This is a genomic window from Mesorhizobium sp. L-2-11 (assembly GCF_016756595.1).
Taxonomy (GTDB): Bacteria; Pseudomonadota; Alphaproteobacteria; order Rhizobiales; family Rhizobiaceae; genus Mesorhizobium.
Genome location: NZ_AP023257.1, coordinates 1,690,001 through 1,747,671, shown reverse-complemented (window position 1 = coordinate 1,747,671; position 57,671 = coordinate 1,690,001). Strand labels below are relative to the sequence as shown.

46 protein-coding genes, 2 tRNA genes and 2 rRNA genes (1 of these 50 cut by a window edge) are annotated in these 57,671 nt (G+C 62.2%); 19 read left to right on the top strand and 31 right to left on the bottom strand.

The window, feature by feature from the left end; translation table 11 throughout:
• Positions 1 to 415: the 5' end (the start) of a UTP--glucose-1-phosphate uridylyltransferase GalU gene (gene galU, locus JG739_RS08485; protein WP_202366072.1), read on the bottom strand. It extends 491 nt beyond the left edge of the window; the window shows 415 of its 906 coding nt (coding positions 1–415); it begins with the start codon at positions 413 to 415; its stop codon lies beyond the left edge, outside the window.
• 213 nt (positions 416 to 628) lie between these two features.
• Between galU and JG739_RS08480 the strand changes: the two genes are divergently transcribed.
• Together JG739_RS08480 and JG739_RS08475 are read left to right on the top strand one after the other, a co-directional pair.
• Entirely contained in the window at positions 629 to 1,855 is a 1,227-nt protein-coding gene (locus JG739_RS08480; protein WP_202366071.1) for a lytic murein transglycosylase, read from the top strand.
• 116 nt (positions 1,856 to 1,971) lie between these two features.
• Positions 1,972 to 3,207 carry an SGNH/GDSL hydrolase family protein gene (locus JG739_RS08475; protein ID WP_202366070.1) on the top strand — a complete coding sequence of 412 codons (1,236 nt, stop codon included), beginning with the start codon at positions 1,972 to 1,974 and terminating at the stop codon, positions 3,205 to 3,207.
• Between the two features lie 58 nt (positions 3,208 to 3,265).
• On the opposite strand, the gene JG739_RS08470 is transcribed toward JG739_RS08475, so the two are convergent.
• Complete coding sequence (locus JG739_RS08470) at positions 3,266 to 4,720, bottom strand: glutamate synthase subunit beta (RefSeq protein ID WP_202366069.1); 1,455 nt, start codon at positions 4,718 to 4,720, stop codon at positions 3,266 to 3,268.
• A gap of 144 nt (positions 4,721 to 4,864) precedes the next feature.
• Positions 4,865 to 9,613 carry a glutamate synthase large subunit gene (gene gltB, locus JG739_RS08465; protein ID WP_202366068.1) on the bottom strand — a complete coding sequence of 1,583 codons (4,749 nt, stop codon included), beginning with the start codon at positions 9,611 to 9,613 and terminating at the stop codon, positions 4,865 to 4,867.
• Positions 9,614 to 10,096: 483 nt separating this feature from the next.
• Between gltB and JG739_RS08460 the strand changes: the two genes are divergently transcribed.
• Positions 10,097 to 11,149: a threonine aldolase family protein gene (locus JG739_RS08460; RefSeq protein ID WP_202366067.1), complete on the top strand. Its 1,053-nt coding sequence runs from the start codon at positions 10,097 to 10,099 to the stop codon at positions 11,147 to 11,149.
• A gap of 11 nt (positions 11,150 to 11,160) precedes the next feature.
• On the opposite strand, the gene JG739_RS08455 is transcribed toward JG739_RS08460, so the two are convergent.
• Positions 11,161 to 11,913 carry a sulfite exporter TauE/SafE family protein gene (locus JG739_RS08455; protein ID WP_202366066.1) on the bottom strand — a complete coding sequence of 251 codons (753 nt, stop codon included), beginning with the start codon at positions 11,911 to 11,913 and terminating at the stop codon, positions 11,161 to 11,163.
• Positions 11,914 to 12,080: 167 nt separating this feature from the next.
• A complete protein-coding gene (locus JG739_RS08450) occupies positions 12,081 to 12,545 on the bottom strand; it encodes an Hsp20 family protein (protein WP_202366065.1) in 465 nt (154 codons plus the stop codon).
• Between the two features lie 544 nt (positions 12,546 to 13,089).
• Here JG739_RS08450 and JG739_RS08445 point away from each other — a divergent pair.
• Positions 13,090 to 14,082, top strand: coding sequence for an alpha/beta fold hydrolase (locus JG739_RS08445; protein WP_202366064.1), 993 nt, complete (start codon positions 13,090 to 13,092; stop codon positions 14,080 to 14,082).
• A 126-nt stretch (positions 14,083 to 14,208) separates the two neighbouring features.
• Here the strand turns inward: JG739_RS08445 and JG739_RS08440 are convergent, their stop codons facing one another.
• The 3 genes from JG739_RS08440 to JG739_RS08430 all read right to left on the bottom strand — a co-directional run bounded on the left by JG739_RS08440 (position 14,209) and on the right by JG739_RS08430 (position 16,926).
• Positions 14,209 to 14,736: a DUF1579 domain-containing protein gene (locus tag JG739_RS08440; protein WP_202366063.1), complete on the bottom strand. Its 528-nt coding sequence runs from the start codon at positions 14,734 to 14,736 to the stop codon at positions 14,209 to 14,211.
• A 95-nt stretch (positions 14,737 to 14,831) separates the two neighbouring features.
• A complete protein-coding gene (gene hisN, locus JG739_RS08435; protein WP_202366062.1) occupies positions 14,832 to 15,605 on the bottom strand; it encodes a histidinol-phosphatase in 774 nt (257 codons plus the stop codon).
• Positions 15,606 to 15,969: 364 nt separating this feature from the next.
• The gene (locus JG739_RS08430) at positions 15,970 to 16,926 is read right to left on the bottom strand and encodes an N-formylglutamate amidohydrolase (protein WP_202366061.1); all 957 of its coding nucleotides are present in this window, start codon (positions 16,924 to 16,926) and stop codon (positions 15,970 to 15,972) included.
• Positions 16,927 to 17,073: 147 nt separating this feature from the next.
• On the opposite strand from JG739_RS08430, the gene cpdR reads away from it, so the two are divergent.
• Both cpdR and JG739_RS08420 read left to right on the top strand, forming a co-directional pair.
• The gene (gene cpdR / locus JG739_RS08425) at positions 17,074 to 17,436 is read left to right on the top strand and encodes a cell cycle two-component system response regulator CpdR (protein ID WP_202366060.1); all 363 of its coding nucleotides are present in this window, start codon (positions 17,074 to 17,076) and stop codon (positions 17,434 to 17,436) included.
• Positions 17,437 to 17,554: 118 nt separating this feature from the next.
• Positions 17,555 to 17,629 (top strand) — tRNA-Val (locus tag JG739_RS08420).
• Between the two features lie 331 nt (positions 17,630 to 17,960).
• Here JG739_RS08420 and JG739_RS08415 read toward each other — a convergent pair.
• From JG739_RS08415 to JG739_RS08405, 3 genes are all read right to left on the bottom strand, one after another.
• Positions 17,961 to 18,203: a GIY-YIG nuclease family protein gene (locus JG739_RS08415; protein ID WP_244749930.1), complete on the bottom strand. Its 243-nt coding sequence runs from the start codon at positions 18,201 to 18,203 to the stop codon at positions 17,961 to 17,963.
• A gap of 351 nt (positions 18,204 to 18,554) precedes the next feature.
• Positions 18,555 to 19,517: a GDP-L-fucose synthase gene (fcl, locus tag JG739_RS08410; protein ID WP_202366058.1), complete on the bottom strand. Its 963-nt coding sequence runs from the start codon at positions 19,515 to 19,517 to the stop codon at positions 18,555 to 18,557.
• Between the two features lie 142 nt (positions 19,518 to 19,659).
• Complete coding sequence (locus tag JG739_RS08405; protein WP_202366057.1) at positions 19,660 to 20,814, bottom strand: dihydrodipicolinate synthase family protein; 1,155 nt, start codon at positions 20,812 to 20,814, stop codon at positions 19,660 to 19,662.
• 217 nt (positions 20,815 to 21,031) lie between these two features.
• Between JG739_RS08405 and JG739_RS08400 the strand changes: the two genes are divergently transcribed.
• The 12 genes from JG739_RS08400 to JG739_RS08345 all read left to right on the top strand — a co-directional run bounded on the left by JG739_RS08400 (position 21,032) and on the right by JG739_RS08345 (position 35,417).
• Positions 21,032 to 22,075 carry a LacI family DNA-binding transcriptional regulator gene (locus JG739_RS08400; protein WP_202366056.1) on the top strand — a complete coding sequence of 348 codons (1,044 nt, stop codon included), beginning with the start codon at positions 21,032 to 21,034 and terminating at the stop codon, positions 22,073 to 22,075.
• Positions 22,072 to 23,088, top strand: coding sequence for a Gfo/Idh/MocA family protein (locus tag JG739_RS08395; RefSeq protein ID WP_202366055.1), 1,017 nt, complete (start codon positions 22,072 to 22,074; stop codon positions 23,086 to 23,088). The genes JG739_RS08400 and JG739_RS08395 overlap by 4 nt, the downstream gene beginning before the upstream one ends.
• Positions 23,089 to 23,135: 47 nt before the next feature.
• Positions 23,136 to 24,686 (top strand): acyl CoA:acetate/3-ketoacid CoA transferase, encoded by a 1,551-nt coding sequence (locus tag JG739_RS08390; RefSeq protein WP_446720561.1) that lies wholly within the window; start codon positions 23,136 to 23,138, stop codon positions 24,684 to 24,686.
• On the top strand, positions 24,679 to 25,455 hold the full coding sequence (locus JG739_RS08385) for an enoyl-CoA hydratase/isomerase family protein (RefSeq protein WP_202366053.1): 777 nt from the start codon (positions 24,679 to 24,681) through the stop codon (positions 25,453 to 25,455). Before JG739_RS08390 ends, JG739_RS08385 begins: the two co-directional genes overlap by 8 nt.
• 25 nt (positions 25,456 to 25,480) lie before the next feature.
• Positions 25,481 to 26,992, top strand: a complete 1,512-nt coding sequence (locus tag JG739_RS08380; RefSeq protein ID WP_202366052.1) for an aldehyde dehydrogenase family protein — start codon at positions 25,481 to 25,483, stop codon at positions 26,990 to 26,992.
• A gap of 59 nt (positions 26,993 to 27,051) precedes the next feature.
• Complete coding sequence (locus tag JG739_RS08375; RefSeq protein WP_202366051.1) at positions 27,052 to 28,305, top strand: ABC transporter substrate-binding protein; 1,254 nt, start codon at positions 27,052 to 27,054, stop codon at positions 28,303 to 28,305.
• A gap of 163 nt (positions 28,306 to 28,468) precedes the next feature.
• Positions 28,469 to 29,425, top strand: a complete 957-nt coding sequence (locus tag JG739_RS08370; protein WP_202366050.1) for a carbohydrate ABC transporter permease — start codon at positions 28,469 to 28,471, stop codon at positions 29,423 to 29,425.
• Complete coding sequence (locus JG739_RS08365) at positions 29,422 to 30,366, top strand: carbohydrate ABC transporter permease (RefSeq protein ID WP_027153273.1); 945 nt, start codon at positions 29,422 to 29,424, stop codon at positions 30,364 to 30,366. Before JG739_RS08370 ends, JG739_RS08365 begins: the two co-directional genes overlap by 4 nt.
• 4 nt (positions 30,367 to 30,370) lie before the next feature.
• Complete coding sequence (locus JG739_RS08360) at positions 30,371 to 31,486, top strand: ABC transporter ATP-binding protein (protein ID WP_202366049.1); 1,116 nt, start codon at positions 30,371 to 30,373, stop codon at positions 31,484 to 31,486.
• Positions 31,486 to 32,988 (top strand): GMC oxidoreductase, encoded by a 1,503-nt coding sequence (locus tag JG739_RS08355; RefSeq protein WP_202366048.1) that lies wholly within the window; start codon positions 31,486 to 31,488, stop codon positions 32,986 to 32,988. The genes JG739_RS08360 and JG739_RS08355 overlap by 1 nt, the downstream gene beginning before the upstream one ends.
• Positions 32,985 to 33,746 carry a 3-ketoacyl-ACP reductase gene (locus tag JG739_RS08350; protein WP_202366047.1) on the top strand — a complete coding sequence of 254 codons (762 nt, stop codon included), beginning with the start codon at positions 32,985 to 32,987 and terminating at the stop codon, positions 33,744 to 33,746. Before JG739_RS08355 ends, JG739_RS08350 begins: the two co-directional genes overlap by 4 nt.
• Before the next feature lie 12 nt (positions 33,747 to 33,758).
• On the top strand, positions 33,759 to 35,417 hold the full coding sequence (locus JG739_RS08345) for a GMC family oxidoreductase (RefSeq protein WP_202366046.1): 1,659 nt from the start codon (positions 33,759 to 33,761) through the stop codon (positions 35,415 to 35,417).
• A 29-nt stretch (positions 35,418 to 35,446) separates the two neighbouring features.
• Here JG739_RS08345 and JG739_RS08340 read toward each other — a convergent pair whose 3' ends face one another.
• The 16 genes from JG739_RS08340 to JG739_RS08265 form a co-directional block, all read right to left on the bottom strand.
• A complete protein-coding gene (locus JG739_RS08340) occupies positions 35,447 to 36,292 on the bottom strand; it encodes an EamA family transporter (RefSeq protein ID WP_202366045.1) in 846 nt (281 codons plus the stop codon).
• Positions 36,293 to 36,299: 7 nt separating this feature from the next.
• A complete protein-coding gene (locus JG739_RS08335) occupies positions 36,300 to 37,214 on the bottom strand; it encodes an endonuclease/exonuclease/phosphatase family protein (protein ID WP_202366044.1) in 915 nt (304 codons plus the stop codon).
• A 97-nt stretch (positions 37,215 to 37,311) separates the two neighbouring features.
• Positions 37,312 to 38,862: a cation:proton antiporter gene (locus JG739_RS08330; protein WP_202366043.1), complete on the bottom strand. Its 1,551-nt coding sequence runs from the start codon at positions 38,860 to 38,862 to the stop codon at positions 37,312 to 37,314.
• Positions 38,863 to 39,078: 216 nt separating this feature from the next.
• Positions 39,079 to 40,143 (bottom strand): ABC transporter ATP-binding protein, encoded by a 1,065-nt coding sequence (locus JG739_RS08325; RefSeq protein WP_202366042.1) that lies wholly within the window; start codon positions 40,141 to 40,143, stop codon positions 39,079 to 39,081.
• A 29-nt stretch (positions 40,144 to 40,172) separates the two neighbouring features.
• Positions 40,173 to 40,967 carry an ABC transporter permease gene (locus tag JG739_RS08320; protein ID WP_202366041.1) on the bottom strand — a complete coding sequence of 265 codons (795 nt, stop codon included), beginning with the start codon at positions 40,965 to 40,967 and terminating at the stop codon, positions 40,173 to 40,175.
• On the bottom strand, positions 40,964 to 41,857 hold the full coding sequence (locus tag JG739_RS08315; RefSeq protein ID WP_202366040.1) for an ABC transporter permease: 894 nt from the start codon (positions 41,855 to 41,857) through the stop codon (positions 40,964 to 40,966). The genes JG739_RS08320 and JG739_RS08315 overlap by 4 nt, the downstream gene beginning before the upstream one ends.
• 73 nt (positions 41,858 to 41,930) lie before the next feature.
• Positions 41,931 to 43,037: an ABC transporter substrate-binding protein gene (locus JG739_RS08310; protein ID WP_202366039.1), complete on the bottom strand. Its 1,107-nt coding sequence runs from the start codon at positions 43,035 to 43,037 to the stop codon at positions 41,931 to 41,933.
• A 252-nt stretch (positions 43,038 to 43,289) separates the two neighbouring features.
• Positions 43,290 to 44,462 (bottom strand): iron-containing alcohol dehydrogenase, encoded by a 1,173-nt coding sequence (locus JG739_RS08305; protein ID WP_202366038.1) that lies wholly within the window; start codon positions 44,460 to 44,462, stop codon positions 43,290 to 43,292.
• An 18-nt stretch (positions 44,463 to 44,480) separates the two neighbouring features.
• A complete protein-coding gene (locus tag JG739_RS08300; protein ID WP_202366037.1) occupies positions 44,481 to 45,917 on the bottom strand; it encodes an aldehyde dehydrogenase family protein in 1,437 nt (478 codons plus the stop codon).
• Positions 45,880 to 46,284: a type II toxin-antitoxin system VapC family toxin gene (locus JG739_RS08295; protein ID WP_244749744.1), complete on the bottom strand. Its 405-nt coding sequence runs from the start codon at positions 46,282 to 46,284 to the stop codon at positions 45,880 to 45,882. The genes JG739_RS08300 and JG739_RS08295 overlap by 38 nt, the downstream gene beginning before the upstream one ends.
• A 4-nt stretch (positions 46,285 to 46,288) precedes the next feature.
• Positions 46,289 to 46,693: a helix-turn-helix domain-containing protein gene (locus JG739_RS08290; protein ID WP_202366036.1), complete on the bottom strand. Its 405-nt coding sequence runs from the start codon at positions 46,691 to 46,693 to the stop codon at positions 46,289 to 46,291.
• Between the two features lie 106 nt (positions 46,694 to 46,799).
• Positions 46,800 to 48,170, bottom strand: a complete 1,371-nt coding sequence (locus JG739_RS08285) for a glutamine synthetase family protein (RefSeq protein WP_202366035.1) — start codon at positions 48,168 to 48,170, stop codon at positions 46,800 to 46,802.
• 85 nt (positions 48,171 to 48,255) lie between these two features.
• Positions 48,256 to 49,323: a TRAP transporter substrate-binding protein gene (locus tag JG739_RS08280; RefSeq protein ID WP_202366034.1), complete on the bottom strand. Its 1,068-nt coding sequence runs from the start codon at positions 49,321 to 49,323 to the stop codon at positions 48,256 to 48,258.
• 104 nt (positions 49,324 to 49,427) lie between these two features.
• Positions 49,428 to 50,753, bottom strand: a complete 1,326-nt coding sequence (locus tag JG739_RS08275) for a TRAP transporter large permease (protein ID WP_202366033.1) — start codon at positions 50,751 to 50,753, stop codon at positions 49,428 to 49,430.
• Entirely contained in the window at positions 50,750 to 51,262 is a 513-nt protein-coding gene (locus JG739_RS08270) for a TRAP transporter small permease subunit (RefSeq protein WP_202366032.1), read from the bottom strand. The genes JG739_RS08275 and JG739_RS08270 overlap by 4 nt, the downstream gene beginning before the upstream one ends.
• An 18-nt stretch (positions 51,263 to 51,280) precedes the next feature.
• Positions 51,281 to 52,111, bottom strand: a complete 831-nt coding sequence (locus JG739_RS08265; RefSeq protein ID WP_202366031.1) for an N-formylglutamate amidohydrolase — start codon at positions 52,109 to 52,111, stop codon at positions 51,281 to 51,283.
• 150 nt (positions 52,112 to 52,261) lie between these two features.
• Here JG739_RS08265 and JG739_RS08260 point away from each other — a divergent pair, with 150 nt between their 5' ends.
• Positions 52,262 to 53,089: a MurR/RpiR family transcriptional regulator gene (locus JG739_RS08260; RefSeq protein WP_202366030.1), complete on the top strand. Its 828-nt coding sequence runs from the start codon at positions 52,262 to 52,264 to the stop codon at positions 53,087 to 53,089.
• 149 nt (positions 53,090 to 53,238) lie between these two features.
• Here JG739_RS08260 and JG739_RS08255 read toward each other — a convergent pair whose 3' ends face one another.
• From JG739_RS08255 to JG739_RS08240, 4 genes are all read right to left on the bottom strand, one after another.
• Positions 53,239 to 53,643, bottom strand: a complete 405-nt coding sequence (locus tag JG739_RS08255) for a putative quinol monooxygenase (RefSeq protein WP_244749742.1) — start codon at positions 53,641 to 53,643, stop codon at positions 53,239 to 53,241.
• 208 nt (positions 53,644 to 53,851) lie between these two features.
• Positions 53,852 to 53,928: transfer RNA gene (locus JG739_RS08250), tRNA-Met, on the bottom strand.
• A 184-nt stretch (positions 53,929 to 54,112) separates the two neighbouring features.
• Positions 54,113 to 54,227, bottom strand: a 5S ribosomal RNA gene (gene rrf / locus JG739_RS08245).
• A gap of 274 nt (positions 54,228 to 54,501) precedes the next feature.
• Positions 54,502 to 57,321 (bottom strand): 23S ribosomal RNA (locus JG739_RS08240).
• Between the last annotated feature and the right edge of the window lie 350 nt (positions 57,322 to 57,671).

Here is a 57,671-nt window from a genome sequence, read left to right as displayed (position 1 = left end):
CGGACTGCATGATCATATCGGGCAAGAGCAGCGCGAAGGGCTCGTCGCCGACCAGTTCGCGGGCACACCAGACGGCATGGCCAAGACCAAGCGGCACCTGCTGGCGGGTGAAGCTGGTCTGTCCTGGCGAAGGCTGCAGCCGCTGCAGGCGGGCGAGCTCGTCGTCCTTGCCGCGCTGGGCGAGCGTGTCATAGAGTTCGAACTGAACGTCGAAATGGTCCTCGATGACCGCCTTGTTGCGTCCGGTCACGAAGATGAAATGCTCGATGCCGGCTTCTCGTGCCTCGTCGACCACATACTGGATGACAGGCCTGTCGACGACGGTCAGCATTTCCTTGGGTATGGCCTTGGTGGCCGGGAGAAAACGCGTGCCGAGGCCAGCGACCGGGAAAACTGCCTTGCGAACTCTCTTCATGCTGTCAAATATCCGCTTCTAAGGTTGTTCGGCAATCCCGCTTCAAGACATTTTCGCGCCGGAATCTGGGATTATGGAACGGCTGGTCAGAAAAAAATCTGCAGTCCCTAAAGCACCAACCCGCCTTTTCGTTCCCAACGGCACCTATGGTAAACTAAATGCTAACCGGGTTCGGCGATGAATGATCTTCCTGTGATGAAGAAGGAGGAAAAGATGTCCGTTCGCGACGCCGCAAAGCGCTTCACAAGCATCGTTGCGGCCGCCAGTATGTCGCTTGCCTTGCTGATGCCAACCGGATCGGCTTTTGCCGACGCCGGTTTCCGGCAATGGGTGGCGAGCTTCCGCGCCACCGCGGTGCGGAGCGGCGTTTCCGGCGCCGTTTACGACCGCGCATTCGAGGGCATCAGCGATGCCGACCCGGTCGTGCTGGAAAAAGCGCGTTATCAACCCGAATTCACCGCGCCCGCCTGGGACTATTTCGACAACCGCGTCCATGACCAGTCGGTCGCTGTTGGCAAGCAGATGGCCAGGAAGTGGAAGCCGTGGCTGGACAGGATCGAGGCAAGATACGGCGTCGACCGTCATATCCTGCTGGCGATCTGGTCGATGGAATCGAACTACGGCGAAATCCTCAAGCGCGACGATGTCATGCGCAATGTCGTGCGTTCGCTGGCAACGCTTGGCTATGCCGATTCGAGACGATCGAAGTTTGCCCGCACGCAGCTGATCGCGGCGCTAAAAATCCTGCAAAGGGGCGATATCGATAAGAGCCACCTCAGTGGCTCATGGGCCGGCGCCATGGGCCATACCCAGTTCATTCCCACCAGCTATCAGGCCTATGCGGTCGACATGGACGGCGACGGCAAGCGCGACATCTGGAATTCGATTCCCGATGCACTGGCAACGGCCGCCAATCTGCTCAGGAAGAACGGCTGGCAGGCCGGCAGGACCTGGGGCTATGAAGTCAGCCTTCCCGACGGAAGGAAGTTCCCGGCCGGATCGAAGTCACTCTCGCAATGGCAAGCGCTGGGTGTCACGCGTGTCAACGGCAAGCCGTTCAGGAATAGTGCGGAGAAGGCGACGCTGAAGGTGCCAGGCGGCCGTGGCGGCCCGGCTTTCCTGATGGTCAAGAATTTTTCGGTCATCAAGCGCTACAACAATGCCGACAAATACGCAGTTGCCGTTGGCCTTCTTGCCGACGAAATCGCCGGCCATGGTGGGCTTGTGCAGGACTGGAAGCGGCCTTTCACGAAGCTCTCCTTCGAGGAGAGACAGGAGCTTCAGCAACGGCTTTCCCAGTACGGCTACTACGACGGCAAGTTCGACGGCAAGATCGGTGAGGGATCTAGAGCCGCCATCATGGCCTTCCAGGCAAAGGCTGGCTTGACCCAGGACGGACATCCGAGCATGGAAGTGCTCAAATGGCTCAGGCAGAACTAGCCTCGCATAGGGGCTGACCCGGAGCATCGGACCAAAACCGGTTTGGCTCCGATGCTCCAAAAAAAGATAGAGCGGCGGCACGGTTGTCCGGCGCTCCTAAGGGATGGAGACGGCAATTGGTTTCGGCTGCGCGTATCCGTGTGATTCTTCGTCGCGTGCCGATCCTGATTCTGGCTATTGCCGTTCTGGCCGTCAGCACTGCCGCCGTCTTTCACACGCCGGCCGTGGCGCAGGAAGAACAAAGGCGTGGCTGGTCGCTGCGCGACTTGTTGTTTCTGCGCCGAAGCGAGCGGCTGGAGCCGCCGCGACTGATTCAGCCGCGACAGATTCAGAGGATCGGGCCACGCAAGCCAAAAGCCAGAAAGGCCCGTGCCGCGCCGCGCCGGCCGGCTGAGCCGGCAGCCCCGATTGTCGCTAAGGCGCCGGATGCCCGCACCGTTCTGGTGGTCGGCGATTTCATGGCGACCGGCCTCGCCGAGGGTCTCGACACCGCCTTTGCCGAAAACAACAAGGTCAGAATCGTCGTCCGCAGCAACGGTTCGTCCGGTTTCGTGCGTGACGATTTCTACAACTGGCCCGAACAGATCAAGCAGCTGATCGAGACCGAAAAGCCGGCGGCCGTTATCGTCATGCTGGGCTCCAACGATCGGCAGCAGATGCGCGTGAACGGTGAACGCGAACAGCCGCGGTCCGAAGCCTGGACCAAGGAATACGAACGCAGGACCGAAGCGTTCGGCAAGGCCATTGCGTCGGCCAAGGTGCCATATCTGTGGGTCGGCATGCCGGCCTTCAAGGCGCCGAAGATGACCTCCGACATGCTGGCTTTCAACGACATCTACCGCTCGACGGCCGAAAGTCACGGCGGTGAATTCGTCGACATCTGGGACGGGTTCGTCGACGAGGAAGGCGCCTTTGTCACCAGCGGGCCTGACATCAACGGACAGCCGGTGCGCCTGCGCACCGACGACGGCATCTATGTCTCGAAAGCCGGCAAACGCAAGCTCGCCTTCTATGCCGAAAAACCCTTGCTGAAGATCCTTGGAATGACCGCGCCTCCGGGTACACCGGCAGCTTATGCGCCGGCGGGCGCTCCCGTCGGGGCGCCGGCGCCGACGCCCATGCCCGTCGATCGCACCGTGCCGATGCTGCTCAACGATCCGGCACTCGACGGCGGTTCGGAACTTCTCGGCGCCGCAGCGCCGGCACAGCCGGACGGGCCCGGCGAAAAACTCGTCGTCGAGGGCAAGTCATCAGCTGCTTCGCCCGGCCGCGCCGACGATTTTTCCTGGCCGCCAAGGAAGCAGCCTGTGGCGGCGGCCGTGCCCGAAACGACCACGGCGATCACTCCGTAGCGCCGGAAGCGCAGAAAACGCCCTCAGATGGCCGCGGGAGTAGAGTTTCCAGGCGGTCTCAGCGCGGCAGCACGCTCGATCCCATCAGCGCCTCGTCGATCGAACGCGCTGCCTGACGGCCCTCGCGGATCGCCCAGACGACCAGCGATTGACCGCGGCGCACATCGCCCGCCGCATAGAGCTTTTCGACGCTGGTCTTGTAGTCGCGATCATTGGCCTCGACGTTGTTCGAGCGGCGACTGTCGATGGCGATCTTCATCTGGCCAGCCAACTCCGACACCGGTCCGACGGTAGCCGGCCCGGCAAAGCCGATAGCGATGAAGGCGAGATCCGCGCGGATGACGAATTCCGTGCCGGCGATCGGCTTGCGTTTCTCATCGACCTCGCAGCATTTGACGCCGGTCAACGCGCCGTCCTCGCCAATGAATTCGAGCGTCGCCACCTGGAACTCGCGCTCGGCGCCTTCCGCCTGCGAGGACGAGGTGCGCATCTTCGTCGCCCAGTAGGGCCAGACCGAAAGCTTGTCTTCCCTTTCCGGCGGCTGCGGCCGGATGTCGAGCTGGGTGACGCGAACGGCGCCCTGGCGGAAGGCGGTGCCGACGCAGTCGGATGCGGTGTCGCCGCCGCCGACGACGACGACATGCTGGCCGCCGGCGACGATAGGCGGCGACGGCCACGCCACCGACTGGATCGGCTCGCCGCCGATGCGCTTGTTCTGCTGCACCAGGTAAGGCATCGCGTCATGCACGCCGTCGAGATCGTCGCCGGGAATGTTGGCCGGGCGCGGCGTTTCCGAACCGCCGCAATAGAGCACCGCATCATAGTCGGCGAGCAGCTCCGCCACCGGCTTGTCGACGCCGACATTGATCCCGCAATGAAAACTCACGCCCTCGCCTTGCATCTGCTCGATGCGTCGGTCGATATAGTGCTTCTCGATCTTGAAGTCGGGGATGCCGTAGCGCATCAACCCGCCCGGCCGGCTCTCGCGCTCATAGACGTGAACGTCGTGGCCGGCGCGGCCAAGCTGCTGCGCGGCCGCCATGCCGGCCGGCCCCGAGCCAATGATTGCGACGCGCTTGCCGGTTTTCTTTTCCGGCGGATAGGGCCGGATATGACCGGTTTCATAGGCCTTGTCGGCGATCGCCTGCTCGATCGTCTTGATGGCGACCGGAATGTCCTCGAGGTTCAGCGTGCAGGCTTCCTCGCAAGGTGCCGGACAGATGCGGCCGGTGAATTCCGGGAAATTATTGGTCGAATGCAGGTTGCGGATCGCATTGTCCCAGTCGCCGTTGTAGACGAGGTCGTTCCAGTCCGGGATCTGGTTGTGGACCGGGCAGCCGGTCGGCCCGTGACAGTACGGAATGCCGCAATCCATGCAGCGCGCGGCCTGTTTCTCGACCTCCTTGTCCGACATCGGCAGCGTGAACTCGCGAAAATGCCGGATGCGGTCGGAAGCCGGCTGGTACTTGTGCACCTGCCGGTCGATCTCGAGAAACCCTGTTACCTTGCCCATAGTCCAGTCCCTGCTGTCCAGATGGCGCGCTCGACGACGCACCCGTTAACCTCATAAGGCAGCCATGGCAACCTTCAGTCCGAGGCCAGGATTGTTGATGAAGGCGTCGACCGGGAAGCTTGGCTTCCCGGCAGATCCCAAAGCCTATTCCGCCGCAATGCCCATGCGCATGCGTTCCATTTCGATCAGCGCGCGGCGGTATTCGACCGGCATGATTTTCCGGAATTTCGGCCGGAAAGCCGCCCAGTTGTCGAGGATTTCGCGGCCGCGCACCGAACCCGTGTAATGGACGTGGTTCGAGATCAGCTGATAGAGCCGCTCCTCATCATGGCTGGTCATGTCGCCGGACACGTCGACACGGCCTTTGTGGTCGAGGTCGCCGCCATGATGGAGCAGTTTCTCCATCAGGTCGTCTTCTTCGGGAACGGGTTCCAGTTCGACCATCGCCATGTTGCAGCGCTCGGCGAAATCGCCCTCCTCGTCGAGCACATAGGCGACGCCGCCCGACATGCCGGCGGCAAAGTTGCGGCCGGTTTGGCCGATGACGACGACAATGCCGCCGGTCATGTACTCGCAGCCATGGTCGCCAACGCCTTCGACGACGGCGGCGACGCCCGAATTGCGAACCGCAAAACGCTCGCCGGCGACGCCGCAGAAATAGGCCTCGCCCTCGGTCGCGCCGTAGAGCACAGTGTTGCCGACGATGATCGACTCCGCTGCGACAATTTTCGTGTTCTCAGGCGGGCGGATGACGATGCGGCCGCCCGACAGGCCCTTGCCGACATAGTCGTTACCAGCGCCAATCAGATCGAACGAAACCCCCCGCGCCAGGAAGGCGCCAAAAGACTGGCCGGCGGTGCCGGTGAGCTTCACCGAGATCGTGTCCTCACGCAGGCCCTTGTGCTTGAAGCGCTTTGCCACTTCGCCCGACAGCATGGCGCCGGTCGAACGGTCGACATTGCGAATCGGCAGCTCGATGCTGACCGGCTGCCTGGCTTCCAGCGCCGGCTTGGCCAACTCGATCAGCTTGCGGTCGAGGACGTCGTCGATCGGATGCTTCTGCCGTTCGGTCCAGTGCACCGCCTCATGCGGGGCATGCGGCTTGAAGAACATCTTGCTGAAGTCGAGCCCGCGCGCCTTCCAGTGCTGGATCAGCGCCCGCTTCTCCAACAGGTCGGTGTCGCCGATGATCTGGTCGAGGTGGGTGTAGCCCATCTCGGCGAGCAGCGCCCGCACCTCTTCCGCCACATAGAAGAAGAAGTTGATGACATGTTCCGGCGTGCCCTTGAAGCGCTTGCGCAACACCGGATCCTGCGTCGCGACGCCGACCGGGCAGGTGTTGAGATGGCACTTGCGCATCATGATGCAGCCGGCAGCGATCAGCGGCGCGGTCGAGAAGCCGAATTCGTCGGCGCCAAGCAGCGCGCCGATAACGACGTCGCGGCCGGTGCGCAGGCCGCCATCGACCTGCAGCGCGACGCGCGACCTGAGGCCGTTGAGCACCAGCGTCTGGTGCGTCTCGGCAAGGCCCATTTCCCACGGGCTGCCGGCGTGCTTGAGCGAGGTCAGCGGCGATGCGCCGGTGCCGCCGTCATAGCCGGAAATGGTGATGTGATCGGCGCGCGCCTTGGCGACGCCGGCCGCAACCGTGCCGACACCGACTTCCGAGACCAGCTTGACCGAGACGTCAGCCGCCGGATTGACGTTCTTGAGGTCGTAGATGAGTTGCGCCAGATCCTCGATCGAATAGATGTCGTGATGCGGCGGCGGCGAAATCAGGCCGACGCCGGGCGTCGAATGCCTGACCTTGGCAATGGTGGCATCGACCTTGTGGCCGGGCAGCTGGCCGCCCTCGCCGGGCTTCGCGCCTTGCGCGACCTTGATCTGCATCACATCGGAATTCACCAGATATTCCGCCGTCACGCCGAACCGCCCGGAAGCGACCTGCTTGATCGCCGAACGCTCGGGGTTCTTGCCACCGCCCGGCAGCGGCAGGTAACGGTCGGCCTCTTCGCCACCCTCGCCGGTGTTAGACTTGCCGCCGATCGTGTTCATGGCGCGCGCCAGCGTGGTGTGCGCTTCCCTGGAAATCGAGCCGAAGGACATCGCACCGGTCGAGAACCGCTTGACGATATCGGCCGCCGACATGACCTCATCGAGCGCGACCTTCTTGCGCCCGGTTTCTTCGGCCAGCCTGATCTTGAACAGGCCGCGAATGCTCTGCGCCCGCGCCGTCTCGCTGTCGATCTGAGCGGAATAGTCCTTGAACGTCTGCCACGATCCCTGGCGCACGGCGTGCTGCAGGGTGGCCACCGCATCGGGCGACCAGATATGCGCTTCGCCGCGCATGCGGAACATGTATTCGCCGCCGACCTCGAGGCTGTTGCGCAGCACCGGGTCGTTGCCGAAGCCGTCGGCGTGGCGGCTGACCGTTTCGGCTGCGATCTCTTCCAGCCCGACGCCTTCGATCAGCGTCGCGGTGCCGGTGAAATATTTTTGCACGAAATCGGTCTTCAGCCCGATGGCGTCGAAGATCTGCGCGCCGCAATAGGACTGGTAGGTCGAGATGCCCATCTTCGACATCACCTTGAGAATGCCCTTGCCGATCGACTTGATGTAGCGGGAGACGACCTCATTGGCGTCGACTTCGGCCGGCAGCTCGCCGCGCTTGTGCATGTCGAGCAGCGTGTCGAAGGCGAGATAGGGATTGATCGCCTCGGCGCCATAGCCCGCAAGGCAGCAGAAATGATGCACCTCGCGCGGTTCGCCGGACTCGACGACCAGCCCCACCGACGTGCGCAATCCCTTGCGGATCAGATGATGGTGGACCGCCGCCGTCGCCAGCAATGCCGGGATGGCGATGCGGTCCGGCCCGAGCTGACGGTCGGACAGGATGATGATGTTGTAGCCGCCGGCGACCGCCGCCTCGGCGCGCTCGCACAGCCGGTCGATGGCGCCCTGCATGCCGGCCGCGCCTTCGTTCGAAGCATAGGTGATGTCGATCGTCTTGGTGTCGAAACGGTCCTCGGTATGACCGATGGAGCGGATCTTCTCCAGATCGCCATTGGTCAGGATCGGCTGGCGCACTTCGAGCCGCTTGCGACGCGAATTGCCGACGAGGTCAAAGATGTTCGGCCTCGGCCCGATGAAGGACACCAGGCTCATCACCAGTTCCTCGCGGATCGGGTCGATCGGCGGGTTGGTGACCTGGGCGAAGTTCTGCTTGAAATAGGTGTAGAGCAGCTTCGATCTGTCCGACATCGCCGAAATCGGCGTGTCGGTGCCCATTGAGCCGACCGCTTCCTGGCCGGTGGTCGCCATCGGCGACATCAACAGCTTGGTGTCTTCCTGGGTAAAGCCGAACGCCTGCTGGCGATCGAGCAGGCTGACGTCCCTGCGCAGCGCCCGCGGCTCGACCGGCTTCAGGTCTTCGAGGATGAGCTGGGTGTTGGCGAGCCAGCTCTTGTAGGGATGCCGGGTCGCGATCTCCGACTTGATCTCCTCGTCGGAAACGATGCGACCCTTCTCCAGGTCGATCAAAAGCATGCGGCCGGGCTGCAGCCGCCATTTCTTGACGATCCTTTCCTCCGGCACCGGCAGCACGCCGGCTTCCGAGGCCATGATGACGCGATCGTCGTCGGTGACGATGTAGCGCGCCGGACGCAGCCCGTTGCGGTCGAGCGTGGCGCCGATCTGGCGGCCGTCGGTGAAGGCCACCGCCGCCGGCCCGTCCCACGGCTCCATCAGGGCGGCGTGGTATTCATAAAAGGCCTTGCGATCTTGATCCATCAGCTTGTTGCCGGCCCAGGCCTCAGGGATCAGCATCATCATCGCGTGAGCGAGCGAGTAGCCGCCCTGCGTCAGGAATTCGAGCGCATTGTCGAAACAGGCGGTGTCCGACTGCCCCTCATAGGAGATCGGCCACAGCTTGGAGATGTCGTTGCCGAACAGTTCGGAATCGACCGAAGCCTGCCGAGCCGCCATCCAGTTGACGTTGCCGCGCAGCGTGTTGATCTCGCCATTGTGGGCGACCATGCGATAGGGATGCGCCAGCTTCCACGACGGGAAGGTGTTGGTCGAGAAACGCTGGTGGACGAGGATCAGCGCCGTCTCGAAACGGGGATCGGTCAGATCCTTGTAGTAGGCGCCGACCTGGTAGGCCAGGAACATGCCCTTGTAGACGATGGTCCGCGATGACATCGACACGACGTAGAAGCCATTGTCGACGCCCTTGGTCTCTTCGTGGATACGGCCGGAAATGACCTTGCGCAGGATGTAGAGCCGCCGCTCGTAGTCGTCGTCGCTCTCGATTTCGGCGCCACGACCCAGAAACACCTGCCGCTGGACCGGTTCGGAAGCAGCGATATCAGGCGCCTTTGACAGCGATGAATTGTCGACCGGCACGTCGCGAAAGCCGAGCAGCGGCTGGCCTTCGAGCTGCGCGACCTCGGCGATGATTCCTTCGATATGCGCCTGAAGCTGAGGATCGCGCGGCATGAACATATGGCCGACGGCGTAATGGCCGGGCTTGGGCAGTTCGACCCCCTGGCTGGCCATCTCCTCGCGGAAGAAGCGGTCGGGCAGCTGCACCAGCACACCGGCGCCGTCGCCCATCAGCGGGTCGGCGCCGACGGCGCCGCGATGCGTCAGGTTTTCGAGCACCGCCAGGCCGTCGGCGACGATCTGATGCGACTTGACGCCCTTCATGTTGACGATGAAGCCGACGCCGCAGGCATCGTGCTCGTTGCGCGGATCGTAAAGGCCGTGGGCGGCGAACCCGGTAGGGGTCCGCCCGATCCTGGTCGGGCCAGTGGCGATCGACGGATTTTTGACGGCTGGCGCTTTCGTCTGCGCGGCCGGGCCGTTCGTCGCAGATGGCGTCACTTCCGTCATCGTCCTGTCCTCCATGCCAGCCCTTCGGGCGCTGGTTTCCGTTGGGAAGCGCATGAGCTTCCCTCTCATCCTTGCGGCACGTCTTGCGAAATCCCGTCTTGCGAAATCCTTGCCGAACCAGGCGGCCTGGTTCGCATCCGGCAATCGTACAGGCCAGAGCCGGGCTGTCTATCTGTCGCTCGCGGCAACGGCCGGAGAGGCCCAATGATACGCCAATCCAGCCCGTTTTGTGCGACAAAATAAGACAGCACTACTGTCCTAAATTTTTATGACAGAAATTACGGATGGGCACAAGACCGATTCACAACAATCTTGGGCTGTCCGCGACAGAAAATTACGCGCGGCCACACCAAAACGCAACCTTCGACCGTATGTCCTGTTCTCCGCTCTCGCTGGCTTTACCGCTTTTCCGCCGCTTGGCACTTGCGAGCGGCATGCGAAAGCGGCCAAGGTTGCATCGACTTTCCCAGCACAGGCAAACGCATGAATTTCGCTTCCGACAATTGGGCAGGCGCCCATCCCGACATCTCAGCCAATTTATCCCGGCATGCCACAGGTGCTGCCACTGCTTACGGCGACAGCGACCTGGACCGCGCCATCTATCGGCGCTTCAGCGAAATTTTCGAACGCGAGGTTGCAGTGTTCTTCGTCGCAACCGGTACGGCGGCCAACGCCCTCTCCATGAGCGCGTGCAACCGCATTGGCGGCGTCGCCTTCTGCCATTCCGAAGCGCATATGACCGTCGATGAATTCGGCGCGTCGGGCTTTTTCACCGGAGGAGCGCGTATGTCGCCGGTGCCGGGGGCATTGGGGCGCATCAATCCGCAGGCGCTCGATAGGGCCATCATGCGCTATTCCCAAGACTTGGCTCCCGCCGGGCAACCGATGGCGGTCACGATCACGCAGGCGACTGAAGTCGGCACCGTCTACACCGCCGCCGAGATCACAGCCATCTCCGAAGTGAGCCATCGTCATGGGTTGCCTTTGCATATGGACGGCGCCCGCTTCGCCAACGCGATTGCCGCGATAGACGCCACTGTGGCGGAAATGACCTGGAAGAGCGGCATCGACATCGTCTCCTTTGGCGGCACCAAGAACGGTTGCTGGATGGCCGACGCGGTGGTGGTGCTTAATCCAAACCTGGGACGGGATCTGCGCCTGCTGCGCCAGCGCGCCGCACAGAATTTCTCCAAATCGCGCTTTATCGCGGCGCAGTTCGAAGCATATTTCGCCGACGATCTGTGGCTGAAAACCGCGCGACATGCCAACGTCATGGCCGCGCGCCTGGCGGCAGCAATTGAGGATTCTGCTTCGGCCCGGCTTGCTTGGCCTCCCCAGGCCAATGAAGTCTTCGCAATCCTCAGCCACGACAATGCCGCACGACTGCAGGCGGCCGGCGCCAAATTCTACGAATGGGGAGTACCGCACGGTTTCGACGGTCATCTCAGCGAGAATGAGGCTATCCATCGCTTCGTCACCAGCTTCGCGACCACGGATGAGGACATAGCGCGATTCGAGGCCTTGATCGGCGCGTAGTCCGTTTAGGGCTAAGCCAGGAAGGGCCGCACCAGAAGCTCGAAGCCGAGCAGGATCAGAAAAATCAGAAACCAGCGCCGGAAGGTTTTTGGGTTGATCCGTTGCCTGAGGACCTGCCCGAGCCACATGCCAAGCAAGGCTGGAGCAACGGCCAGCGAAGACATCGCGATATGCTCAAGCTGGAACGCCCCATGCGAGGCTAGGCCGACCGCTAGCGCAATGGTCGACACGGTAAAGGAAAGACCGAGCGCCTGGATCAGGTCATCCTTGCCCAGTCCCAATGCCTGGATATAGGGGACGGCGGGAACCACGAATACCCCCGTGCCGCCCGTGACAATGCCGGTGATGAAACCGACTGCGGGTGACGACCAGCCCTCGGCTGGCACCGGGACGGTCAATTGGCGGGCCAGCAAGGTGTAGGCGCCATACGCGATCAAAGCGGCACCAAGACCGGCGGTCGTCCACTTGACGTTGTCGCTGGCCAGCAGCCATGAGCCCGCCACGGTGCCGATCAGGATGCCAATCATCATCAGCCACAGCCGGCGCAGGATCGACGCAAAACTCGGGCCGGCGAACAACTGCCAGACATTGGTCGCGAAGGACGGAACAATAAGCAGCGAGGCAGCGGCGACCGGTGGCATGATCGTACCCAGCAGCCCCATCGCCAGCGTCGGCAACCCCATGCCAGTGACGCCCTTGACGATACCGGCCAGCAGGAAGGTGATGGCGATTGTGCCTGTCAGCGTCAAAGAAAAATCAGACATCGCGTCCTTGATGGTCTCGGCGATCGAGATGACTCAGGCCGCAGGATGACGCAGCGCCGCTCGCCACGAAAGGGCCAGGACCTGTGGTCCTGGATGGCACAGGCATACAAAAAGCGGCGCCTTTCGGCGCCGCTCTCGTCTAGGAGACGGGCTTTTAATTGCTGAGGTCAAGCAGCGGTCTTGGCCTCGATCTGCTTGGCCTTCGCCGAAGACGCGGTGATCGCGATCTTGCGCGGCTTCAACTCCTCGGGAATGTTGCGCTTGAGGTCGACGAAGAGCAGGCCGTTCTTCAGCGAGGCGCCGACGACGTCAACATGGTCGGCAAGCTGGAAGCGGCGCTCAAAGGCCCGGCTGGCGATACCGCGATAGAGCAGTTCGGAGCCTTCGCCATTGCCCTCCTTGCGCTCACCCTTGACAGTCAGAACGTTGCGGTGAGCCTCGATCGAGAGCTCATCGTCCGAGAATCCGGCGACCGCCATCGAGATGCGGTAGGAATCCTCACCGGTGCGCTCGATGTTGTAGGGCGGATAGGTCTGCCCACCTTCCGGCTGCGCAAGCGAATCAAGCATGGTGAACAGCCGGTCGAAACCGACGGTCGAACGATAGAGCGGGGAAAAATCAACATGACGCATAGTGTGTTCTCCTGTTGAGCAACAAGGTTTGCGTATGGCCGGTGCGAAACCCGTGACGGCGTTCCGGATAGGCCAGCAGCCCCGACATTGGCGGCCGCAGCAGACATTTGGGGAGCACGAGAAGGCATTTCAAGATTCTGCCGCCTCGATGAACGGCAGATGAACCGCGGCTTCGGCGGACGTTCAGCTAAGTCGCGCTAGGCTGCTTCCAGGATCAAGGAACAGGCGGCGGTTACGGCGTCGCGCGTCCTCTCGGACACGCAGGCTGTAACACTTTGATTGCGCATGATTCACAGCGAAATCGGCTGCGGTTTTCGGGGTTATGCGCGAGATTGCCGCAACGGGGCCGACCGGGTGTAACGTCCCTTCCTCCCGGATCGACGGGGGGCCGGAAGCATGCCGCAAGCTGCTTTCGGCCTCACTCGCCGGCTGCCTCGTGCAGCCTTTCCTGCGCGTCCGGAATTCCTTTGCTTTTGCTGCATGGGCGTCTATGCCTACAAAAGCTTGCGCCATGCAGGCAGCGACACTTAAAACGCAGCGCCGAATGACGGACCTCCCCGACGAAATCCCTTTGATCGACAAAATTCCCCTTTTCCTCGAAACTCCGGGCAATCCGCTGCCGGAGAATGCCGCCGGTGGTTTCTTCACCACGCGCGACGGCAAGAAGATCCGCTATGGCCTCTTTCCCGCCGTTGCCCGCCCGCTGACGGGCACCGTGGTCGTTTTGACCGGCCGCAACGAGTGCATCGAAAAATATTTCGAGACCATTCGCAACCTTGCCGACCGCGGCTTTGGCGTCGCCACCTTCGACTGGCGCGGCCAGGGCGGTTCCGACCGGCTGATCGGCGACCGCGAGCGCGGCTATGTCCGCAGCTTCTTCGACTACACCGGCGACCTGGAACAGTTCTTCGAGGAGATCGTGCTGCCCGACTGCCGGGGGCCATATTACATATTGGCCCATTCGGCTGGGGCGGTGATCACGCTGCTTGCCGGGCCGTCGATGGTGAACCGCGTACGCCGCATGGTACTGATCGCGCCCTTCCTGGCCGTGCCCGACCTGCCGGTCTCGACCACCACCGTTCGCCGCCTCTGCTCGCTGTTCTGTCTGCTGGGCCTTGGCAAGCTTTATGCCGCCTGGGGTCCGCGGCCCAGAAGAACCATTCCGTTTGCCACCAACATGGTGACATCGGATCCGGAGCGGTATCTGCGCAACACGCTGATCTACGAAACCTACCCGAAACTGGCGCTCGGCGGCCCGACGATCCGCTGGCTGAAAGCGGCGGCTGAGGCGTCCGAGGCCGTCAGCGATCCCGACTTCATGGCCAGGATCCAGGTTCCCCTGCTGGTGGTCGCCGCGGGCGCCGACCAGGTCGTCTCGACGAAGGCGGTGGAAACCTACACCAGACGCCTGCGTCTAGGTTCGCTGCTGGTGATCGATGGCGCACGCCATGAAATATTGCAGGAAGCCGACTTTTTTCGCGAGCAGTTCTTTGCCGCCTTCGATGCCTTCATCCCGGGAAGCGACGACACCGCCTGATTGAGTGCCGTGCTCCCCCCGCGCGGAAGACCGCTCCAAATCATTGAAAACATGACCTGGCTCGAAAAAAGTCTTGGCTTGAAAACATGACTTGGCTCGAAAAATGTCTGCCAACTCGATCTCCCCCTACGCTTGCCGGGCGAAATCCATGACCCAGTTGATCTCCCAGGTATTGCCGCCATCCGATGAAAAAGCCTGCTCCCAGCGCGCCGATCTTTCAGTGATCCGCGACCACAGGAAGCGAACCAGGATATCGCGTCCGTCGAAGACGTCTTCACACAGGAACGTGCCGACGCCTGCTTCGAAGGCGCCGCGCATCGGAACATCGATGGTCGCCGGATTGCGGCCGTCGAGCCACCAGATCGACCATTGTCTCGTCGCCGGATCGAAGGTCCGCAGCGTGGCGGCGCGATAGGCGCCGCCGGGTAATCCAATGACATTGTCGTCGACATTGCCGAGCCCGCCAAGGATCGGGCGCACCTCGCATGTCCCGCCAAACACGTCCCAGTTCGTGTCGCCTTGCAGCCGCTTCTGCAATCTTCGATGGTTGACTTTCCAGCGTCCGAAGAAGAAATCGAAGTCGGCCCTGCCATCTCCCAGGGCATTTTCTGCTGGAGCATTTTCGGAACGGCTGGCTGTTGACTGCGTCCGCATGTGATTCCCTTCCGTGACATAGTCTCCATAGCCGAGAGCTGCTGACACCCTCCCGTCAGGAGCGTGGGCTATGCAACGGCCAACTGCCAGCCGACTCAGCCACGCAGCGCCGCCATCGCGGCGGCATGAAGCTCCGGCGTTGCCGCAGCCAGGATGTCGCCGCCCCTTTCCGCCGGTCCGCCTTCGAAGGTGGTGACGACGCCGCCGGCCTTCTCGATGATCGGGATCAGCGCGACGATATCGTAGGGTTTCAAACCGGGGTCGGCGACGATGTCGACGCTTCCCGCCGCGACCATGGCGAAGGCGTAGCAGTCGGTGCCGTAGCGGGCGAGTTGGACCTGCCGCTCGAACAGGTCGTAACGCAGGCGCGCGTCTCCCTTGAACAGTGCCGGCGTGGTGGTGAACAGCGTCGCCTCGGCGAGGCTTATCGTCTTGCGTGTCGTCAGCCTTCGCGGCCCGCCCGGGCCTTCATAATGGGCGCCGGACGCGTTGGCGTAGAAAAGCTCGCCGGTGAAGGGCTGCGACATCATCCCGGCAACGGCATCGCCGTCGACGGTCAGCCCGACCAACGTTCCCCACACCGGCAGGCCGGAAATGAAGGCACGGGTGCCGTCGATCGGATCGATCACCCAGACATGCCTGCTGGTAATGTTCTCGCTGCCATGCTCCTCGCCGAGGATGCCGTGATCGGGATATTCCGCTGATATAAGCGCGCGAATGACCCGCTCAGTCTCGCGGTCGGCCTCGGTGACCGGGTCGAAGCTGCCTTGCTCCTTGTTGGCGACCGCGCCCTGGCTGCGGAAGCGCGGCAAGGTTTCGGCAGCGGCGGCACGCGCAATGCGCCGCATGAAATCGATGCTGATATCCAACTGAGTCTCCCCGCGGTTAGCGTGCTGGAACCATCGTCTGCCTGTGGATTTCCGCCAAAACAAGGGCGTGCGGGACTTTTGCGCATCGACAACTGTTGCTCGAATGCAACGCTGGCGCCCTCGAAACTCAGTTTCCACATCATAGTGAATTAAAAACGGCTTGACATTTGTGCATCGCACAATAGATTTGTTCTCGGACAGGTTTTCCTGTCCATGCCCTCCTTGGGCGTTTCCTCCCTAGACTTCGACCGTGTCGTGCAAACGATGCGGTCTTTTTTTCGGCGCGGCAGCCAGCCGATTGCGCGTCCCCGACCGGCACGCCGACGCCCTTATCCGGCGCAAGATCTCGATTCGATTTTCGGCATCATTCGGCGGCAAGCGGCAGGTCGATGAAATTGTGGTCGGGCATTGCCATCAGGTCGGCCGAGAATTGCGCCAGATCGTCGGCGAGTGCATCGAAGCCGGCGGATTTCTGGAACGTCCGCTCGTTCATGTAGATCCCGCGATTGACCTCGATCTGCAGCGCATGGAGATGGCGCACAGGGCGGCCATAGTGCTCGGTGATGAAGCCTCCGGCGTAGGGCTTGTTATGGGCGACGGTATAGCCCATGCCGATGAGCAGGCCGATCGCCGTCTCGGTCAGCGCTGCCGAGGCCGACATGCCGAAACGGTCGCCGACGATGAAGTCGGGCCTGACACCGCTGTCGCCGACCCTGATGCTCGCCGGCATCGAGTGGCAATCGATCAGCACGGCAAAGCCGAACCGCGCATTGGTCGTGGTCAAAAGCCGTTTCAGCGTCTCGTGATAAGGCTTGTAGACGGCCTCGATACGCGCGACGGCTTCCGCCAGCGGCAAGCGGCCGGCATAGATGTCGAGCCCTTCTCCCACCAGCTTGGGCACGGTGCCAAGCCCGCCGGCGACGCGCGCCGAACGGATATTGCAGAACGACGGCACCGGTTCGGCGAACATGCGCGGATCGAGTTCCCAGGGCTCCCGGTTGACGTCGAGATAGGCGCGCGGGAAGTTTGCCGCCAGCATCGGCGCGCCGAGCGCGACGGCGCCGCCGAACAATTCGTCGACATAGCAATCTTCGGAGCGGCGGATGGCGTTTCGGTCCAGCCTTGCCATCGCCAGGAACCGGTCCGGATAGTGACGGCCGCTATGCGGCGAGTTGAAAAGGAAGGGAACGCGCTGTTCGGCGCCCGACCGGATTTCGAAAGGGGGAACGACCGAAAAATCCTCGGCTGCCGTTTTCAACTTGAACGAACCCGGAAACACCAATGCATCATGATTGGAAAGGTGCCACCTCGCCGGCCGCATGTCCAGCGTTTCGGCGTGCGGACTGCTTTGTCAAAGGCCGATCGGGCCTTTATCGTTCACTTGATGTTTACCCTCGCCTCCTCATATACAGGATGGTTAACGGGCTGCCCCACGGCAGTCCCGGGCGGGTGATTCGGACGGGATAAGATGGCACGCATTCTACTGGCGGAAGACGACGACGACATGCGCCGGTTCCTCGTCAAGGCGCTGGAGCGTGCCGGCTACCAGGTCAGCGATTTCGACAATGGCGCCAGCGCCTATGAACGGCTGCGCGAAGAGCCGTTCTCACTGCTCTTGACCGATATCGTCATGCCGGAGATGGACGGCATTGAACTCGCCCGCCGCGCCACCGAGATCGATCCCGACCTCAAGGTCATGTTCATCACCGGCTTCGCCGCCGTCGCGCTCAATCCGGATTCCCAGGCGCCGAAAGACGCCAAGGTGCTGTCGAAGCCGTTCCATTTGCGCGACCTCGTCAACGAGGTCGAAAAGATGCTGCAGGCAGCCTGACACGCTTTCCGCCGCCGGCTTCCGGCGCGCCTTCGACGGCGTGGCAAGGCGAACCGTTCTTTCCCTTTTCCTGCTATTGACGCGCCGGAGCAAAAATGGTGTATGCGCGGCTTCGGATGGGCGTGTAGCTCAGCGGGAGAGCACTGCATTGACATTGCAGGGGTCACAGGTTCAATCCCTGTCACGCCCACCATCCAGACAATCCGCCGTCTCTCGTACCCGTGGATTTCCTCTCTTACGGGCGCGCTTCTGGTTGGACCGGGTGGATGCCGTATTTCGGCAAGATCGAGGCGACACCCATTACTCTTGACCACGGTCATGAGAGTTCCTCTGCACAGTGATTTTGACAGATCGGCGATCTGCAGTGAACGCGGAGTGAGTGGCGAATCGCAAACCGTTGAGACTAGCGAATGCGTCCATCGCTTCGTCATCCTAGGGCAAGCAAGGAGCGAAGCGACGCGGCGCAGACCCTGGGATCCATGACGTTACCTCAGCCGAAGAATGCAGCGGCCCAGAACCGAACGCTACCACCCCGTCCCGCGAAAAAGCTCGAACCACTCCGGATTGCTCTTCTCGACCAGCTCGATCTTCCATTGCCGCAGCCAGCGCTTCAGCGACTTTTCGCGCTGGATAGCGTCGCGAATGTCGAAATATTCCTCGTACCAGACCAGACCCTGCACGCCGTAGCGGCTGGTGAAGCGCGAGCCTTCGCCGGATTTGTGCTCCGGCATGCGGCGGCCGAGATCATTGGTGACGCCGACGTAGATCGTGCCGCGCCGCGGTCATGGTGGCATAGCCCGATCATCGCGGAAGCGTAAGGAGCGCCATTGCGGATGGCCATTGCGGATGCAAGCGCCGTTCTGGGCCGCTGCAGTCTTCGGCTTATGTCACGGCATAGATCCCAGGGTCTCCGCGACGTCGCTTCGCTCCTGCTCCGTCCTAGGATGACGAAGGTGTGGTGGCCTGTGTACGTTGGATCGGCGGCTGCAGGCCGGCCGGCAGTGACCGACAGTCAAAGAACCAAATCCCCTGTGCAGAGGAAATCGTTTTGCGACTTTGCATTGGCCATGGCCAAGAGACGACCGCCCAGGCCGTCATGCAGCAATCAGCGTCGACGATCAAGCCGCACCGAGGCGGAGATCGCCCGTCTCGATGTGCCGGAGAAACCAGGCATAGGTCTGCTCCAGTCCGCTCTGAAGCGAGTATCGCGGCCGCCAGCCGGTGGCAAACAGGCGCGATACGTCCATCAGCTTGCGCGGCGTGCCGTCCGGCTTCGTCGCATCGAATGTGAGCACCGCCTCGGCGCCGACGACGGCGAGCATGGTGCGGGCCAGCTCGGCAATGGTGATGTCTTCGCCCGAGCCGACATTGACGTGGCTGTCGCCGGCATAGTTTTTCAGCAGCCAGACCAGGGCGTCGGCGGCGTCATCGACATGCAGGAACTCGCGCATCGGCGTGCCCGATCCCCAGACTTCCAGGGTTTTGTCGCCGGCGCGCTTGGCCTTGTGCGCCTTGCGCATCAGGGCTGGTACGACATGGCTGGTGGAGAGGTCGAAATTGTCGCCGGGGCCATAGAGATTGGTCGGCATCGCCGAGATGTACTCGACACCGTATTGGCGCCGATAGGCCTGGCACAGTTTCAGCCCAGCGATCTTGGCGATCGCGTACCATTCGTTGGTCGGCTCGAGCGGACCGGTGAGCAAAGCGTCCTCGGAGATCGGCTGCGCCGCAAACTTCGGATAGATGCAGGACGAACCGAGAAACAGCAATTTCTGCACCTCGTTGCGGAAGGCGCTCTCGATGACATTGGTCTGCATGATGAGATTGTCCTGCAGAAAATCGACCGGCAATTTGTTGTTGGCCAGGATACCCCCGACCTTGGCCGCCGCCATCACCACCGCGTCCGGCCTGTGGCCAGCCATCCAGCGCCGCACGCCGGCCTGGTCTAGGAGATCGAGTTCATCGCGGGATGCGGTCAGGACCTCGCAGTCCTCGTCCGCCAGCCTGCGCGATATGGCCGAGCCGACCATGCCGCGATGCCCGGCCACGAAAACGCGCTTGCCCCTTAGATCGAAGTTCATTGGCGTATCCCTATGCAGAACGGCCGCTATGACCATCTGGCGTCGGCGCGCCGGATGGTCCTGCGTCGGACGCATAGCGCATAGAGATTTGCCGGGACAAGGCAAATCGGAGATTCGGGCGAGCTCTTCTTGCGCTTGGCGCTCAGACGCCCGCCACGGCGCACAGGCTCTTCATTCTTGCGCTGGCAAGCTCCGGGTCGGCCAGCAATCCGGCCTGGTCGGCAAGGCGGAACACATCGGCGTAGTGGCAGATGCCGCGTGCCGATTGCATGCCGCCGATCATCGAAAAATGGTCCTGGTGGCCGTTCAGCCACGCCATAAAGACGATACCGGCCTTGTAGTACTCGGTCGGCGCCTCGAAGATCTTTCGTGACAAAGGCACTGTCGGCGCCATCAGCGCGTCATAGCCGGCGCGATCGCCGTCGGTCAGCCTCGCCAGCGCGGCATTGGCGACCGGCGCGATGGCGTCGAAAATTCCGAGCAGCGCGTGCGAATGTCTTTGGCCATCGCCGGCGATCAACTCGGGGTAGTTGAAATCGTCACCGGTGAACATGACGACCCCTCCCGGTAGCCGGTTGCGCAGGGCAACCTCTCTGCCGGCATCGAGCAGCGATATTTTGATCCCCTCGACCTTGCCGGCATGGCGTTCGATGATGGCGACGACCGTATCGAGCGCAGTGTCGAAATCATGGCTGCCCCAGTAATTCTTCAGCGCCGGATCGAACATGTCGCCCAGCCAGTGCAGGATGACCTTGCCGGATGCCTGGGACAGGATGCGGTCATACACGCTGAAATAATCGTCGGGACCCTTGGCGATAGTCGCAAGCGCCCGGCTGGCCATCATGATCGCCTTGCCGCCCAGGCCCTCGATGAAACCGAACTGCTCCTCATAGGCCGCGACGACATTGTGGAGCGTACTGGCGGCGCTCGGCACCAGGTGGTCTGTTCCGGCGCCTGAGGCGAGATCGGCGCCCTCGACGGTTCGCGCCTCGGCGATCGAGCGGCGGATCAATTCCCTGGCGTTTGTCCAGTCGAAACCCATGCCGCGCTGCGAAGTGTCCATCGCCTCGGCGACGTGAAAGCCGAGCCGCCACAGATGATGGCGGAACGCCATCGTGCGCTCCCAGTCGACCGCAGGATGAGACCACGGATCGGCCATCGCCAAGGGATCGGCAACGACATGGGCGGCGGCATAGGCGATGCGCGAAAACCGCGCGCCGATCACCGGCTGTGCCGGCTGGCCGACCAAGTGGTAGCGAGTGCTGCGACCGCCCTCCCCGGGCAAGGCAATGTCCATCGGTTTCTCCCTTTGGCACGCCTATTAAATGGAACGTTCCAACAAATCAAGGACCTTTTGGATTCTTGGATCCACGCCCCAGAATGCTGCATCGTAGCGAGGGAAAGCCGTGAATGCCGGATTTTCGAATTTTGGTAAAAATCTTGATTGACTCAAATTCAGCTCAGAATTAGAACGTTCCAATAAATTCGACCAAAAAACACCGAGGACGATCTGGATGGCCAGCAGGCCCAAGGCGACGATACTCGACATTGCCCGTGAGGCGGGGGTGTCCAAGTCGACGGTGTCGCTGGTGCTGCAGGGCAGCGATCTGATCCGGCCTGAGACCGCGCTGAAGGTTCGCAAGGCGATCGAGGATGTCGGCTATGTCTACAACCGCGGCGCCGCCAATCTGCGCAAGGCCCATTCCAACGTCATCGGCATGGTCATCAACGACCTTACTAACCCATTTTTCGCCGAAATGGCGGTCGGCATGGAGCGTGTCTTCCAGTCGGCGGGCATCGTGCCGTTCATCGCCAACACGGCGGAGAACCCGGTGCGCCAGGAAGAGGTGCTGAAATCGCTGATGGAGCAAGGTGTCGCCGGGCTGATCGTGTCGCCGGCGCGCGGCACGGCGCCGGGTGCTTTCCGCCGCATCGAGATGGCGGGCCTTCCGATCGTCTTCACCATGCGCCGCCTCCCCGAGAGCCGCATCCCGGTGATCGCGCCCGACAATCATCGCGGCGCCTGGCTCGCCACCGCCCATCTGATCGGCAAAGGGCATCGCCGGCTGGCCTTCTTCGGCGGCTCATCGGATCTGGTGGTCTATCACGAGCGGCTGGGCGGATTTCGCGAGGCCTGCGCGGCGCTCGGCATCGCCAAACGCGACACGCTCGTCGTCGAAGGCGAAACCAGCCGCAAAGGCGGCATTGCCTGCCTGGAGAGGGCCCTCGCCACGGCCGAGCCGCCGACCGCGGCGCTGTGCTTTAACGATGCGGTCGCCTTCGGCGTCATGCTGGCGCTGCGCAAGCTCGGCCTCGAGCCCGGCGCGGATTTCGCCGTCGTCGGCTTCGACGACGTCATCGAAGCCCAGCATTACATGCCGGCGCTGACCAGCGTCGCGGTGGATTCGGCAGGCCTCGGCGAGCGCGCCGCCCATGTCATGCTCAAGATGATCCAGTCGCGCACCACGCGCGCCGAGGATCATATCGGCGCCGTCAACCTCGTCGTCAGGGACAGTTGCGGGCCTGATCGCCGTGCGGGAATGGGAGACGCGGCATGACCGTCAAATGGGGACTGATCGGCGCAAGCACGATTGCCAGGCAATTCGTGATCAACGCCATCCGCGCTCAGGCCGACGGAGAAATCGCGGCAGTGATGAGTTCCAGCCCGGAGCGAGCAACGGCCTATGCCAGGGAGAACGGCATTGCGCTTGCCGTCTCGACGCTCGATGAGTTGCTCGGCTCCGACGTCGACGCCGTCTACATCTCGACCACCAACGAGTTGCATCTCGAGCAGGCATTAGCCGCCATCAAGGCGGGAAAGCATGTGCTGTGCGAAAAGCCGCTGGCGCTGACCAGCGCCGATGCGCGCACAATGGTCGCCGCCGCCAGGGCAGCCGGTCTCGTGCTCGGCACCAACCATCATTTGCGCAATGCCGGCTCGCACCGGGCGATGCGCGATAGCATTGCCGGCGGCCGCATCGGCAAGCCGATTGCCGCGCGTGTCTTCCACTCGGTCTATCTGCCTGAGAATCTGCAGGGCTGGCGCATCACCAGGCCGGAAGCCGGCGGTGGCGTCGTGCTCGACATCACCGTGCATGATGCCGACACGTTGCGTTTCGTGCTCGCCGACGATCCGCTCGAGGTTTCGGCGTTCACGCAATCGGCCGGCATGGCCGCCAGCGGGTTGGAAGATGGCGCCATGTGCATCTGGCGATTCAGGTCGGGCGTCATTGCCCAGTCGCATGAGGGCTTCACCACCAAATTCGCCGGCACCGGCTTCGAGGTGCATGGCAGCGAAGGCTCGCTGATCGCGAAAGATGTGATGACGCAGAAGCCGATCGGTTCCGTGCTGCTGCGCACGGCAAAGGGCGAAGAGGAATTGAGCTTTGACCGCGAGGATCTCTATGTCAGGTCTTTGCGCCAGTTCCATGCGGCGATCGGTGGCCAAGGCCAGCCGTCGGCCACCGGCGAGGACGGCGTCTGGTCGCTGACCGCGGCCGAGGCGGCGTTGCAGTCAGCCAGGTCCGGCGTGGCCGTTGCGGTCGACCCGAAACTCGGGGGCGCAGGGTGAGCAAGCTTGTCTCCGCAGCGCAAGCCGCCAGCCTGATCGGGGACGGCATGGTCGTTTCCGTGTCGTCGTCGAGCGGCCTCGGCTGCCCCGATGCGGTGCTCGCCGCGATCGGCGAGCGCTTCGAGGCAGAGGGCCGTCCCAAGGACATCACGACGCTGCATCCAATCGCCGCCGGCGACATGTACGGCATCAGGGGTATCGACCATCTGGCCAAGCCCAGCCTGTTGAAGCGCACGCTGTGCGGTTCTTATCCCTCCGGCCCGTCCTCTTCGGAACCGCCGCAGATCTGGAAGATGATCGGCGACAATTCGGTCGCCGCCTACAACGTGCCGTCAGGCATACTGTTCGATATGCACCGCGAAGCCGCTGCCAAGCGCCCTGGCGTGCTGACCAAGGTCGGCCTCGATACCTTCGCCGACCCGCGTCATCAGGGCTGCGCCATGAATGCGGCGGCCAGCGAGCCGATCGTTTCGGTGCAGCAGTTCGACGGCGAGGAATGGCTCTATTTCCGCTCGATCGTGCCTGACATATCGATCATCCGGGCGACGACCGCCGATGAGCGCGGCAACCTGACCTATGAGCACGAGGGCGCTTATCTTGGTGGGCTGGAACAGGCGCTCGCCGCCCGCAACAATGGCGGCATCGTCATCGCGCAGGTCAAGCGCGTCGTCGAGAACGGCACGCTGAAGCCGCATGACGTGCGCGTGCCCGGCGTGCTGGTCGACCATATCGTGGTGGCGCCCGACCAGTTGCAGACGACGCTGACGCCTTACGATCCGGCCATCTCGGGCGAGATCTTCCGGCCGCTGTCGACCTTCCGCAATGCCGAGATGAGTGTCCAGAAGGTGATCGCGCGGCGCGTCGCCATGGAGCTTGCCGACGGCATGGCCGTCAATATCGGCTTCGGCATCTCGGCCAATGTGCCGCGCATCCTTATCGAGGAAGGCCAGCACGGCAAGGTCACCTGGGTGATAGAACAGGGCGCGGTCGGCGGCGTGCCGCTGCTCGATTTCAAGTTCGGCTGCTCGTCGAACGCCGACGCCTTCATGCCTTCGCCACACCAGTTCATCTACTTTCAGGGCGGCGGCTTCGACGCGTCGCTGCTGTCCTTCCTGCAGATCGACCGCCATGGCTCGGTCAACGTCTCGAAGCTTTCGGCCAGGCCGCATGTCACCGCCGGCGCCGGCGGTTTTGTCGACATCACCGCGCGAGCGAAGAAGATCGTGTTTTCCGGCTTCTTCAATGCCGGCGCCAAGCTGTCGCTGGCCGATGGCGGCATCCGCATCGACGGAGAGGGCAAGGTCAAGAAAGTGGTCGGCGAGGTCGAGCACATCTCCTTCTCGGGCAAGCGCGCGGTCGCGCAAGGACAGGACATCACCTATGTCACCGAGCGCTGTGTGATGAAGCTGACGCCCGCAGGGCTGATGGTGACGGAGTTGGCACCGGGCATCGACCTCGAGCGCGATGTGCTGGCGCAGGCCGAGATTCCGCTCGGTGTTGCCAACGACCTGAAAGTGACACCGGACGCGCTCTACCGTGACCGGCCGATCGGACTGTCGCTCAATGGCGGCGCCTCGCTTGGAGGCGCACATGGCTGAGCGTTTCGTCACCTTTGAAACCGACGGCGACCTCGGCATCGTCACGCTGCGCCGGCCGGAGAAATTCAACGCGCTCGACATCCCGATGCTGCGCGCGCTGGAAGCCGCGCTCGATACGGCCGAGGCCGCCGACGGCATCCGCGTCGTGCTGCTGTTTGGCGAAGGCAAGGGCTTTTGCGCCGGCGGCGACGTCGAAGCCTGGTCGCAAATGAGCGCCGCCGATTTTCAGGTGCAATGGGTGCGCTATGGCCACCGCGTCTTCGACCGGCTGGCGCGGTTGCGGCAGCCGACCATCGCCGTGCTGTGCGGCCATGCGCTGGGTGGCGGGCTGGAACTGGCGGCCGCCTGCGACTTCCGTGTCGCCGAGGCGCAGGTCAAATTAGGTTTTCCGGAAACCTCGATCGGCGTGGTGCCCGGCTGGTCCGGCACGCAGCGCGCGGTGCGCCGCTTCGGCGCGCAGACGGTGCGGCGCATGGCAATCGGCGGCGAGACGTTCGTGGCGGCCGAAGCACTCGCTCTGGGCATCGTCGACCGGGTGGTCGACACGGGCAAGGCATTCATCGAGGCCAAGGCCTGGGCCGGCAGGATCGCCGAGCGCGGCCCGTTGGCAACCGAGGCCGCCAAGCTGATGATCGCTGTCGCCGAAGGCGAGGAAAGTGCCGCCGCAACCGAGGCGCTGGCCAGTGGCTTCATCGCGCTGACCGGCGATCTCAATGCCGGTGTCGACGCTTTCAAGACCAAACAGAAACCAGCGTTTTCAAGATCCTAGAATGCGAGCGGAACCTGGAAATCACATGAACTTGCCCCTCACCATCGCCATGCCCGCCGAGGCATCCGCAGCGCCGAAGAGCTACCGGCTGCTGATCGACGGCAAGTTCGTCGATGCGCGCGACGGTCGCACGCTTGAGCGCAACAGCCCCGGCCACGGCTTCACCGTTTCGCGCTATGCGCAAGCCGGCGAAGCGGAAGTCGAGGCAGCGGTACAGGCTGCGCACAAGGCTTTCGAGATCGGCCCCTGGCCGCGCATGAAGGCCGGCGAGCGCGCCGCGATCCTGCTCAAGACGGCAGACCTGATCGAGGCGCGGCTCGAGGAGATCGCCCGGCTCGACGCGCTGGAATCCGGCAAGCCGATCGCCCAGGCACGCGGCGAGATCGGCGGCGCAGTCGACATCTGGCGCTATGCCGCAGCACTTGCCCGCACGCTGCATGGCGAGACCTACGCCAATCTCGGCGACGCCATGCTGGGCGTCGTGCTGCGCGAACCGATCGGCGTCGTCTCGATCATCACGCCATGGAATTTTCCGTTCCTCATCGTCAGCCAGAAACTGCCGTTCGCGCTCGCCGCCGGCTGCACCGCGGTGGTCAAGCCGAGCGAGATGACCTCGGCCTCGACCTTCGTGCTCGGCGACATCCTGATGCAGGCCGGCTTGCCGGACGGCGTCATCAACATCCTCGCCGGCCTGGGCGGCGATGTCGGCGCGCCGATCGTCAGCCATCCGCTGGTCGAGATGGTGTCGTTCACCGGCTCTACTCGCGTCGGCAAGATGACCATGGCGTCGGCTGCAAACACGCTGAAGAAAGTCTCGATGGAGCTCGGCGGAAAGAACGGCCAGATCGTCTTTCCAGATGCCGACCTTGAAGCGGCGGCCGACGCGGCGGTGTTCGGCGGCTTTTTCAACGCCGGCGAATGCTGCAACGCCGGCAGCCGGCTGATCGTCCACGAGGCGATCGCCGACGACTTCCTCGACGCGGTGAAGGCGCTCACCGCAAGGGTCATCGTCGGCGATCCGCTCGACGACAGCACCAAGGTCGGCGCGATGATCTCTTCCGAGCACCTCTCCAAGGTCACCGGCTACGTGGCGGCGGCGGCAAACGACGGCAGCAGCGTCTATTGCGGCGGCAAGCAGATCGCCTCCAGTGCCGGTCAGTATCTCGATCCGACCATCCTTCGCGGCGTCACCGAAGACATGGCCATTGCGCGTGAGGAAGTGTTCGGCCCGGTGCTTTCGGTGCTGACCTTTGCATCGATTGAAGAGGCGTTGCGCATCGCCAACAACACGCCCTATGGTCTGTCGGCGGGCGTGTGGAGCGCCAGCATCGACACCTGCATGTCGGTGGCGCGGAATGTGCGTTCGGGAACCGTTTGGGTGAACACGTTCATGGAAGGTTATCCGGAGCTGCCTTTCGGCGGCTACAAGCAGTCCGGTTTCGGACGCGAACTCGGCAAGCGCGCCGTCGAGGATTATACCGAGGAAAAGACGATCCAGTTTCATCGCGGCCAGCGCACCGGATGGTGGGTCGGCTGAGTTGGGAAGAACCCGGCGGACATCAGCCGGTCGTGTAGCTGCAACAAGGGAGGAAGTACATGTTGCGCAAACTGCTTATCGGAACGGCTCTCGGCTCGGGTCTTGCGTTCGCGGCCCACGCCCAGGACGTCAAGGAAGTCGAGATGCTACATTGGTGGACGTCTGGCGGCGAAGCGGCTGCCTTGAACGTGCTCAAGGAGGATCTGGCCAAGCAAGGCTTTGCCTGGAAGGACGTACCCGTGGCCGGCGGCGGCGGCGACGCCGCCATGACCGCGCTGAAGGCGATGGTCGCGGCCGGCAACTACCCAACCGCCTCGCAGATGCTCGGCTATACCGTGCTCGACTATGCCGCGGCCGGCGTGATGGGCGACCTGACCGAGACGGCGGTAAAGGAAGGCTGGGACAAGTCCGTTCCGGCCGCCCTGCAGAGGTTCTCGGTCTATGACGGCAAGTGGGTCGCGGCTCCGGTCAACGTCCACTCGGTCAACTGGCTGTGGATCAACAAGGCGGTGATGGACAAGATCGGCGGCACCGAGCCCAAGACCTTCGACGAATTCATCGCGCTGCTCGACAAGGCCAAGGCGGCTGGCGTCATCCCGCTCGCGCTCGGCGGCCAGAACTGGCAGGAAGCCACCATGTTCGATTCGGTCGTGCTGTCGACCGGCGGACCTGAGTTCTACAAGAAGGCCTTCAACGACCTCGACGAGGAGCAGCTGAAGTCCGACACGATGAAGAAGTCGTTCGACAACCTCGCCAAGCTCGTCACCTATGTCGACCCGAACTTCTCCGGCCGCGACTGGAACCTAGCCACCGCCATGGTCATCAAGGGCGATGCGCTGGTGCAGGTCATGGGCGACTGGGCCAAGGGCGAATTCAACGCCGCCAAGAAGACCCCGGGCACCGACTTCCTGTGCTATCGCTTCCCGGGAACCGACGGCAGCGTGGTCTACAACTCCGACATGTTCGGCATGTTCGACGTTCCGGAGGACCGCAAGGCCGCCCAGGTCGCCTTGGCCACCGCCACCTTGTCGAAGAGCTTCCAGTCGGCTTTCAACGTCGTCAAGGGCTCGGTCCCGGCCCGCACCGACGTGCCCGACACCGACTTCGACGCTTGCGGCAAGAAGGGCATGGCCGACCTGAAGGCCGCCAACGAAGGCGGCACGCTGTTCGGTTCGCTGGCGCAAGGCTATGGCGCGCCGCCGGCCGTCGCCAATGCTTACAAGGACGTTGTCTCGAAATTCGTCCACGGCCAGATCAAGACCTCGGACGAGGCCGTGACCCAATTGGTCAACGCGATCGAAGACGCAAAGTAAGAACCGGCATGAAAGGACCTTCCCCGCTGCGGTGGGGAAGGTTCCACCAAGCCAGGATGGTCGGCCTCTGGTCGGAATGGCGCCGGCGATCGACCAACACGCCCCGTCTCGCGGGGCTATCCTTCCCCGCCTGGCGGTGAAGGGACCCGAAAGGGAGGAGCCCATGACTACGGTCACGACCCAGATTAAGCTGACGCCGGAGCATAGTGCCCGCCCGGGTGTCTCGATGCGTTCGCGCCTGCAGGACGCGCTGCCGAAGATCGTGCTGGCGCCAAGCTTTGCGATCACCATTGTCTTCGTCTACGGCTTCATCCTGTGGACGGTCTATCTGTCGTTCACCAATTCCAAGACCTTCCCGTCCTATGCGCTGACCGGGCCGCGGGCCTATCAGCGGCTGTGGCGCTGGACCTTCGAGAGCGACCCGCCGTCGAGCTGGTACACCTCGATTATCAATATGGGCATTTTCGGCTTTCTCTACATCTTCATCTGCCTGGCGCTCGGCCTGTTCCTGGCGATTCTGCTCGACCAGAAGATCCGCGGCGAAGGCATGTTGCGGCCGATCTACCTCTACCCGATGGCGCTATCCTTCATCGTCACCGGCGTCGCCTGGAAATGGTTCCTCGATCCCGGCCTCGGCCTCGAGCAGACGCTGCACCAGTGGGGCTGGACGAGCTTCCATTTCGACTGGATCAAGAACAAGGATTTCGTCATCTACACCGTGGTGATCGCCGGCGTCTGGCAGGCCTCGGGTTTCATCATGGCGATGTTCCTCGCCGGCCTGCGCGGCATCGACGGCGAGATCATGAAGGCGGCGCAGATCGACGGCGCAACCACCTTCCAGCTCTATCGCCGCATCGTCATCCCGCTGCTGCGGCCCATCTTCCTGTCGGCCTTCATCGTGCTCGCCCACCTCGCCATCAAGTCCTACGATCTGGTCGTCGCACTGACCAGCGGCGGGCCAGGCGGCTCGGCCTGGCTGCCGTCGAACTTCATGTATGAGTATACCTTCAAGCGCAACGAAATGGCCGTCGGCTCGGCCAGCGCCGTGATCATGCTGATGACCATCACCGCGATCATCGTGCCCTATCTTTATTCCGAGCTCAGGGAGAAGCCGCGATGAGCGTCATTGCCACGCCCGCTCGCCAGAGCACTGGCGGCATCAGCGCCAGGACCGTCAACCGCATCGTCATCTATGGCCTGCTGGCGCTGTTCGCGCTGTTCTACCTGATGCCGCTGTTCGTCATGCTGGTGACGTCGTTCAAGACGATGGACGAGATCCAGAACGGCAACATGCTGGCGCTGCCGCAGGCGCCGACCTTCGAGCCGTGGCTGAAGGCGTGGGGCGAGACCTGCGTCGGCCTGACCTGCGCCGGCATCAAGGGCTATTTCTGGAATTCCATCAAGATGGTGGTTCCGGCGGTGCTGATCTCGACGCTGCTCGGCGCGCTCAACGGCTATGTCCTGACCAAATGGCGCTTCCGCGGCCACACGCTGGTCTTCGGCCTGATGCTGTTTGCCTGCTTCATTCCGTTCCAGTCGGTGTTGTTGCCGATGGCGACGATCCTCGGCAGCCTCGGCCGTTTCGGCGTGACGCTGCGCAACGCAACGGGATTTTCATTCGGCTTGGGCAATCCGACGGTCAACCTGGTCTTTGTCCACGTCGTCTACGGGCTCGGCTTCACCACCTTGTTCTTCCGCAATTACTACGAGGCGTTCCCGACCGAACTGGTCAAGGCGGCACAGGTCGACGGCGCCTCCTTCTTCCAGATCTTCCGGCGCATCATGCTGCCGAATTCGATGCCGATCTTCGTCGTCACCGTCATCTACCAGTTCACCAACATCTGGAACGACTTCCTGTTCGCTTCGGCCTATGCCGGCACCGGCGACGCGATGCCGATGACGGTGGCGCTGAACAACGTCGTCAACACCTCGACCGGCGTCGTCGAATACAACGTCAACATGGCGGCGGCGATGATCGCCGCACTGCCGACCCTTCTCGTCTATGTGGTCGCTGGCCGCTATTTCGTGCGCGGCCTGATGGCCGGCGCCGTCAAAGGATAATCGAATGGCTTTTCTCGAAATTGATGGGCTGAGGAAGCGGTTCGGATCGGTCGAGATCCTGAAGGGCATCGACCTCGATCTCGAAAAGGGCGGCTTCCTCGTGCTGGTCGGCCCGTCTGGCTGCGGCAAGTCGACCTTGCTCAACACCATCGCCGGCCTGGAAACCATCACCGAAGGCGAAATCCGTGTCGACGGCCGGACGATCAATGATCTCCACCCCTCGAAACGCGACATCGCCATGGTGTTCCAGAGCTACGCGCTCTATCCAAATATGACCGTCGCCGGAAACATTGCCTTCGGCATGGAGATGCGCGGCGTGCCGGCTCAGGAGCGCCAGAAGGCGATCGACAAGGTGGCGAAGGTGCTGCAGATCGGCCACCTCCTGCAGCGCAAGCCGAGCCAGCTCTCCGGCGGCCAGCGCCAGCGCGTCGCCATGGGCCGGGCGCTGGTGCGCGACCCCAAGCTCTTTCTCTTCGACGAGCCGCTCTCCAATCTCGACGCCAAGCTGCGCGTCGATATGCGCATCGAGATCAAGCGCCTGCACGCGACCACCGGCACCACGATCGTCTATGTCACGCACGACCAGATCGAGGCGATGACGTTGGCCACCAAGATCGCGGTGATGCGCGACGGCGAGGTGCAGCAGTTCGGCACGCCTGCCGAAATCTACAACAACCCGACCAACCTGTTCGTTGCCGACTTCATGGGCTCGCCGGCGATGAACCTGATTCCGGCGACGATCGGCGGCAATGGCAATGCGCTTTCCGTGGTGCTGCAGCGCGAGGCGCGCGAGCCGATCTCGCTGCCGCTGGCCGATGCGCCGACGGGTCTGTCGGCATTCCACGACAGGCCGATCATTTTTGGCGTCCGCCCCGAGGCCCTGACCGATCCTGAAGGGGCAGAACGCAACGCATCGAACATCGCCACCGCCGACTGTCACATCGAGGTTGTGGAGCCGGCCGGTTCCGACACCTTCGCCGTCACCAACCTGGGCGGCAAGGCGGTGGTGGCGCGGCTGCGCGCCGACGCCAACATCCAGCCGGGCACCAGCACGCCGCTCGCCTTCAACCTGACCAAGGCAGTGTTCTTCGATCCGGCGACCGAGAACCGCATCCTCTGATGACAAACCCGGACATCGTCATCATCGGTTCCGGCATCGGCGGCGCCACGATCGCTTCCGGCCTTGCCGGCAGTGGCGCCTCGATCCTGATGCTGGAGCGTGGCGAACAGCTGCCGGCGACGCCGCATACCCGCGACACGCGCGCCATCTTCGTCGACGGCCACTACCGGCCGAAGGAAATGTGGCGCGAGGCCGGGGGTGCCGCGTTCAATCCCGGTAACTATTACTACGTCGGCGGCAATTCGAAATTCTATGGCGCGGTGCTGATCCGCTACCGCAGGGAAGACTTTTCGGAGATGGAGCACTATGGCGGCGTCTCGCCGGCCTGGCCGTTCTCCTATGAGGAGTTCGAGCCCTGGTACTCCAGGGCCGAGCAGCTTTTTCGGGTGCGCGGCGCGCTCGGCGAAGACCCGACCGAGCCGTTCCACTCAATCCCCTATGCCTTCGGGCCGGTGCCGGACGAGCCGCCGATCGCCCGCGCCCGCGCCGAACTCAAGGGCCTCGGCCTGCATCCGGCATCGCTGCCGCTCGGCGTCGACATCGACGCCTGGCTAAGAGACGGCAAGACAGGTTGGGATGCGTTTCCCAACACCGGGACCGGCAAGGTCGACGCCCAATCGGGGCCGCTGACAGCGGCACTTGCCGATCGGAACATCAGGCTCGAGACCGGTGCTCATGTCGAATACCTCGAAGCCTCATCGGATGCCACGACGATCGCAGCCGTTCACTATCGTCAGGACGGCACGCTGAAGAAAGTGACGCCGAAACTGGTCGTCCTCTCGGCCGGCGCGGTCAATTCAGCGGCCATCCTGCTGCGTTCGCCTTCCCCCAGCGGAAAGGGCCTTGCCAACCGCTCCGACCAGGTCGGCCGCAACTTCATGAACCACAATTCGAGCGCCATGCTGGCGATCGATCCGCGCCGCAGGAACACCTCCGTCTACCAGAAGACGCTGATGCTCAACGACTACTATTTGTCCGATGGCAAGGGCGGCAAGCCGCTCGGCAACGTCCAGCTTCTCGGCAAGATCGACGGTCATATCCTGAGGGCCAACGTCAAGCTTGCACCCAAATTCGCGCTGGACTTCATGGCCGGCCACGCCGTCGACTGGTACCTGATGTGCGAGGATCTGCCCGATCCCGAAAGCCGCATCATGGTCGATGGCAAGGACATCGTCATGCAGTGGCGGCGCTCCAACATGCAGTCGCTCGACGGGCTGACCAAGGTGATGCGTGAAAACTTCCGCGCCTGCGGCTATCCGATCGTCCTGTCGCGGCCTTTCGACAAGCGCACGCCCTCGCACCAGTGCGGCACGGCCAAGATGGGCGACGATCCAGCAACCTCGCCGCTCGACCCGTTCTGCCGCTCGTTCGACCACCACAACTTGTTTGTCGTCGACGCCAGCTTCCTGCCGAACTCGGCCGCGGTCAATCCGGCGCTGTCGATCGCAGCACAAGCGCTGCGCGTTGCCGACCACATCCGCAAGACGGATCTTGTCGCATGAGCCGCCCGGCAGCTATCGTCACCGGCGGCGCGCGTGGCATCGGCCTTGCTTGCGCCGAAGCCCTGGCCGGTGCGGGCTTCGATATCCTTGTCGTGGACCTTGCCGAAAAAGCCGGCGACAGGCTTGCCGCTGACATCACCGCCCGCGGCGCGAAATTCGCCTACCACCGCAGTGACATCGCCGACCTCGACGGCCACGCCGCATTGGTCGATGCCGCGACGAGCGCCTTCGGCCGCATGGACTGCCTGGTCAACAATGCTGGCATCGGCGCCGTGGTACGCGGCGACCTGCTGGAATTGAAACCGGAAAACTTCGACCGCATCCTCGCCATCAATCTGCGCGGCACCGTCTTCCTCAGCCAGGCCGTTGCCAGGGCGATGCTTGCGGCGCCGGGTGATTTTCCAAAAACGGTCATCACCATCACCTCGGTCAGCGCCGAAATGGCCTCGCCCGAACGTGCCGACTATTGCATCTCCAAGGCCGGGCTTTCGATGTGGGTGAAGGCCTTGGCGCTGCGGCTCGCTCCCGAAAATATCGGTGTGTTCGAGGTGCGGCCGGGCATCATCCGCACCGACATGACATCAGGCGTCACCGCCAAATACGACGCGCTGATCGACGGCGGGCTGGTGCCGGCGAAGCGCTGGGGCGAAGCCGCCGATATCGGCGCCGCCGTAGCGGCACTCGCCGGCGGCAAGCTCGGTTTTTCGACCGGCTCGATCATCAATGTCGACGGTGCGCTGTCGGTGCCGAGACTGTGAACAGGTGACGCCATGACCGACTACATCATCGTCGGCGCCGGCCCGGCCGGCTGCGTCCTGGCCAACCGGCTGAGCGAAGAGCCATCGAATTCAGTGCTGCTGCTCGAGGCCGGCGGCAAGGACTGGCACCCGCTGATCCACATGCCGGCAGGTTTCGCCAAGATGACCAAGGGCATCGCCGCCTGGGGCTGGTCGACCGTGCCGCAAAAACACATGAAGGACCGCGTCTTCCGGTACACGCAGGCCAAGGTGATCGGCGGCGGCTCCTCCATCAACGCCCAGATCTATACACGCGGCAATGCCCGCGACTACGACGCCTGGGAGAAGCAAGAGGGCCTTGCCGGCTGGGGCTATCGCGACGTGCTGCCCTATTTCAAGCGGGCCGAGAACAACCAGCGCTACGCCAACGATTTTCACGGCGACCAGGGTCCGCTCGGCGTCTCGAACCCGATTGCGCCGCTGCCGATCTGCGAGGCCTATTTCCGCGCCGGACAAGAGATGGGCATACCCTTCAATCCGGACTTCAACGGGATAGCCCAAGAAGGCGTCGGTTATTACCAATTGACGCAGAAGGACGCGAAACGCTCCTCCGCCTCGGTCGCATATCTCAGGCCGATCCGCGCGCGAAAAAACCTGACCGTCAGGACCGATGTGCTGGTCACGCGCATCGTCATCGACAAGGGCCGCGCCGTCGGTGTCGAGATCGTCGACAGGCCGGGCGGCGAGAAGAAAGTCCTGCGCGCCGAGCGGGAAGTGATCGTCTCGTCCGGCGCCATCGGCTCACCGAAGCTGCTGATGCAGTCGGGCATCGGCCCGGCCGACCATCTGAAGTCGGTCGGTGTGACGCCGGTGCACGATCTGCCCGGCGTCGGCTGCAACCTGCAGGATCATCTCGACCTGTTCGTCATTGCCGAATGCACCGGCGACCACACCTACGACAACTACGCCAAGCTGCACCGGACGGTGTGGGCCGGCCTGCAGTACCTGCTGTTGAAAAAAGGCCCCGTTGCCTCCAGCCTGTTCGAGACCGGCGGCTTCTGGTACGCCGACCCTACCGCCGCCTCGCCCGACATCCAGCTGCATCTCGGCCTCGGCTCCGGCATCGAGGCCGGTGTCGAGAAACTGAAAAATCCAGGCGTGACACTGAATTCGGCGTTCCTGCGCCCGCGCTCGCGCGGCACGGTCCGGCTGAACAGCGCCGACCCCGCCGACCATCCACTGATCGATCCGAACTACTGGTCCGACCCCTACGACCGCGACATGTCGATCAAGGGGCTCAAGCTGGCGCGCGAGATCATGCGGCAGAAGGCGCTGGCCCCTTACGTGCTGCGCGAGGTGCTGCCGGGGCCGACACTTACCAGCGACGACGAACTGTTCGACTATGCCTGCCGCAGTTCCAAGACCGACCATCACCCCGTCGGCACCTGCCGCATGGGCCATGATGCGATGAGCGTGGTGACACCGGATCTCAGGCTGCATGGTATCGAGGGCTTGCGCGTCTGCGACGCTTCGGTGATGCCGCGCATCCCCTCCTCCAACACCAATGCGCCGACCATCATGGTCGGCGAAAAGGGCGCCGATCTGATCCTTGACCGCGACCCGCTGCCGCCGGCCGTGTTTTCGGGCAACTACAGCGCCACGCGTCCCACGGACCTGCAACGGACGCTATAGCACTTTGACTTGCGCATGATCCGCAACGCTTATCCGAGCCTCAGCGCGACGACGCCGGCAACAATGCTGAGCACGGCGGCACCCCGCCAGGCGGTCATCCTCTCGCCGAGCGCAAACACCGAGATCATCAGGGCGAACAGGATCGAGGTTTCGCGCAGCGCCGCGACCGAGGCGATCGGCGCCTTGGTCATCGCCCACATCACGATCCAGTAGGCGGCGCCGCTGAGCACGCCGGTGTACACGCCCGCCTTCCAGTCGCGCGCCAGCGCCGGCAGCGCTTTTGGTCCGCGAAAGATCAGGCACAGCACCAATGCCCATGCCGCATCGCAGACGAACAGCCATGCGGCATAGCTTGACGCCGTCGCGGCCAGCCGCGCGCCGCTGCCGTCGGACAGCGTATAGCCGGCGATGAAAATCGAGGTGCCCAGCGCAAAGCCGACGGCGCGCAGGTTCAGCCTCTCCAGATGCGCGCCGCCGCGAAACGACAGCACCAGCGTCCCGGCCGACAAAAGAACAATGCCGAGGATGGCCAGCGGCGCCGGAACTTCGGCGACGATCACGATGCCGCCAAGCGCAGCCAGCAGCGGTGCGGTGCCGCGCGCCAGCGGATAGGTCTGGGCGAAATCGCCGGCCTTGTAGGCGCCGATCAGGAACGTCCTGTAGCCCATATGGAAGACCACCGAGGCGATGATGTACGGCCACACTTCCGCTTTCGGCACCTCGACGAATGGCAGCGCCAGAAGCGCCACGGCGCCCATGCCGAGCGTCATTAGCGTGATCGACAAAAAGCGGTCGAGATGGACCTTGACCAGCGCGTTCCAGATCGCGTGCATGGCGGCGGCGGCAAGCACCGCGAGGAAGACGGACAGGGTCATCGGCGGCTCATCCGCCTTCGGCCCCCGTCGCGAACGGCGTTTCCAGGTCGATGTCGACGCGCAGCGGAAAATGGTCCGAGGCGATTTCGCCGATATCGGCGCTGACCGAGCGCACCCGTCCCGCCAACATTCCGCCGACGAAGCAGTGGTCGAGCCGTCGCTTTGCCAGCCTGCCGTCGATGGTCTTCACATGGGTGTGGAAATCCGCCGTCGGTTCGCTGGCGACGGCGGCGGCATCGACAAAACCGCCGAGATAAGCGGCACCGCGATGATAGGGCGTGCTGCCAACGATGCGCCGGTACTCGGCGCTGCCCGGCTCCATGTTGAAATCGCCCATCCAGATCGCCGCCAGCGGGTTTTCCGGCTCCGGCTCGCCATTGCTCCAGTTGCGCGCGGGCTCATCGTCGGCGCCGCTCCACGGGCCGCCGTCGAACGGCGCCCGGCGATGCTCGGCGAGCAGATAATCGATCTGCTCCAGCCGCTCTTCGGCGGCAATATGCGCCAGATGCAGCGACAGCACCCGCACCGGGCCGGCCGGGGTGTGGATCATGCATTCCAGCGCCGCGTTGCGGGTGTTGAGCGGACGCACGGTGCGGCGCAGCGGCAGCGTGTGCAGGCGCGACCAGACGATCGGCAGCTTGGACAGGAGCATGGTGCCGAATTGCCGCCGCCGGTTGACAATGCGGCCGTCACGCCGCTCGCTGGCGTCCATGTCGAACGCCGGCCCGTAGACCCAGTGATAATCAGGCAGCAGTCGCGAAAGGATTTCCGGCTGGTCGTCCTCGTTGGTCCGCAGCCAGTGCCGTTCCACCTCCTGCAGCGCGATGATGTCTGCGCCAGCGACTATATTGGTGCAGCGCGCCAGATCGTAGCGACCATCGCCGCCGAACCCGTACTGGATGTTGTAGCTGACCAGCTTCATTGCTTATCCGGCTCAATTTCCTGAAGGCAGTAGCGATTCGGCGGACCGGCTGCAATGTGCAGCCGGGTGGAGAGAGCTTGGGCCAGACAGCGCGCGGCTAAGTCGTCAGCGGCTGGAAACGTCCTGGCGGAGAAGCGGCCAATTCCGACCAGTCGATTTCCTCCTCCAGGCGATGATACGCTTCGTCGCCGATCGTTCCGTCGACACGCAGCTGTTCCAGCGCGTCACGCTGGCTCTTGATGGCATAGAGGCGCAACCTGTCGTACTCGGTCGCTGCCTGGGCATCCTTCGGGTTTTCAGCGATCGTGCGCTGTGCGGCAAATTGCTCGCGGACCACGGCCGCGGCATTCGATGTCTTGCCGCTCAACACGTCCAACGCTGCCTGCATGATGGCGACGCGCGCCTGCGCGACCTCGCGGTCGACAGTCTCGTCCGGATCGAGACGAAGCAAGCCCAGCAGCGGCCTCAGGCTGATGCCTTGCAGCACCAGGGTGCCGAGCACGACCGAGAACGCGGCGAGTACGATCGGGTCGCGACCGGGAAAGTCAGCCGGCAAGGCAAACGCTGCCGCAAGGGTGACGAGGCCGCGCATGCCGCACCAGCCGATCAGCACGCCGCCGCGAAACGACGGGGCTTCGGCCTGCCGTTCTGCGTCACCGAAGCTGGCAAGCCACCTCATGATCGCGCCGCATCCCAGCACCCAGACGAGACGCGAGACGATGACGACAGCCAGCACGGCTGCGGCAAAGACAAACGCCTCGGCTTGCCCCTGTTCGGCCAGCCGGCCGACGATCGACCGTGCCTGCAGTCCCATCAGAACGAAGGCCAACACGTTGAGCACGAACACCGCCGTCTCCCAGACCGAATAGGAGCTGACGCGATTTCTGGCCGGCATGCGGCGCGGCGCGGTGCGCGCGATGGTCATGGCATAGACGACGATTGTTATAATGGCGGAGAGCCCGATGCTGTCGGCCAGGATCCAGACGCCGAACGTTCCGGCAAATTGCACCACAGTGCCGCTCGCCGGGTCCTCGATCCGGCTGAGCGTGGCGAGAGACAATCGGCCGAGCACGTAACCAGCGGCAAGGCTGCCGACCGTCGACAGCAAGATCATCGGAACAGCGCTGCTCAGCAGGATGGAGCCGGCAGCGGCGGAAACCGCCATACGGTAGATCAGGAGTGCCGTGGCGTCGTTGAGCAGGCTTTCGCCTTGCAGGATCGCGGTGACGCGGTGCGGCACCTTGAACTGTCCAAGCACGGCCGACGCCGCGACGGCATCGGGCGGCGCCACGATCGCGCCAAGGGCAATAGCCGCAGCGATCGGCAGGCCTGCCATTGTCCATCCGACGAGCGCGACGGTCGCAGTGGTGAAAATGACGGCGCCAAGCGCCAGCAAGACGAGCGGCAGCCTATAGCGATTGAGGTCGCGCAGCGAGGTGTCGTAAGCCGCGTCAAGAAGCACGGGCGCGACGAACAAGGCGAGCGCCAGTTCGGGATCGATCTCGATGGTCGGCGCAAACGGTAGGAAGGCGATGCCTGCGCCGGCCAACGCCAGCAAGGAGGGATAAGGAACCTGGAGACGCCGCGACAACGCCGCCAGCGCGACGGCAATCAGCAGGAGAACAAGGGTCAGCTCGAAAAGTGCCATGCGTCATCGTAGCGGCGAAGCCGGGCGATTGGCACTGCAAAAAAAGGCGACGGCATTGGCTGCGGTGAATGGTGAATGGTGAATGGTGAATGGTGAATGGTGAATGGTGAATGGTGAATGGTGAATGGTGAATGGTGAATGGTTGCCGCAGAGAAATTTCGGCGCGTCAAGTGCCTTCTACTATTCACTATTCACCATTCACCATTCACTCTTCCCCTAATGCAGCACCAGCATGTCGCCCGACGAGAACGAAATCTCGGCCCTTTCGCCGACGGCGGGCGGCGGGGTGGCCGGGCTGTTGAACGTGTCGAGCGACACCGTGCTGCCGCCGATGCCAACGCGAACCCGGATGACCGAGCCGAGGAAATGCACTTCGGTGATCTCGCCCGAAAGGCTCGCGTCGCGGCCGGGATGGCGGCCGAGCGAAATCGCCTCGGGCCGCAGCGCCAGCGACAGCGTGTCGCCGGACCTGGAGCCGTTGAGCTTTCCATGCAGCGAGATCTCTTGCGAATTGACGCGCACCTTGCCCGACGTTGCATCGGTGACGGTGCCCTCGAGCACGTTCAGTGTGCCGACGAAATTGGCGACGAACTTGGTCGCCGGCCGGTTGTAGATCTCGAACGGGGTGCCGACCTGCTCGGCCTTGCCGCCATACATGACGGCGATGCGGTCGGAGATCGACAACGCCTCTTCCTGGTCGTGGGTGACGAAGACGGTGGTGATGCCGAGCTTCTTCTGGATCGAGCGGATTTCCTCGCGCAGCGACACGCGCACCTTGGCGTCGAGCGCCGACAGCGGCTCGTCGAGCAGCAGGAGCTTCGGCTTCGGCGCAATCGCCCGCGCCAGCGCGATACGCTGCTGTTGACCGCCGGAGAGTTGGTAGGGATAGCGGTCGCCCATCTGCGGCAGCTTGATGAGGTCGAGCATCTCGGCGACGCGCCTGTCGGCATCGGCCTTAGGCATGCCGGCGACCTTCAGCCCGAAGCCGATGTTTTGCGCCACGGTCAGGTTTGGAAACAGCGCATAGGCCTGGAACACCATGCCGACATTGCGCTGGTTTGGTTTGAGCCGGGTGATGTCCTTGCCGGCCACGACGATCTTGCCGGCGCTCGGCTCCTCGAAGCCGGCGACCATACGCAGCACTGTCGTCTTGCCGCAGCCCGATGGCCCGAGGAAGGAGACGAATTCGCCCGGCTCGACTTCGAGGTTAAAATCCTCGACGACGGTGGTGGCGCCGAAGGATTTTCGAACCTGCTGGATGGAGAGGAATGGCTCAGCCATGGCTTTTCTTTCGGTCGGTACTTTGTCGATCAGTTTGGCCGGTTCGCCGATCGCGGCGCAAAACGCGACAGGATTTGGATCAGCGACATGCAGCCCCAGGTGATGGCGAACGAAATGAGCGCCAGTGCCGACGGCTCATAGGCAGTGTTGGCGCCAATGTTCTGCAGATAGGGGCCGAAGGCCGGGCGATTCAGCAGCGAGGCCATGGTGAACTCGCCGATGACGATGGCAAAACTCAGGAACGCGCCGGATAGGACGGCGATCAACACATTCGGCAGGATGATGCGGACGATGATGGTGGTCCAGCCGGCGCCGAGGATTTGTGCGGCTTCGGTGAGCGTTCTGACGTCGATGGTCCTGAGACCGGTATCGACCGCCCGGTACATATAAGGCAGCGCCAGCACTGCATAGCCGATGACCAGCAGAGCATCGGCGCCGCGCGCCGTCGCCAGAAAAGGCAACGTTGAATTCGAACCGAACATTCTGATGTAGCCGAAGACGATGACGATGGCGGGGATAACCAGCGGCAGCAGGGTGATGAACTCTACGATCGGCCGCAGATGCGGTAGCCGCAGCCGTATCCAGTAGGCCGTCGGGACAACGAGGAGCACGCCCAAAAGGATGGTGAAGATCGCCACAACGACGGAATAGGTAAAGGTCGCTTGGAAATTCGGATCTTCGAAGACCGAGCGGTAGGCGTCAAACGAGTATTCCCCTCGCCGCTTACGCAAGGAGAATTCAAAGGTCGCCAAAAGCGGCAGGATAAAATAGGTGGTTCCCACGCCAAAAACCAGCCAGGCCCAAAAACGGTTGCCTTGCTTCATTTCAGCCACCGTTCGGCTCGCCGCTGGAACAGGATGTAGAAGAGATTGGCCAGGCCGGTGATGACGATCATGCCGAATGCAAGCGCATAGCCTAGATTCGGATTGTAAAGCACGTCGCCGCGAATCTGCGCGAACAGCTGGATGGGCACGATGTTGAGTGACGGCCCGGTCAGTGCATAGGCCGTTGCGACCGCGCCGAACGCGTTGGCAAAGAGCAGGACCGTCGTCCCGAGAAAACTCGGCCACAAGACGGGGATCACCACCATGCGCCAATATTGCCAATTGGTTGCACCGAGCGTGGCGGCAGCTTCGCCCCATTCCTTCTTCAGCCCATCGACCGCCGGCGTGATGATGACGATCATCAATGGAATCTGGAAATAGAGGTAGGTGAGGATCAGGCCCCAGAACGAAAAGATGCTGAAGCCGAGCGAATAGATGTTAATGCCGAAAATGTCTCGCAACAGGATCGTCGCCACGCCGAGCCGGCCTAGCGTCGCGATGAACGAGAATGCCAGCGGCACGCCGGCGAAATTCGAGGCGACGCCCGAGAAGGTCAGGGTCGCCGAGCGCAACCACGGCGGCAAGCCGCCGCGAATCACTGCTACGGCCATTGCCAGGCCGATCAGGGCGCCAAGGACCGCAGAGACAAAGCTGATCTGAATGGACACCCAATAGGCCGCTGCGAGCTTGGGCTGCGACAACGCGATGATGTTGTCGAGCGTATAGTCGCCAGCCGCATTTTTGAACGCGCCCGCGATCAGCCCTATCGTGGGCAGGATCAGAAAGAGCAGTGCGAAAATGAAGAACGGAGCTACGCCCAACCAATGCAGTGGCAGCCGAAGGCGGCTGATCTCCGGCGCGCCAGGCCTGACGCTGGCTGTCTGGGACATTGTGGAGTCTGCCATGGACTTCCCGAACTTGGCATAGGGCGCCGGGGCGGCGAACCGACCGGCGCCCTATGAATTACTTCACGACGGCGCCAACGATGGCATCCCAGTTCGTGCTGATTTCCTTCTTGGCGGCGTTCTGCTCCTCCAAGGTTGGGAAGATCGCTTTTTCGTAGTTCTCGGCGGCCGGCAACTTGTCCAGCATCTCCTTCGGGATCACGCCCTTCTTGGCGAGGTCGTTGAAGCGGATCGGGTGGCAGTAGCCCTTCAGCCAGCCGAGTTGGCCTTCGTCCGAGTAGAGATACTCCATCCACAGCTTGGCGGCGTTCGGATGCGGCGCATAGGCGCTGATCGCCTGCACGTAGACGCCTGCGACCACCGCGCTCTTTGGCACGACGATTTCGATTTCCGGATTGCCGGCCATCTTGTCGCGCATGGCCAGCAGGTTGTAGTCCCAGTTCATCACGATCGGTGTCGTACCTTGGGCGACAGCTGCCGCTTCACCGTCGACCGGCACAAAGTTGCCGGCATCGTTGAGCTGCTTGAAAAACTGCAGACCCTTGGCGGCGGCATCCTGGCCGCCGGTACCGCCAGCCGCGAGGCCAGCGGCGTACACCGACATGACCGCGTTGTTCGACGAGCGCGGGTCACCGGCGAGCGCCACCGAATTGGCATATTCCGGCTTCTGCAGGTCAGCCCAGTCCTGTGGGGCGTTCTGCACGACGGCCTTGTTCACGCCGAAGGCGAGCACGCCGTAGTAGTCGCCATACCAATAGCCATCGGCATCCTTGGCGCTGTCAGGGATCGTGTCCCAGGTCGACACCTTGTAAGGTTGGATCAGGCCGTCTGCCTTGGCGGACGGGCCGAAAGACAGGCCGACGTCGATAACGTCAGGCGCTTGCGGCCCCTTATTGTCCTTGTTGGCCTTGATCGCCTCAATCTCGTCGCCGGAGCCGGCGTCGGGATTGAGTTCGTTGACGGTGATTTCCGGATATTTCGCCTTGAATCCGGCGATGACGTCGCCATAGCCGCACCAGCTGTGCGGCAGCGCGATGGTGGTGAGCTGGCCTTCCGCCTTGGCGGCGGCGACCAGTTCATCCATGGACTGCGCCGACGAGATGGCAGAGGTCGCCATCAGGGCGACGGCCGTAAGGGAAAGCACTTTTCCCGTGAATTTGAACATGTGTTCTCTCCGTTGAACTGACGCCGTTGGACGCCTGCGATGCGGTATCGTTTTCGTGTGACAGCGCGATGAAAGCTTTGTGAAAGCGCTACCCTGCAGTACGAAAAGTAAACTCTTTTTAACCGGCTGTAGCAATCGCCTCGCGATTATTTCTCCGGCTAACGAGTTTCCGTCTTACCTTTCATCTCTCCCCCTTTGTTGCCTTCCAAATCAGTTTCATTTTCCAGATCGGATTCCGACGCGAATATTGTCTCAGACGGTGCCGGCAATGGCGTTGTCGAGCAGCGTCAGCGCCGCCTTCCTGGTCAGCTTGACCGGGTTGCCGCCGGCGGTCGGATCGACCACCGCCATGTCGGCGATCAGCCCCTTGCGCTTCTTGTCCATGTCGAGCCCGTTGATCAGGCCCGGCAGCGCATGCGGCACCTTCAATTCCTTGCGCAACTTGATGACGGCCTTGGCGAAACCGTCGAAGCCGCCCTTGATGCCGCAATAAGCCGCGAGCCGGGCGATCTGCGCCTCGATGGCGTCGCGGTTGAAGGCCAGCACATAGGGCATGAACACGGCGTTGGTCATGCCATGATGGGTGTCGTAAAGTGCGCCGACCGGATGCGACAGCGAGTGGATGGCGCCCAGCCCTTTCTGGAAGGCGGCAGCGCCCATCGCGGCCGCGCTCATCATGTGGGCGCGGGCGACGAGATCCCTGCCGTTGGCATAGGCTTTCGGCAGGTTTTCGAAGACGAGCCGCACGCCCTCGACGGCGATGCCGTCGGCCATCGGATGATAGCCCGGCGCGCAATAGGCTTCGAGGCAATGGGCGAGTGCGTCCATGCCGGTGCCGGCGGTGATGAAGCCGGGCATGCCGACCGACAGTTCCGGATCAGCGATGACGATGGCCGGCAAAAGTTTCGGATGGAAGATCACCTTCTTGGTGTGGGTCGCTTCATTGGTGATGACGCCGGCGCGGCCGACCTCCGAGCCGGTGCCGGCCGTGGTCGGCACGGCGATGATCGGCGCGATCGCGTCGGAGTTGGCGCGCGTCCACCAGTCGCCGATATCCTCGAAATCCCAGACCGGCCGCGTCTGGCCGGCCTGGAAGGCGATCAGCTTGCCGAGGTCGAGCGCCGAGCCGCCGCCGAAGGCGATGACGCCGTCATGCTTGCCCTTCTTGAACACGGCAATTCCGGCGGTCAGGTTGGAGTCGACCGGGTTCGGCTTGACCTCGGAAAACACGCCATAGGGCACCTTGGCACCGTCGAGGATCTTCAACGTCGAGGCGACGACCGGAAGTTTGGCCAGCCCTGGATCGGTGACGAACAGCGGCCGTTTGATGCCGGTGGCATCAAGCACATCAGGCAATTCCTTGATACGCCCCGCGCCGAAGCGCACGGTTGTCGGGTAGTTCCATTTGGAAATCAATTTTGTCATTTTTGTCTTTCGAAAAAATCAGATGGCTTCGCGCAGATGATATGATTTCGGCCTCGTCAGATTGTCGTAACCGATGGCCGACAGGGCGGCGCCCTTGCCGGTGTCCTTGACGCCGGTCCAGACCAGCGCCGGATCGAGATAGTCGCAGCGGTTCATGAACACGGTGCCGGTCTCGACGCGATCACCGATCGCCGCCGCATGCTCGGTGTCGCGCGTCCAGATCGAGGCCGTCAGCCCGTAGGGGCTGTCGTTCATCAGCGCGATCGCCTCCTCGTCGTTGCGCACCTTCATGATGCCGACGATCGGCCCAAAGCTTTCCTCGCGCATGACGCTCATCTGGTGGTCGACGCCGGTCAGCACTTCCGGCGCCAGATAGGGCGAGCCTGGCTCGTCATTGGCCACCTTCATGTTGATGTGCACCCTGGCACCCTTGCGCAGCGCCTCGGCCTTCTGCTCGCGGATCAGGTCGGCAAAGCGCGCCTGTGCCATCGGCCCCATCGTCGTCGCCTGATCGAGCGGGTTGCCGACGACGTAGTTCCTGGTTTCGGCGATGAAGCCTTCGACGAACTCGTCATAGACCTTCTCATGGACATAGACGCGCTCGATGCCGCAGCAGCACTGGCCGGAATTGTAGAAGGCGCCGTCGACCAGATTGGCGACGGCATGGTCGATCTTGGCGTCGGCGAGGACGTAGGCCGGGTCCTTGCCGCCGAGTTCGAGGCCGAGCGTCATGAACGTGCCAGCCGCGGCCTTTTCGATGGCGCGGCCGCCGGCAACCGAGCCGGTGAAATTGACATGGTCGATCTTGCCCGAGCCGAGCAGTTTTTCGGTCTGCGCATGGCTCATGACGAGGTTCTGGAACAGGCCCTTGGGCAGGCCTGCTTTGTCGAAAGCCTGTTGAAAGCGTTCGCCGACCAGCAGCGTCTGCGCCGCGTGCTTGAGGATGACGGCGCTGCCGGCCATCAGCGCCGGCACGATGGTGTTGACGGCGGTGAGATAAGGATAGTTCCACGGCGCGATCACCATGACCAGGCCGAGCGGCACCTTCTTCACATAGCGGCGAAACCCGTCCCTCGGATTGGAGGCCATCACCGGCTTGAGTGCCGCTTCGGCGATCTCGACCATGTAATTGGTGCGTTCCCTGACGCCGCCGAACTCGCCGCCATAGCGCACCGGACGACCCAGCTGCCAGGCAATCTCCGGCACGATCTCGTCGGTCATGGCTACCAGCGCCTCCAGCATGGCAAGCATGTACTTGCCGCGCTCGACGATCGGCGTCTCAGCCCATTTCTCCTGCGCCGCCTTGGCCCGCTCGACAGCAGCGTTGATCGCCTGGTCCGTGGCCACAGGCCGTTCGGCATAGATCGAACCATCGATGGGGGATTTGAGTTTGATAGTTTCCAAGGAGGTCTCCAAATCAACAAGGGACTGTTTTGACGAAGCCAGCCGCGCCATAGGCAAGGATCGCCCGATCGCGGGTGATAATTGCCAGGTTCTTCGAACGCGCCGTAGCTATGATAATCCGGTCTGTCGGATCGTTGTGAACGACACCAGGCAGGAACGAAGACTCGACCAAAAGCTCGCTGTCGATACCCTCAACGCTCGTTGCCCCGGCTTGCACAAACCGTTCAAACCATGCGAGCGGCGACTTGATGAACGGAAGCCGGCCTTTGGCGACAAGCATTCCGATCTCCCAGGCCGACATGACGGAAACCGCGATCACGCCACCATTTTTTCGCGCGCTGGTCACCTTCTCGACCGCCGTCCTCGTGACCGGCTGCTCCGTTGAGAGCCACAGCATGAAGCAGGTGTCGAGCAGCACTCCATCAGTCGTCATACACCTTGCCCCAATCCGGATCTGCAGGTGCGGTGTAATCGACATCCGGAAGAAGGGTGAGCGTCCCGGCCATGCATCCAAACAACGGATCAGCACCCCTCGGCGGCACGATGTGATCTTTGTCGTCGTCATTCATTGCCGTTGCACCTTTGAAATCCACCTGCTCCTCCATGAAGCCCCGACGACGCCAGGCCTGAGTATTTTCGGTGCTTCCGTCGTTCGGTGAGCCGAGATGAAGCAGGACCCCGCTTGCCGAAGTACCGAAAATTTCCGCGATCTTATGGATTTCATCGACCTGCATGCGCCGTTCACCATTCAGTGTCCGAGACAGCGCGCCTGGGTCCATACCTATACGGCCTGCTGTGCCGCGCAGCGACAAGCCACGCTCTTTCATTTGGTCCTGAAACCACGCCTTGTCGATTTTACCTCTACCCTGGGGCAACATCATCTCCGTGTGTTGTGATGTATTTATCGCAACACTAACATAAATCACAACACCGTCAATACCGTTCGAACCCCCTGTGCAGTTCCCAGTCGGTAATGCGGCGGTCGTATTCGAACTGCTCCCAGTGCGCCGTATGGACATAATGCTCGAGCACGCCGTCGCCGAGCGCCTGCTTCAGCATCTCCGATTTCGCCAGCGTCTCGGTGGCATCGCGCAGGGTCTTCGGAATTTCCGGCAGCTGCGAGGCTTGATAGGCATCGCCGACGAAGGGTTTTTGCAGTTCAAGCTTTTCGTCGATGCCGGCAAGGCCGGCCGCAATCAGCGCAGCGAAGGCGAGATAGGGGTTGAGGTCAGCGCCGCCGATGCGGCATTCCATGCGGATGCCCTTGGTGCCCTCGCCGCACAGGCGGAAGCCGGCGGTGCGGTTATCCTCGCTCCACATGATCTTGGTCGGCGCGAAGGTGCCGGCCTGGAAGCGCTTGTAGGAGTTGACGTAGGGCGCCAGGAACCAGGTGAATTCCCTGGCATATCTAAGCTGGCCCGCCGCCCATTGCTGGCCGAGCGTCGACAGCGTCCACTCAGCCTTTTTGTCGTAGAAAAGCGGCGTCTCGCCGTCGGCGCTCCACAGCGAATTGTGGATATGGCTGGAATTGCCGGCCAGCCCGTAATTGTACTTGGCCATGAACGAGATCGCCTTGCCTTCCGACTCTGCGATCTCCTTGGCGCCGTTCTTCAGGATGACGTGGCGGTCGGCCATCTCGAGCGCCTCGGCATAGCGGACGTTGATTTCTTCCTGGCCAGGCCCCCACTCGCCCTTGGAGTTCTCGATCGGAATGCCGGCCGCTTGCATCTCGTTGCGCAGCCGGCGCATGACGCCTTCTTCCTTGGTGGTGATGCCGATCTGGTAGTCGCCGATATAGGGCGAGGCCGTGTCGAGGCCCTGCCAGTGCTTCTTGCGGGCGGAATCGTAGGTTTCGCTGAACAGATAGAATTCGAGTTCGGAGGCGAAATAGCCGATATAGCCGCGTTCGCTCAGCCGCTTGACCTGCTTCTTCAGGATGGCGCGCGGCGAATGCGGCAGGTCGTCATGGGTGTGGTGGTCGAGCACGTCGCAGATCACCAGCGCCGTCTTCTCCAGCCATGGAATGCGCCGCAGCGTCGACAGGTCCGGCTTCATGACGAAGTCGCCGTAACCCTTCGACCAGCTCGCCGCCTTGTAGCCGGGCACCGGTTCCATATCGATGTCGTTGGCCAGGAGATAGTTGCAGCCATGCGTCTCGTCATGGGCGGACTCGACGAAATACTGTGCCAGGAACCGCTTTCCCGCCAGCCGGCCCTGCATGTCGACGATGCAGGCCAGCACGGTGTCGACCTCACCGCTGGAGACCGCCTTCTTCAATTGATCGAACGAGAAATTTCCGGCCATTTAAAACTCCAGGCATCCACGACAGCGTATAGCTTAGCTATGTTCGCAAAGCCGCCCGCCATGGCGGGCGGCCTTGTCTGCGCAATCAGCCGTAGCGATAGGGCGCTCCGGCCTTCCTCATCGACTCATTGTACTTCTTGATGATCTCGACGACCTTCGCGCTACGCTCGCTCTGCGCGGCGATTTCGTCCCAGAACTTTACTGCCTCTTCCTCGACCTTCGCCCATTCCGCATCCGGGATGGTGGTGAGCTCAAGCTTGCCGGTGTTGCGGTAGTTGGCCTCGCCAGCCCAGTACCAATGCTGCCGGTAGTAGTGCGAGGCGTCGATTGCCAGACGGAAGAGCTGCTGCAGATGCTCGGGCACAGCCTTCCACTTCCCGGTATTGACGAAGTAGGAGCCGGCCCAGGCGCCCGACAGCGGGTTCGTCAGGTAGTATTTCAGCGCGTCGGCCCAGCCCACGGTATGCATCTCCGTGATGCCGCACCAGCACACGCCATCGAGTTCTCCGGTCTGCATGGCGGGTTGCACGTCCTCGTAGGGAAGCGAGACCGGCACCACGCCGAAGCGCGACAGGAACTGGCCGCCGGTAGGGAAGGTGTAGACGCGCAGGCCCTGCAGGTCGGCGAGGGATTTGATCGGCTTGGTCGTGCCGAAGTTGCAGGGGTCCCAGGCCCCGGTGGAGAGCCATGTCACGTCGGGAATCTCGGCATAGGCCTCTTCCCAGATCTCCTTCAGGCCGTGCCAGTGCCACAGCGCCGGCACATCGAGGGAATAGCGCGCCGCGAGCGGGAAATAAGCGCCGAAGACCTTGACGTCGACCGGAGCGGCGGCCGAGTCGTCGTCGCTCTGGGCCGCATCGATCGTGCCCGACTGGACAGCACGGAACAGCTCGCCTTGCGGGACGAGTTGGTCTGCGGTGTAGAGCTCGATCACCATCTCGCCATTGGCCGCTTTGTTGAACCAGTCGATCGAGTTCTTGATGACGTGCTCGGCCAGGGCCGGGCCGGCATAGGTCTGCAGGCGCCATGTGATCGGGCTCTGTGCCTTGACGTAGGGCATAGCCAGCGTGGACGCGCCGACCGCGCCTGCGGTCGTCAATCCCGCCTTTCGCAGGAAATCGCGCTTGCTTATGTTTCTTCTCTGCTCAGTCATCGTTCCGTTCTCCTCTTCGACACGCCTGCATGCGTGCAGGTCCACGATCTTCCGGGAAGCTCATTCTTCCTCTTTTTGGTTCCTTCCTCGACGCATCGCCCATGCTATCGTCCCGAAAAGAGGCTCGGCAGCCACAGCGCGATCTGCGGGAAAATCATGATGATGATCAGCGACAGCACCATCAGGAAGAAGAAAGGCACGATGGAGCGGTAGATGTCGACCAAAGTGATCTCGGGCGGCGCCATTGCGCGCATCAGGAACAGATTATAGCCGAAGGGCGGCGTGATGTACGCGATCTGGCAGGTGATCGTATAAAGGATGCCGAACCAGATCGGATTGAAGCCAAGGCTGATAACCAGCGGGATGTAGAGCGGCGCGACGATGACGAGCATCGCGGTGTCGTCGAGAAACATTCCCATGACGATGAAGGAGAGGAGCATCAGCACCAGGATGGTCCACGGGCTGAACTCCCAGGTGTCGATCAAAAGCGTCTTGACTGCCTTTACCGCGCCCAGCCCATCATAGACCGAGCTGAAGCACAGCGCGCCGAGAATGATCCAAAGGAACATGCAACTGATGCCCAGCGTGTTGCGCGTCGCCGTCTCGAAGGATTTCCGGTTCAGGTTTCCCGCCCACCAGGCGCCGGCCATCGCCAGAACCGCCCCCACCACCGAGCTTTCCACCAGGCTCGTCACGCCGGTCATGAACATGCCCATCATGACGGCGAAGATGGCAAGCGGCAGCAGACCTTCCCCGAGCAGGGCGAATTTCTCGGCGCGGGTGATCTGCGCGCGTTCTTCGGCCGGCAGAGCGGGGCCGGCTTCGGGCTGGATCAGACAGCGCAGATAGACATAGACACCGAAGATCAGCGCCATCAGCAGGCCGGGGCCAACCCCGGCCAGCCACAGATCCAGTACCGGCTGCCGGGCAATCATGGCGTAAAGCACCAGCACGACGCTCGGCGGTATCAGGATGCCGAGCGAGGAACCCGCCTGGATGACGCCGGTGACCATCGACTTGTCGTAGCCGTGGCGCAGCAACTGCGGCAGGGCGATCGTCGCGCCGATCGCCATGCCGGCGACCGACAGGCCATTGAGCGCGGCAATCAGCACCATCAGGCCGATCGTGCCCAGCGCGAGACCGCCGCGCACCGGCCCGAACCAGACATGGAACATCCGGTAGAGGTCGCCGGCCATGCCGGATTCCGACAACATGAAGCCCATGAAGATGAAGAACGGCACGGTGATCAGCGGGTACCAGTTCAATACCTGGAAGGAGGCGTTGAAGGGCATCTCGAACGATCCCTGCCCCCACAGCCACAGTGCCGCCGCCGAACCGACGAAGCCGATGACGCCGAAGACGCGCTGCCCGGTAAAGAGCAGCACCATCATGGTTCCGAACATGAATAGAGTGATCGCCTCGGAACTCATGCGATCGGCCTCCCGCGGGCAATGGCCACGTCTTTGATGAAGGTGGAGATGCACTGCAGCAACATCAGGAAGACTCCGGTCGTCATCACCACCTTGATCGGCCAGAGCACGGGCGACCAGGCCGAGTAGTTCTTCTGATTGTATTGGATGGCGTAGTTTGTGCTCGATAGGCCACCACCGAGGAGCACGACCAGGAAAAAGATGACGAAGAGGATGGTGATGGCGTCGGTGATAGCACGCTTCCTTGCATCGAGGCGGCTGTAGAACAGGTCCATCCGCACATGCTGATCGAGTTGCAGGGCATAGGCGCCGCCCACCAGATAGTAGGCGGAGAGCAGGAACTGCGACATTTCCAGCACCCAGTTGATCGGCACGCCGAAAATGATACGCGACAGCGTCGAGTAGAGCAGCATCGCGCCCATGACGAACAGCAGGTACATCGCGACGCGTCCGACGCGATGGTTTATCGCGTCAACGTAGCGGACAAAAAGCTGTGCGGCTTGGGGCAACGGTCTCTTCCTGTCGAATTATCGGATCGGATGGGCCGGAATCTGCCTGCCGCGCCGCGGCAGGGACTCAGGACTCGTTGATGCTTCCGGCGTGTGAATGCCAACGAAGATGCCCGTCAGCAGATCCGCCCATTTTCGCTGCCCGGCTTCGTCGGATATTTCGTCGTTGCGGATTTCGATCATCGCGCAGGGTAGCCCCAGCGGGCGCGCATGCCTTTCCAGCGTAAAATAAACGCGGTCGGCCGGCGAATAGGGTTGGTTGACGCCGACCGTGACGCCGGCGAGCCGCTGCAGCGCCGCGACAAGCGGCGCTGCCAGCCGACGATCCTCGTCATGGATGACGCCGATATGCCAGGGCCGGCTCTTGCTCCTGTAGACCGGGTTGAAGGAATGGATTGAAACCAGCCGCGTCTCCAGCCCGCCCGCCAGCCTTGTGTCGATGATGCTCGCAACCGCATCGTGGAAGGGTTGCCAGGAAAGGGCGATGCGCGCGGCAACCTGCATTTCCGACAGGCCGGCATTGCCCGGAATGGCCGTGGTCTCGCTGACCGGCGGCACCAGATCGGGTGCATCGAGCGGCCGGTTGCAGTCGATGACCAGCCGCGAAACGCGGGTCTCGACCAGTGTCGCGTCAAGCGCCGCGGCCATGCGGCGGGCGACCGGCAGCGCGCCGGGATCCCAGGCGATGTGGCGGGAAAGCTCTTCGGCAGCAAGGCCGAGCGTTCCGAATTCCGGCGGCAGGAAGTTGGAGGCGTGGTCGCAGGTCAGCACGAAAGGGCTCGATCCGCCGAGGTTCGTCACCCCTACGGTTTCAGGCGATGCAGGGCTGGCGGGCCGTGCTGTCTCCATTGTTTGCAGTCCCCGGGGAGCGCTGTATCGTATGTTACGTATTTTGCATCATTGCGTCCTTGTGGATGATTTCATACAGTTTGTCCGGCTTTGTCAAACGCGATTTTGGCTCAAATGCGATTTCAGCAAAGCGGCCAAGGGTGGGAAAAGATGATTTCGAGCATTGCCGAACTGATCTCGGACCGCATCGGCACGATGCCGGCGGGCGAGCGCCGCGCAGCGCAGACGCTGATCGCCAGCTACCCGCTGATCGGCCTGAAGACCGTCGCCGAGTTTTCGGCTGCTGCCGGCGTCTCCTCGCCGACCATCCTGCGTTTCGTCGCCCGGCTCGGCTTCCAGAACTACCCGGAATTCCAGTCGGCGCTGCAGGACGAATTGGCGGCGCAACTGCAGTCGCCGGCCTCACGGACGCTCAACCCGCCATCGCCGAACGGCGGCGCGGTCTCGCCGATGCTGGAGGCAACGCTCGACAATATGCGCGAGACGTTCAGGCACCTGTCTGAAAAGCAGCTTGCCGACATCGTCGCAAAACTTGCCGACCGGCGTGGCAAAACCTTCCTGATCGGCGGCCGCTTCACCGATCCGCTGGCGCGCTACATGGCCGCCCACCTCGCCATCATCCAGCCCAACGTCTTTCACCTCGCCGGACAGGAAAGCGTCTGGCGCGACCGGCTGATTGACATGGGCAAGCGCGACGTGCTGGTGATCTTCGACATCAGGCGCTACCAGGACAGCCTGGTTCGCTTCGCCGAGACGGCACATCAGCGTGGCGTGCAGATCGTGCTGTTCACCGACCAGTGGCTGTCGCCGATCGCCCGCTTCGCCCGCCATGTCATCGCCGGGCGCACCGCCGTGCCCTCGGCCTGGGACTCCTCGGCGGCGCTTTTCGTCGTTGCCGAAACGCTGATCGGCGCCGTCACCCGGCAGCTCGAGGCCGACGGCGCCAAACGCATCCGCGAGCTGGAAAGCCTGCGGTAGGGGCGCGGCCTGAACCCGACCGCATAATCGCTTCCGTGCCGGATACCGCGGCTTGAGTCAGCTTGCGGCGTGGGACTCTGGCACTTCTTCCGTTGCGAACGTGCTTATCTAAATTAGTTCAGCGCGGGCGCGCCCAACATGCACGGCCGTCACCGTGGCTTCGCGCTGAGCTGAACCGGCACGGTCTCGATCAATTTGCGCGACAGGATCATCGACTGCGTCGTCGCGACATATTTCTTGAAATGCGGCGATGCGATATGCGCCCGATACCCTTCCTCGCTGGCGTATATCTCGAAGAACCGAAGACTATTCGGCTTGTCCTTCTCTGCCACCGAGTAGATGGCCAGCACGCCCGGTTCGAAATCGATGGCGTCTTGCATCTCTTCTTTGACGGCGGCCTTGTAGGCGTCGAGCTGGGCCGGATCGATTACCAATTCGGCAACGCGGACCACTGTCTCATCGCGCTCCTGCGCTTGAACGGCACTTTTCTCGCCACCCATGATCAACGCTCCGACAACCAATACAGCTTCGGCATAATACCTATTCTTGAACATCCTGATTACCTTAGGGACGCGCCGGATCTGCATGGCGGCGCGGCCAAACGGCTGGAACCATTCGGCCCGGCTGTTGGTTCCATAGCGAAGAACGGAAAACCGCCGAGCAAGCGGAAGCCGCCATCGTACAGCCTCCTTGCAGAACTTCAACTCGACTGCGCCAGCCTCCAAACGCAAAACGGCCCGCGTGATGCGGGCCGTTTTTGTTTGGTTGCGGGGACAGGATTTGAACCTGTGACCTTCAGGTTATGAGCCTGACGAGCTACCGGGCTGCTCCACCCCGCGTCAACTTCAGAAGTAAGCCTTGGCTCACTGGAATCAAGCTTGCGCCAACTGAAAGGGCCGCTTGCGCGGCCCGAGTTCCCGATTGGCGGGCCTTTTGGTAGAGAGAAGATTTTCCACACATCGACCCATTTTCGATTTTTGGAAAGTACGATGTGAAGGTGAAGATCCAACGTGCGTTTTGCAGACCTGGCAGCGACCTACTCTCCCGCGTCTTGAGACGAAGTACCATCAGCGCTGGAGCGTTTCACGGCCGAGTTCGGAATGGGATCGGGTGCAGCCGCTCCGCCATAACCACCAGGTCGGCAAAGCGCACGTTGTTCGAGAAGCTTTTTGAGCGAATAGCGATGAGGAAGTAGCCAATAGGGAAGCCTATTTTCTGCTCTCTGAGCTGTTCGCTGGTCTTATATGTGCCTTACCGTTCTTTGGTCCTGGCGCCTTTCGAAGCGAAGCTTCGCAAGGTCGACCGACCGTCGGCGCCGATGCGCCGCACCCACGTAGCGCCGCCCGCAGGGCGGAACGAGCGTGAGTGAGAACAGCCCATCTGACTTCGTCAGATGGGCATAGGGAATGAGAACGATCAAGCCGATCGAACTATTAGTACCGGTAAGCTTCAAGCGTTGCCGCTCTTCCACACCCGGCCTATCAACGTGGTCGTCTTCCACGGTTCTCAGGGAATACTCGTTTTAAGGTGGGTTTCCCGCTTAGATGCCTTCAGCGGTTATCCCGTCCGGATATAGCTACCCTGCTATGCGGCTGGCGCCACAACAGGTCCACCAGAGATCCGTCCATCCCGGTCCTCTCGTACTAGGGACAGATCCTTTCAATATTCCTACACCCACGGCAGATAGGGACCGAACTGTCTCACGACGTTCTGAACCCAACTCACGTACCGCTTTAAATGGCGAACAGCCATACCCTTGGGACCTGCTCCAGCCCCAGGATGCGATGAGTCGACATCGAGGTGCCAAACAACCCCGTCGATATGGACTCTTGGGGGTCATCAGCCTGTTATCCCCGGCGTACCTTTTATCCGTTGAGCGATGGCCCTTCCACGCGGGACCACCGGATCACTATGACCGACTTTCGTCTCTGCTCGACTTGTCAGTCTCGCAGTCAGGCAGGCTTATGCCATTGCACTCAGCGAACGATTTCCGACCGTTCTGAGCCCACCATCGCGCGCCTCCGTTACTCTTTAGGAGGCGACCGCCCCAGTCAAACTACCCACCATACATTGTCCCGGACCCGGATGACGGGCCGCGGTTAGACATCCATAGTGATAAGGGTGGTATTTCAAGGATGGCTCCACCTGAGCTGGCGCCCAGGTTTCAAAGCCTACCACCTATCCTACACATGCCACTACGAATGCCAATGTAAAGCTATAGTAAAGGTGCACGGGGTCTTTCCGTCTAACCGCAGGAACCCCGCATCTTCACGGGGAATTCAATTTCACTGAGTCTATGCTGGAGACAGCGGGGAAGTCGTTACGCCATTCGTGCAGGTCGGAACTTACCCGACAAGGAATTTCGCTACCTTAGGACCGTTATAGTTACGGCCGCCGTTTACTGGGGCTTCGATTCAGAGCTTGCACCCCTCCTCTTAACCTTCCAGCACCGGGCAGGCGTCAGACCCTATACGTCGTCTTGCGACTTCGCAGAGCCCTGTGTTTTTGATAAACAGTCGCTACCCCCTGGTCTGTGCCACCCTCCTCCACTTGCGTGGAAAAGGGTCACGCTTCTTCCGAAGTTACGCGTGCAATTTGCCGAGTTCCTTCAGCATAGTTCTCTCAAGCGCCTTGGTATACTCTACCAGTCCACCAGTGTCGGTTTCGGGTACGGTCTATAAGGAGGAGCTATTTCCTGGAACCACGCAGCAGCCCGTTCAATCCGATAAGATTGGACTACCTCAATGATCCGTCACTTCCTCCAGGCCCACGAATATTAACGTGGTTCCCATCGTCTACGCATTTCTGCCTCGACTTAGGGGCCGGCTAACCCTGCTCAGATTAGCTTTAAGCAGGAACCCTTGGACTTTCGGCGGGGGAGTCTCTCACTCCCCTTACGTTACTCATGTCAGCATTCGCACTTCTGATACCTCCACCACCCCTCACGGGTATGGCTTCATCAGCTTACAGAACGCTCCGCTACCGCAGCGCAATCCCGAAGGATTGTCGCCACCCTAAGCTTCGGTGTATGGCTTGAGCCCCGTTACATTTTCGGCGCAAAGACCCTTATTTAGACCAGTGAGCTGTTACGCTTTCTTTAAATGATGGCTGCTTCTAAGCCAACATCCTGGTTGTTTTGGGATCCTCACATCCTTTCCCACTTAGCCATAACTTGGGGACCTTAGCTGTAGGTCAGGGTTGTTTCCCTTTTCACGACGGACGTTAGCACCCGCCGTGTGTCTGCCGACTAGTACTCCCAGGTATTCGGAGTTTGGTTAGGTTTGGTAATCCGGTGAGGACCCCTAGCCCATCCAGTGCTCTACCCCCTGGGGTATTCGGTCGACGCTCTACCTAAATAGATTTCGCGGAGAACCAGCTATTTCCGAGTTTGATTGGCCTTTCACCCCTAGCCACAAGTCATCCCGAACTATTGCAACAGTTATGGGTTCGGTCCTCCAGTAAGTGTTACCTTACCTTCAACCTGCTCATGGCTAGATCACTCGGTTTCGGGTCTAATGCGACGAACTGAACGCCCTGTTCAGACTCGCTTTCGCTGCGCCTACACCTAGCGGTTTAAGCTTGCTCGTCACACTAAGTCGCTGACCCATTATACAAAAGGTACGTGGTCACCCTTGCGGGCTCCCACTGTTTGTAGGCAATCGGTTTCAGGTACTCTTTCACTCCCCTTGTCGGGGTGCTTTTCACCTTTCCCTCACGGTACTAGTTCGCTATCGGTCATGCACGAGTACTTAGGCTTGGAGGGTGGTCCCCCCAATTTCAGACAGGATTTCACGTGTCCCGCCTTACTCGAGGACGATGATTTGCATTACGCGTACGGGGCTGTCACCCACTATGGCCCTACTTTCCAGAAGGTTCCGCTTGTCTCATCATCGCCACTGGCCTGGTCCGGGTTCGCTCGCCACTACTGCCGGAGTCTCGGTTGATGTCCTTTCCTACGGGTACTTAGATGTTTCAGTTCCCCGCGTTCGCCACTTTATCCCTATGGATTCAGGATAAGTTACCTATAACAGATCCTTGGAAACCACAGCAGCAAGTCGGCCTTTCGACCACTGGCTGCTCTGATTTTCCAAGCACCTTAGGTGGGTTTCCCCATTCGGAAATCTACGGATCAAAGGGTATTCGCACCTCCCCGTAGCTTATCGCAGCGTATCACGTCCTTCATCGCCTGTGCATGCCAAGGCATCCACCAATTGCCCTTAAGACACTTGATCGTTCTCATTGCCAATACCCACCAGCGCGATCCCAAAGGGATCGTCGCTTCAGCCAAATCCCGAAGGATTTTTGCTTCAGCGTGATCCGAAGGATCATCGCTCAGCGCGACCTCCAAGAGATCGTCGCCTCGGCTCAATCCTGTGCAGGATTGTCGCCTGATGTCATTGGCACAAAAAGACCAGCTTCTCGAGATCGGTTCGAGGGTGCGGTTAGGCAAACCCATCATATGCGGGAGATTGAGCGTCTCCCGCGACAAATCATGATCCTTTCGGGCCATGAAGTTCGAACAAATCTTCTCTTTACGATGTCAAACAGAACAGGCGGAGAGCCAAGAAGCTCACCGCAAATC

What these genes read in the sequence shown, in the direction of transcription:
- JG739_RS08405 (WP_202366057.1), bottom strand. Translation starts at nt 20,814, where the DNA reads ATGGACATTGCCTTGCCCGGGGAGGGCGGTCGCAGCACTCGCTACCAC.
- JG739_RS08280 (WP_202366034.1), bottom strand. Translation starts at nt 49,323, where the DNA reads ATGACTGAGCAGAGAAGAAACATAAGCAAGCGCGATTTCCTGCGAAAG.
- JG739_RS08340 (WP_202366045.1), bottom strand. Translation starts at nt 36,292, where the DNA reads ATGACCCTGTCCGTCTTCCTCGCGGTGCTTGCCGCCGCCGCCATGCAC.
- JG739_RS08460 (WP_202366067.1), top strand. Translation starts at nt 10,097, where the DNA reads ATGAATTTCGCTTCCGACAATTGGGCAGGCGCCCATCCCGACATCTCA.
- JG739_RS08360 (WP_202366049.1), top strand. Translation starts at nt 30,371, where the DNA reads ATGGCTTTTCTCGAAATTGATGGGCTGAGGAAGCGGTTCGGATCGGTC.
- JG739_RS08445 (WP_202366064.1), top strand. Translation starts at nt 13,090, where the DNA reads ATGACGGACCTCCCCGACGAAATCCCTTTGATCGACAAAATTCCCCTT.
- JG739_RS08355 (WP_202366048.1), top strand. Translation starts at nt 31,486, where the DNA reads ATGACAAACCCGGACATCGTCATCATCGGTTCCGGCATCGGCGGCGCC.
- JG739_RS08380 (WP_202366052.1), top strand. Translation starts at nt 25,481, where the DNA reads ATGAACTTGCCCCTCACCATCGCCATGCCCGCCGAGGCATCCGCAGCG.
- JG739_RS08325 (WP_202366042.1), bottom strand. Translation starts at nt 40,143, where the DNA reads ATGGCTGAGCCATTCCTCTCCATCCAGCAGGTTCGAAAATCCTTCGGC.
- JG739_RS08260 (WP_202366030.1), top strand. Translation starts at nt 52,262, where the DNA reads ATGATTTCGAGCATTGCCGAACTGATCTCGGACCGCATCGGCACGATG.
- fcl (WP_202366058.1), bottom strand. Translation starts at nt 19,517, where the DNA reads ATGAACTTCGATCTAAGGGGCAAGCGCGTTTTCGTGGCCGGGCATCGC.
- JG739_RS08365 (WP_027153273.1), top strand. Translation starts at nt 29,422, where the DNA reads ATGAGCGTCATTGCCACGCCCGCTCGCCAGAGCACTGGCGGCATCAGC.
- JG739_RS08350 (WP_202366047.1), top strand. Translation starts at nt 32,985, where the DNA reads ATGAGCCGCCCGGCAGCTATCGTCACCGGCGGCGCGCGTGGCATCGGC.
- JG739_RS08400 (WP_202366056.1), top strand. Translation starts at nt 21,032, where the DNA reads ATGGCCAGCAGGCCCAAGGCGACGATACTCGACATTGCCCGTGAGGCG.
- JG739_RS08310 (WP_202366039.1), bottom strand. Translation starts at nt 43,037, where the DNA reads ATGTTCAAATTCACGGGAAAAGTGCTTTCCCTTACGGCCGTCGCCCTG.
- JG739_RS08450 (WP_202366065.1), bottom strand. Translation starts at nt 12,545, where the DNA reads ATGCGTCATGTTGATTTTTCCCCGCTCTATCGTTCGACCGTCGGTTTC.
- JG739_RS08395 (WP_202366055.1), top strand. Translation starts at nt 22,072, where the DNA reads ATGACCGTCAAATGGGGACTGATCGGCGCAAGCACGATTGCCAGGCAA.
- JG739_RS08285 (WP_202366035.1), bottom strand. Translation starts at nt 48,170, where the DNA reads ATGGCCGGAAATTTCTCGTTCGATCAATTGAAGAAGGCGGTCTCCAGC.
- JG739_RS08480 (WP_202366071.1), top strand. Translation starts at nt 629, where the DNA reads ATGTCCGTTCGCGACGCCGCAAAGCGCTTCACAAGCATCGTTGCGGCC.
- JG739_RS08305 (WP_202366038.1), bottom strand. Translation starts at nt 44,462, where the DNA reads ATGACAAAATTGATTTCCAAATGGAACTACCCGACAACCGTGCGCTTC.
- JG739_RS08375 (WP_202366051.1), top strand. Translation starts at nt 27,052, where the DNA reads ATGTTGCGCAAACTGCTTATCGGAACGGCTCTCGGCTCGGGTCTTGCG.
- JG739_RS08470 (WP_202366069.1), bottom strand. Translation starts at nt 4,720, where the DNA reads ATGGGCAAGGTAACAGGGTTTCTCGAGATCGACCGGCAGGTGCACAAG.
- JG739_RS08440 (WP_202366063.1), bottom strand. Translation starts at nt 14,736, where the DNA reads ATGCGGACGCAGTCAACAGCCAGCCGTTCCGAAAATGCTCCAGCAGAA.
- gltB (WP_202366068.1), bottom strand. Translation starts at nt 9,613, where the DNA reads ATGACGGAAGTGACGCCATCTGCGACGAACGGCCCGGCCGCGCAGACG.
- JG739_RS08290 (WP_202366036.1), bottom strand. Translation starts at nt 46,693, where the DNA reads ATGAAAGAGCGTGGCTTGTCGCTGCGCGGCACAGCAGGCCGTATAGGT.
- JG739_RS08330 (WP_202366043.1), bottom strand. Translation starts at nt 38,862, where the DNA reads ATGGCACTTTTCGAGCTGACCCTTGTTCTCCTGCTGATTGCCGTCGCG.
- JG739_RS08370 (WP_202366050.1), top strand. Translation starts at nt 28,469, where the DNA reads ATGACTACGGTCACGACCCAGATTAAGCTGACGCCGGAGCATAGTGCC.
- cpdR (WP_202366060.1), top strand. Translation starts at nt 17,074, where the DNA reads ATGGCACGCATTCTACTGGCGGAAGACGACGACGACATGCGCCGGTTC.
- JG739_RS08255 (WP_244749742.1), bottom strand. Translation starts at nt 53,643, where the DNA reads ATGTTCAAGAATAGGTATTATGCCGAAGCTGTATTGGTTGTCGGAGCG.
- JG739_RS08385 (WP_202366053.1), top strand. Translation starts at nt 24,679, where the DNA reads ATGGCTGAGCGTTTCGTCACCTTTGAAACCGACGGCGACCTCGGCATC.
- JG739_RS08320 (WP_202366041.1), bottom strand. Translation starts at nt 40,967, where the DNA reads ATGAAGCAAGGCAACCGTTTTTGGGCCTGGCTGGTTTTTGGCGTGGGA.
- JG739_RS08430 (WP_202366061.1), bottom strand. Translation starts at nt 16,926, where the DNA reads ATGCGGCCGGCGAGGTGGCACCTTTCCAATCATGATGCATTGGTGTTT.
- JG739_RS08275 (WP_202366033.1), bottom strand. Translation starts at nt 50,753, where the DNA reads ATGAGTTCCGAGGCGATCACTCTATTCATGTTCGGAACCATGATGGTG.
- JG739_RS08300 (WP_202366037.1), bottom strand. Translation starts at nt 45,917, where the DNA reads ATGGCGCGGCTGGCTTCGTCAAAACAGTCCCTTGTTGATTTGGAGACC.
- JG739_RS08455 (WP_202366066.1), bottom strand. Translation starts at nt 11,913, where the DNA reads ATGTCTGATTTTTCTTTGACGCTGACAGGCACAATCGCCATCACCTTC.
- JG739_RS08345 (WP_202366046.1), top strand. Translation starts at nt 33,759, where the DNA reads ATGACCGACTACATCATCGTCGGCGCCGGCCCGGCCGGCTGCGTCCTG.
- JG739_RS08335 (WP_202366044.1), bottom strand. Translation starts at nt 37,214, where the DNA reads ATGAAGCTGGTCAGCTACAACATCCAGTACGGGTTCGGCGGCGATGGT.
- JG739_RS08390 (WP_446720561.1), top strand. Translation starts at nt 23,136, where the DNA reads ATGGTCGTTTCCGTGTCGTCGTCGAGCGGCCTCGGCTGCCCCGATGCG.
- JG739_RS08315 (WP_202366040.1), bottom strand. Translation starts at nt 41,857, where the DNA reads ATGTCCCAGACAGCCAGCGTCAGGCCTGGCGCGCCGGAGATCAGCCGC.
- JG739_RS08265 (WP_202366031.1), bottom strand. Translation starts at nt 52,111, where the DNA reads ATGGAGACAGCACGGCCCGCCAGCCCTGCATCGCCTGAAACCGTAGGG.